We start from the raw sequence: 57,671 nt of genomic DNA, 5'->3' as shown, positions 1-57,671 counted from the left end.
GACGTATTGGTTGCCGAAATAAAGCGTGGTTTTACCCTTCTCGTGGGCCGTCAAATTGCAGATTTCTCCGCCAAACAGGACCCCGGGTTCGCGAAAAGGGAGTAGGCTTCTGGCATTTTCACAGTCAACACTGGCTATTTCCGGCTCGGATGAAATCACCCCCGGATAATACCCCCACCACCCGGGAAACCCATTGCCAATCGCTAAAAGTTCAACGGTGTCGCCCTTATTCAGGCGTAACACGGAGGCGTCGTTATTCTCTTCGATCAAGCTGGTATAGCTGTTTCTTGTACCCGCGCACCCCTGAAGAAGGCAGAAAACTAATAACAGGCAAGCGATTTTGTTCATGTATTGACCTGATTTTGGGGGCTTGCCAAGCATTGCTAGGCACAGCCTTCCACATAGTGAATTGAATGCTCGTAGCCAGAGTATATTTCGACAATATGGCCTTTAAACACTTCAAACCGCATGGCTATCGATCGGTCTTTTGAAAACAGTTTTATGGTCCGGGCTTCCGGACCTTCGTAATGGTGGGGCTGGTCATCCAGTCGGTTACCGAACGTTTTGTTCAGCTTTGAAAGGCTGTCACCTACTCTGATACCCGAGGGCGTAACCGCCTCATTTGAGCTGGTCTCGATACGGACAATTCTGTTGTTATCCAGCATGAAGGATAGCCCTGCCATGGGATAATAGTAATCGCAGCCCTCACTGACATCCGGCTCTTGGACCTGCCCCAGCGAGCGTAAACTTGTATACGCCTCATCGACTGTCATACCAATTTTGACAGGCCCATAGCTATTCATCGTGAGCCAAACATCAGAAGCCAGCACAAACCCAGGTGCCAGTAGCATAACCATGGCCAGTAGACGGCCTGAGTGTTTCATCATTATTCTCCTGGCCCGAGGGGCTTCACGCCGTGAAACTGAGAAAAGTGTTACATACCGCTCTATTGTACTATCTGCTATCAAATCTGCTCATGCAGCTTAACGCCGGGTCCGGCAAACAACCCTTTAAATACGCCATAAAGAACAAGGCACGCGGGTTGAAGGCACTTATTCCGGTCAGCGCGGTTCCTGACGTCACTCGGAAACCAGAAAATTGCGACCGCTACCGCCATGCTCGATCACCGCTTCCTCGGCACGATCCTTGAGGTTGACCCCCGAAAGCTGAAGCCGCTGCGCCTCACGCAGCAGATAGAGCGCCCGTTTGGCCCCCTCCACAAGTGGCAGGCCCGCCGGCCGCACGTTAGAAATGCAGTTTCGCGCGGCATCGGTCAGCCCCGGACGCGGCGCCCAAGTCAGGTACAGACCAAGGCTATCCGGTGAACTCAAACCGGGGCGCTCACCAATCAGTAACAACACAGCGCGCGCATTCAGCAGCGCACCAACGTCATCACCAACCGCGACACGGCCCTGCTCGACGATGGTCAGCGGTGCCAGAGAGCACGCTGGCAACTCGCTGGCGAGCAGACCCTGAAGACACTGCAGAAAAGGCACCGCGTTCTGCGCAATCGCCCGCGAGGACAGGCCATCAACGATGACAATCGCCAGATCACTGGGCTGCTCGCAGCCCAATTCAGCCAATTGCTCACGCGAGGCATCATCCAGCATCCTCCCCTGATCCGGGCGCTGCAGGTAGGTCATGCGATCAACCGCCTGACTGTGCAGGCGAATTGGCTCACCGAACGCGGCGAGCTTCGGGTCAGCCGCCAGCTCGGCGCACAGGGCACCAATATCCAGTGGCAGATGCACGGCATCACGGGCCTGAGCATGGGACAACTGGAACGCCAGTAACTCGCTGGTCGGTAGACTGATACCTGCGCGGCCAAGGCCGATGCGCGCATCGGTAAATTCACGCAGGCGGCGCCAGGGGTTCTCGACCACTGCGCCCGGCTTCTGGGTAGTTTTATCGTTTGACGCACTCATGTACGACCTCCCGGCAGCGACTTGAGCGAACGGGCAAAGGGTTCCGGCAGAGCGTCGTGCAGAATGTGGCGATCGGCATCGCGCATGATCTGCATGCGGGTCAGCCATTGCTCGAACTCCGGCGATGGCCGAAGCCCCAACGCACGGCGCGCATACAAGGCATCGTGGAACGAGGTAGTCTGATAATTGAGCATGATGTCGTCCGAGCCGGGAATGCCCATGACGAAAGAGCAACCCGCCACCCCGAGCAGGGTCAGCAGGTTATCCATATCGTTCTGGTCGGCCTCGGCGTGGTTGGTGTAGCAAACGTCGCACCCCATCGGCACGCCCAGCAGCTTGGCGCAGAAGTGATCTTCCAGCCCGGCGCGGATGATTTCCTTGCCGTCAAACAGATACTCCGGGCCAATAAAACCGACCACGGTGTTGACCAGAAGAGGATTGAACTTGCGCGCCACCGCGTAGGCGCGGGTCTCGCAGGTCTGCTGATCCAGACCATGGTGCGCGTTGGCCGACAGGGCACTGCCCTGCCCGGTTTCGAAGTACATCACGTTGTTTCCAACGCTACCGCGGCCCAGACTGAGCGCGGCCTGCTGCGCTTCAGCCAGCGTTGCAAGGTTGAAACCGAAGCTGCTGTTGGTCGCCTCGGTGCCACCAATCGACTGAAACACCAGATCCACCGACGCTCCAGCTTCGATGCACTCAATGGTGTTGGTCACATGAGTCAGCACGCAGGATTGAGTCGGGATCTCGTATTTCTCGATCACCTCGGCCATCAAGTTCATTAACTTGATGGCCTGCGCCACGTTATCGGTAGCAGGGTTGATACCAATCACCGCATCACCGTTACCGTAGAGCAACCCATCAAGGATGCTGGCGGCGATGCCATTGACGTCATCGGTCGGGTGGTTGGGCTGCAAACGGGTCGATAAACGACCGTGCAAGCCGATGGTGTTGCGAAAGGCTGTGGTGACATGGCACTTCTTGGCAACCAGAATCAGATCCTGATTACGCATGATTTTGCTCACCGCCGCCGCCATCTCCGGCGTCACACCTGCACAGATCGAGTGCAGCACCTCCGGGGTCGCATGATCGCTCAGCAGCCAGTTGCGAAAATCCCCGACGGTTAAATGCGATATGGGCGCAAACGCCGCCAGGTCGTGCTCGTCGATGATCAGACGGGTGACTTCGTCGGCTTCGTAAGGCACCATTACTTCGTTCAGAAAGGTTTTCAGCGGCACCTCGGCCAGAGCCATCTGCGCAACCGCGCGCTCCTCGGCCGACAGCGCAATCACGCCCGCCAGCCGATCACCGGAGCGCTGCGGCGTAGCCTTGGCCATCAGGTCGGCCAGATCGCGGAAGCCGAAGGTCCGGCTGCCCAGCGTGTAACGGTAGGAGTAGGAACACGTCATCTTGTTACCTCATGCGTGCAATTTGCTGCGACAGCGATGCAAGGTCTGGACAGACGCATTCTGGCTCAGTATCCCGGTACGCGCCTCGGACTGCCGCATTAAAGGCATCGTCATCAAAGACTACATGCTACTACGCGGCGCTCTCAGGCGCGACGAAAGGAGCGGCACCCCCTTCTTGAGAACCTATCAGTCTTCGCGGGCAAGACTCCTCACGCAGAGCGCCAGAAGCAAGGTCGCGAGGACACCCGATCCCCCAGCGACAGCGGAGGATAGAAACACGTCACGCCCAAACACGACCATCATCCCATTAGCGAACATCGCTACAACGCCCACCAGCGCCGTTAAGCCTCCCAATGCCTTGGCCCCCCCGGACATTTTCGCCATTCCGAAAACGAGTGCCGCAAGGCCTAGCAAGAGCTTTGCTGCGTAATAGATCATAAAGGACAAGGCGACGACGGCCCCTGCCAATGGGCCAAGTGCATCGAGTTGACTGGCGGCTTCACGTAATGGCCCGAACATAGTGACACCAACGCTCACTTGCACTACGTTGAGTACCGCACTGAATGCAATGGCAGACCAACCCAACTGATAATGTTTGGCCTGCACCATCGCGGCTCCGGCAAACGCCGTGAGAATGGTGAAGAGAAACCCCTCCATCCCCCACAATAGTTGCCGTGGAACGCTAATCTCGGCTGTGGCGAGAATGGTATAAAGTGCCTGCGTAGCTGCCAGCGCCAACAGCAAATACGATGTGATTCGAACCGTTCGTATATTCGTAAATTCCATGGTTGCTTCCTTTGTACTTCTATTTAGGACACTTGCTCAAAGCACGACAGGGACGTGCGTTGGACGGCCTCGAGGCCGGGAACGAACTCGATTGACTGGTCAAGTGGTACAAAGTTCATGGAAAACCCTGAAAAAGCAAACGCGCAAGGCCAAGGTCGAGCTTAATTGACTGGTTAAAACCGGCCGTCAGTAACCACTGATCGCCACTATGCTCTGTGCGATCTCCGGTCCTTTGTATTCTTCGATAAAGTGCCCCATATCCGGATAAACGTGCAGGTGCTCGGCTATTCTTGGCAGCGCTTCAATCCACTGTTCCCTGACTGATTTCTTACCGCATGGGTCGTATTCTCCAATGTGGGCTGCCACGGGAATATTACGCCCCTCCGGCCCCCAGAATTTCGGAAGCTGTTCCTGCATTTTGCGATAGAACTCGTGATTGTCCTGCGTCCCATGCGTCTTATCGTCGTATTGGTATCCATGCCCCCAATAAGGCGTTTGAAGCAAATTACGCTTTGAACTTCGAGCGTTGGCGCTACTTCTCAACGCCTCAGAAAAGACATAAGCCGGAGTGCCCTTCGAAAATCTTCGGAGTGCAAAACGGCCCTGAAACACAAGGGACTTCCCATAAAGCGCTGCCAACGAACCTGGATTAGCTTCCTGCAATACAAATGCCGCCACTCCGCCCCATAACCTATCCGGAATAAGCCAACCGAAATTGTTCCATGGCATTAACTTTAATGGCCAATTTTCATACGTAATCCCATCCGAAGGCATTGGGAAGATGGTGGTGTTCAGTACCACGAGGGCGTCAACCCGATCCATTTGATCCAGGAAGGCCCCAACGCCTATTGGGCCGCCCCAATCGTGGACCACCAGAACGACGTTGCGTAAATCCAAGTGCTCAATCAGCAATGTAAGGTTTGCCGCATGGTGCATATCCACCATCTCGAAATCAGCCTGATCCGAAATTCCCATACCAATATGATCGGGACAAATGATTCTCAGATCTGGGCTTTGACCCAGCAACGCATCCCGGGCATGCCGAAAAGTGTAAGAGCATTCTGGGTTCCCATGTACGAACAAGACTGTTTTTTCGGCTTTTCCATTCGCTGGACCATAGTCGGAATAGAACAGATTTTTACCCTTATCGAAGCCTTCGGGAATTTCGAACCAGCGATCCGCTCCGTCGCCACAGTAATCTTCCGGCAACGATCGAAGCGGTGAATTGGACTTGATTTGAATCGGCATATCAGATTCTCCGTATCTGCCTTTGTTGGCTAACGCCAAGCAAAACGGCAAATAATAACTGGTTAAAATATATGGGTCTTACGATAAAACTAGTTATGTAAAATACAATAAAAAAACAGCCTTGTAGGAAATATTTTTAGGACCTTAACCACAACACTATCCTCCTATCTTTACTATGAAATACATTAACAGCCAGAAAGATAAGAAATGTTTCGGAAACCTAGCAGCTTATAAATGAAATGTATATTTTATTTGAGGCAATTCTGTCAGCTTCAGTGAACGGAAATGATAAAAAACCGCACAAGTCGTAGATATAATTTTTGAACTGGGCAGGAACACTCAAAGGCTGACAGCGATGCGAGACGGTCTTCGACATGCAGCCGCTTGCGCTGCGAAGCATGAAGATCCCCCGTGCTCCGGGCACTGTCTCGTGTATTTTGATCGTTGTGCGGCTTCAGATTTCTTGAAAGTTAGTGGAATTCTCTTCCTCAACCTTCCAACGATATACCACTCGAATAATGATTAGATCCTGCACACAAAACGTCGCAGTAAATTGCGGAAGCCAAGTAACGGAATAAACGTCGATTTTACGAATTTTTTACGCTATCTATGAATACGCATTTAAATAGAAGATAAAAGGCAGAACTGCCAAATCCAACGTGACCGCCATACCCAAAACACCAGGCTTAATTAAATAGCTTTTCTCCGGTTTTTTGGGGTTATAAAAAACGTTTACGGTACCGTCTTTATCTTTCCGAATATTCTTTAACTGGTTCTTAAGCAAAAACCTGGAATTGTGAGATGCGATTATTATCCAAGGTGAAACTCGGTGCCCGTGATAGATATCATCAGCCACCTTATATTTATATAGTGAAGATACTTTATAATCTTGATCTGACAGAACTAATTCCGTCACCCCCCATTTATCAACGGAGGCACTTTTCAAAATGCCTTTTGTCATTGGCCATTGGCTGATCAAAAATTGCCGAAAGAAAGAATACAGACACATGACAAATACATAAACCACAATAAAAAATAGTACTCCTTGCTTATTCCCCTCAGAAGCAAGCAGCCACATATCTTTTACATACTCAATCATATGCTTTACTACCTTTTATCTAACGTAGCCAGCATGCGCTCGTTTTTTAGTGGAAGCGAAGCCGCAACAAAAAGGTATCACCGTGCCGGGCCTTGCCAGGCATCAAACCCACCGGCGAACCGCTGCTTCGTAATGACGGTATTCCTCCCCAAACTTTTCACGCATGTACCGCTCCTCCGGGGCAATTTGAAACCGGTTCATATACATCACGAAGACCGGAAGCAGCAGAAAACTCGCGATATTGCCGAGAAAAACACCCCAACCGATCAACAAGAGCATAAACCCAACGTACATTGGGTTTCGGCTTATTCGATAGACTCCGCTAGTGACGAGGTTAGCTGACTGATCTGGAGCTCTCGGATCAACGGTGGTACCCGCAGAGCGAAATTCCCAAACACCCAGTAAAGCGAAAGCTACACCTGTTGATGCCAAAAATAGGGCCACAAGCGCCGAAGCGGATAGTGTGATGCCCAGAGGCGGTAACAGAACTGCCAATATCCACATGAAGCCTGCGATGATCACCACTTGAGCAACGGGTGGAATTTTTAGCTCTAATCTATCCACAACGACTCCTTTGGTGCCTAACGCCCGGCTTTTCGGCGTGCCGGAACGCAGCGTAGGCGCGTTCGGCAACAACCTCTGGTTGTATGCACGTGCATGCGTAAAGCCAGGCGCATGACCTAAAAAGCCGCTAATTTATTACTTTTTTTCCAATCTGGCTTTTACCGCCATATATTCGGGCGTGCGCCCAACGTCTTCGTATATGGGCTCACCCTCTTCAACTCGAATCACTTTATCGCCAGCCACATAGGGCATTTGTTTTTCTACCTCCAACAAAGCGGTGTGGATGAGATTGGCTACCAAATCACTGACAGGCAATTCATAAGTCTCGGCAAGCGCCTCTATCTTGATCAGGTCCACCTTGTTGAGAACAACCTCGGTACTTACCTGTTCTTTGACATGGTTTGAACGTAGCTCCCAATCATCGAGCATTTTCTTGATCAAGTTGCTGGTCATGTTGGACTCCAATAAATTGTCTAAGGAGGCTTTGATTGAGCCAGAGATGTCCGAAGAATCAAGGTATACCGTGTTTACTCGGGTGTTAACACAGCTCCCTCCTACATAGCTTAGCACTTACCAGGTGATCGGTTTCTTCCAACGGTCTTGTAGCAATCTGCCCTCGCAGCCTCCAAGGCTAAAGGGATATAGTGAGCTAACCGTTTGGATTCAATGTCTTTGACGGTGTATAGCTTTAGATGTCTTCGGCCTTTTCCAGCACCTTCAAGATATCCGAACGCATCGTCAATTTGGGCCCCTTTTCTGAAACCGGCGAAACGATCGTCTTTACCAACTTACGAACATACTCGACCACCCAATGTTGTTCGTGCCCCAGGTAGGCAATGTCATCTACCAGTGTTTGAACATTCTTAGTAGCCATCACTCAAATTCCCCGGCTCATGTAGCGCAGCGAAATAGGCGTCCGCTGCAGGGCCGGAGGCCCGGAACGAACTACAACAGTGGTTATGTGGTGCGCGGCGCAAACATGATGATTGCCATACCTAACAGCGCAACGGCTGAGCCAACCAAATCCCAAGCGCTTGGCCGAATACCATCGACCGCCCAAAGCCACACAATAGCCATAAAAATATACACACCACCATACGCAGCATAGACCCTGCCAGCAGCTGTAGGATGCAGCGACAGCAACCACGCAAATGCTGCAAGACTCAACGCACCTGGCACTAGAAGCCAGATGGTTTTGCCCTCCCGAAGCCAAAGGTAGGGCAAGTAACAACCAACAATCTCTGCCAACGCGGTGACGAGAAAAAGACCGACTGTTTTCAGTTCAGGCAAAGAAATTGACCTCTTGATAGTGACACATAACGCCCACAGCACGCGTGGCTTTGCAGTAAAGGCACACCCGCAACGAAAAAGACCTCGCCGTGCCTGCAATTGTTAAATTCGCTCTTCGGCTCTGAGCGTCAGCACCTCGTAACCATCAGAGGTCACGGCGATTGTATGTTCCCACTGAGCAGATAATTTCTTATCGCTGGTGACAACGGTCCATCCATCTTTCTTCAACTTAACCTTGGCCTTACCCTGATTAATCATGGGCTCTATGGTAAACACCATTCCTTCTTGCAGAGCCAGACCTTTACCTGCCTGACCATAATGCAGAACCTGAGGTTCCTCATGCATTTCTCGCCCAATTCCATGCCCACAATATTCCCGAACAACAGAATAGCCGTGTTTCTGGGCGTGGCTCTGAATGGCGTGACCAATATCACCAAGGGTCGCCCCAGGCTTTACACGCCGTATCCCTTCCCACATCGCCTCATAGGTTTTATCAACCAAACGCTTGGCGATCGGAGTCACGCTGCCGATCAGGTACATTTTGCTGGAGTCAGCGATATACCCACCCTTCTCTAGCGTGATATCAACGTTGATAATATCCCCGGATTTCAGCTTCTGAGTGGCTGAAGGAACCCCGTGGCAAACAACGCGGTTTACAGAGCTATTCAAAACATATTCGTATCCATACTGACCTTTACTTGCAGGACGAGCATGCAGCTGATCGGTGATATAGCTCTCCACCAAATCATTGATCTCCATCGTTGAGACCCCAATCTCGATAAAGCCGTCAAGGTACTCAAAAACAGTCGCCAGAAGCCGACCAGACTCCCGCATTACACTCAATTCTTCAGCGTTTTTCAGTTTTACGCTAGCCACCGACAGCCTTCCTTACATCAACATCGGCCATTTTCATTTGGTCGCGCATGATGTCAGAAAAAGACATGCTGGGGTTCGCCTCGGCGAGCATACCAACCTTTATCCAATACTCAGCCTGAGCATTGATGGAGCGAACCATAACTGAGCTCGCCTTGCGAATCTCCCCGTGTAGTTCGTCGTCAATCTTAACAATTCCCATATTTAAGCCTCGATATACGATGTATATACAAATCGTATATCGTTGATGGCCTACTGGCAATGTGATCAATGAAGAATTTAACGCTGAATCAAGCGGCGACCCTCGGCCGCGTACTGATGCGGTTTGTTATGCAGGTTCATCTGAGGGCCCAACCCAAAACAGCGGATTGTGTGCTATTTCCCAGAGATAACCGTCTGGATCAGAAAAGTACCCTGCATATCCACCCCAATCCGTTTTCTGGGCTGGTTTGGTCACAACGGCACCTGCTGATTCAGCCTGGGCCATAACTTGATCAACCTCGTGCTCAGAACCTACATTGTGAGCTAGGCTGAACCCCGCGAATCCGCTTGATCCCCCAGAGACTAACGCATCTTCAGCCAGCGCTTCGCGACCGTATAATCCTAGCCAAGTACCATTCAACGTAAAGAACGCCACTTTGGGTGGAGAATCCATTCGCGGAAGCCCGAGACCCTGCTCATAAAACAATACAGAACGTGACAGGTCACTTACGCCTAAAGTGATCATGCTAATTCGTGGTTTCATGGTTGCTCCCCGCAGAACGCTTTTTTTCAGCGGCGACCTTTTGGCAGCGAAGCGGAGAAAAGGGCGTCCAGTGGAGCGCCCTCAGGTCCGTCTGCATACGCTTATTAGCAAGCAAATTCATCAAGCGCTTCTAAAGCCCTCGCTGCAAACTCGCTCTGAATAAAAATGTGATCGTGGTAATAACCTGCAATTACGTTTGCACTAATCCCATGCTCGGCAAGTTTATTTGAGAATGCGGCTGTTAGCCCCACAGCATCAAGGCTTGAGTGAACACTCAATGTAATGCCTTTAAACACAGAGTCGTAATCAACGTTTTTCTCATCAGCCTTAGATTTCGGAATAACTAATGTAAGCCCCTCAGATTCTATGAAGGATGCGATTGGCTCCAAATCTGAATAGTCTCCGTATCGGGCATTCTGGAATGTGCAAAATACATATTCCCCATTCATTAGTTCTGGAGACATGGATTTAAGTAGCTTGTCTAAGTTTTTCTCGCCAGTCATGGTTTGTCTCGCTCGCTAACAGCAACTAGACCGCGTTCCGCGATATTGCCAAAGAGTGTGTTCTTGATGATGCTATTTTCTCATATCCACACCACGCCCTCAGACTTACTGAGCACCCAGCGTATTGGCGCACTTCCCCGTTTGTTCCAGCTCGGTGATATTGCCCAGTGTCGTCAGAGCGATGTTTTCCATGGCGTTTCGGGTAAAGAACGCTTGGTGGCCGGTAATCACTACGTTGGGGAAGGTCAGCAATCGGGCGAACACGTCGTCCTGTATTACCTGGTTAGACAGGTCTTCGAAAAACAGATCGTCCTCCTCCTCGTACACATCCAGCCCAAGATAACCAATATGGCCCGACTTCAGGCTTTGGATGATGGCACTGGTGTCCAGAAGGGCGCCCCGGCTGGTGTTGATCAGCATGACACCCGCTTTCATTTTGGCCACCGCGTCGGCGTCAATCAGATGATGGGTTTCGGGCGTTAACGGGCAATGCAGGGTGACAATATCAGCGGTGCGGATCAGTGTATCCAGATCGACATACTCGGCCCCTAGCTGCCGAGCCGTTGGGTTAGGTGACGAGTCGTTGCACAGCACCCGGCAATCAAAGCCGCGCATGATCCTCACCACTTCCAGGCCGATCCGGCCGGTGCCGATAACGCCAACGGTTCGGCCACGCAAATCGAAGCCGAGCAATCCATCCAGCGAGAAATTGCCGTCCCGAATACGGTGGTAGGCACGGTGAATCTGGCGGTTGAGCGTTAGAATCAGGGCCGCGGTGTGTTCAGCAACGGCGTAGGGCGAGTAGGCGGGTACGCGCACCACGTCGATCCCCAACGTTTGTGCGGCTTGCAGGTCCACGTTGTTGAAGCCCGCACAGCGCAACGCCACCACACGGGTGCCACCGGCCGCCAATTGGCTCAGTACACCGGCACTCACATCGTCGTTCACAAACGCGCACACGACGTCAAAACCGTTGGCGAGGGCGGCGGTGGCTTCGCTTAGGCGGGGTTCGAAAAACACCAGTTCGTGTGGGCACGCACCCGTGTTGGCCAGTGTAAGAAACTTTTCGTCGTACGGTTTGGTACTGAACACCGCCACCTTCATGACTGTTTACCTCTTTCTGCCAAAGCCGGCAGGCAGAGCGACCGGCCTCAGGAGCGAAGCTGATCCGGGCGCCTGCCCTTCCTTTACAGTGTAGTTCAGCCCTGCACCGGCACGACCGAAGGTCAGTCGGTACTTACCACTCCAGCTGTGCCCCGGTCTGGTACTCAATCACCCGTGTCTCAAAGAAGTTCTTTTCTTTGCGCATGGTGGCTTGTTCGTCCAGCCAGGGTGAGACGTTTTTCGCCCCCGGGAACGGTTCTTCCAGCCCTACTGTGCGGGCGCGGCGGTTGGCGACAAAGCGGAACTGTTCGGTGTGGTATTCCGCGGAGTAGCCCAGGATGGGGTCGCGCAGGATGTAGTTGGCATAGTCGCGTTCGGCGGCTTCGGATTCGTCCCACATCTCACGTACGGCTTTGGGGTCGAAGCTGATGTTTTCTTCTTCCAGTATCTGGTTTACCACTTTCAGGCCGAAGGCGAAGTGCATAGCTTCGTCGCGCAGTATGTACTGGAACTGCTCGCCGGTGCCACGCATCAGGCCCCGGCGCTGCAAGGCGAAGATGGGGCTGAAGCCGTTGTAGAACCAGCAACCTTCAAACACGGCCGCAAAGAACAGGTACGACATGATGAATTCTTGCAGGTCGTCTTTGTTGCGCAGGTTGATGTCAGGGCGCATGGCGGCGTCCAGCCGGCGGTTGGCCATCTGGATTTTGGCGTTAATCTGCGGCACCACGCGGTAGCGGTTGTAGATTTCGCTCTGGTCCAGGTTCAGGGTTTCAATGCAGTGCTGGTAGGTCCAGGTGTGCAGAGCTTCTTCATATACCTGGCGCGCCTGATATATCTGCAATTCCGGCGCGGTCATTTTCTCCATCACCGCTAGGCCAATGTTGCGCATGGCCAGTATGTCGGAGGTGGTCAGGTAAGCCACCACGTTTTCGAACACGTGCTTTTCCGCCGGGTTCAGGCGGTGGTGGTAGTCGTGAACGTCCTGCGCCATGTTCACGTCCAGCGGGGTCCAGTGGTTTTTGTTGGCGTTCATAAAGAACTCCCAAGCCCACGGGTATTTGAAGGGGGCCAGCTGGTTTACGTCGGTTTCGCCGTTGATCACGCGTTTGTCGTCAACGTTTACCGGCGCCACGCTGCTGTCTGCAGCGGTCGTGCTTTTTGGTTTGGTTTCGTCGTCCCAATTCAGCATGGTTGTGCCTCTCAATTAAAGTAAGTGGTTACTGACATGCTTCGCAGTCGGGTTCATCAATGCTGCATACCTGCGGCTGTGGCGCGGCAACTGGCGCGGCTTGTTCGTTCACGCCGGTGGCACCCAAGGAACGCAGGTAGTAAGTGGTTTTCAGACCACGTTCCCACGCCAGCTGGTACAGCTCGTCCAGTTTTTTCCCGCTGGGTTCGGCCATATACAGGTTCAGGCTCTGCGCCTGATCCAGCCATTTCTGGCGGCGAGAGGCCGCTTCTACCAACCATCGGGCGTCGATCTCGAACGCGGTGGCGTAGCGGGATTTCAGTTCCGTGGGTATGCGCTCAATTTGCTGCACGCTGCCATCGAAGTATTTGAGGTCGTTCACCATCACGTTGTCCCACAGGCCTTCGGCCTTGAGGTCGCGCACCAGTGAAGGATTGACCACGGTGAACTCACCGGAGAGGTTCGATTTCACAAACAGGTTTTGGTACGCCGGCTCGATGGATTGCGACACACCCACGATGTTGGAGATGGTGGCGGTAGGGGCGATGGCCATCACGTTGCTGTTGCGCATGCCGTGCTTGGCGATGAGTTCGCGCACCGGGCCCCAGTCCAGGCGGCTGTCGGTGTTCACGCTGATATCGCCTTCCCGGCGCGCGCTTTTCAACAGTTCGATGGAGTCGATGGGCAGTATGCCCTGGCTCCACAAGGAACCTTCGTAGCTTTCATAGGCGCCCCGCTCTGCTGCCAGCTCAGCGGATGCACGGATCGCGAAGTAGCTCAGCTGTTCCATGGCCACATCGGCGAATTCCACCGCCTGCGGGCTGGTGTACGGCAGGCCCAGAGCATATAACGCGTCCTGGAAGCCCATCAGGCCGAGGCCCACCGGGCGATGCTTCAGGTTGGAATTGCGCGCTTGGGGCACAGCGTAGAAATTGATGTCGATTACGTTATCGAGCATGCGCACGGCGGTGTTTACAGTGCGCTCCAGGCGCTGCACATCCAGTTCACCGTTGGCGATGTGGGCCGCCAGATTCACCGAGCCCAGATTACAGACCGCGATTTCGTCGGCGCTGGTGTTCAGGGTGATTTCCGTACACAGGTTGGAGCTGTGAACCACGCCTTTGTGCTGCTGCGGCGAGCGCAGGTTGCAGGGGTCTTTGAAGGTGATCCATGGGTGGCCGGTCTCAAACAACACAGTCAGCATTTTGCGCCACAGCTGTTTGGCCGGAATGGTCTTGAACAGTTCGATCTTGCCTTTGGCAGCCAACGCTTCGTAGTACTCGTAACGCTCGCGGAATTCGTTGCCGTACAGGTCATGCAGATCGGGTGCGTCGCTGGGGCTGAAAAGCGTCCAGTCACGGTCCTGGCGCATACGCTCAATCAGCAGATCCGGCACCCAGTTGGCGGTGTTCATGTCGTGGGTGCGGCGGCGTTCGTCACCGGTGTTTTTACGCAGCTCCAGAAACTCTTCGATATCCAGGTGCCAGCTTTCCAGATAGGCACACACGGCGCCTTTGCGCTTGCCGCCTTGGTTTACGGCTACAGCGGTGTCGTTGACCACTTTCAGGAACGGCACTACGCCCTGGCTTTGGCCATTGGTGCCTTTGATACGGGAGCCCAGTGCACGCACCGGAGTCCAGTCGTTGCCCAAACCGCCAGCCCACTTGGAGAGCATGGCGTTGTCACGGATGGCGCCGTAGATATCTTCCAGATCGTCGCCCACGGTGGTGAGGTAGCAAGACGACAGCTGGGAATGGCGGGTGCCGCTGTTGAACAGCGTCGGTGTGGACGCCATGTAGTCGAACGAGGACAACAGGTTGTAGAACTCGATGGCTCGGCTGTTGGGGTCGTCTTCACGCAGAGCCAGGCCCATGGCCACACGCATGAAGAAGACCTGTGGCAACTCCAGACGGTCGCCTTTCCAGTGCAGGAAGTAACGGTCGTACAAAGTTTGCAGACCAAGGAAACCAAACTGCTGGTCACGCTCGGGCGTGATTGCCGCACCCAGCCGTTCAAGATCAAACGCGGCCATAGCTTCATCCAGCAACTCGTAACGAATACCGGCGTGAATGAAAGCGCTCAGAGCCTGTGGATAAACGTCGGCAAGGCTCAGGCTAATATCAAGATTCAGTGCGGTGACGCTTTCAAGGCGCAGCTGTTCCAGCAACAAACGCGCGGTGACCGCGCTGTAGTCTGGCTCGCGCTCGATGCGGCCACGGGCGGTCATGATCAGGGCGCTCAGGACTTCGGCTTCGTCGATGCCGTTGTAGAGGTTGCGAATAGCCTCTTCCACCAACGAATCGCCTTCAATGCCTTCCAGCCCTTCGGAGGCCTGTTCGACCTGGCGTTTCATCAAGCCCAGATCCAGCGGCACGGTGCGGCCACTGGCTTGTTTAACGGTGAGATGGGGGTGCGCTTCCACCGGTTCGTGCTGGGCGCGCTCACGGGCGTGTTCTTCACGGTATAGGACGTAGGCGCGTGCCACTTTCTGTTCTTCGGCGCGCATCAGGGCCAGCTCAACCTGATCCTGAATGTCTTCGATATGAACCCGGCCACCGGCTTTCAGGCGGCGACTGATCGCCTGCACAACCTGTTCGGTCACACGGTGGACGGCGTCGTTGATCCGGGCAGATCCTGCAGCCTGATCGCCTTCAACGGCCAGAAAGGCTTTGGTAACGGCTACGCTGATTTTAGATGGGGTGAAACTGACCAGATTGCCGTTGCGCTTGATAACCTGCAGGGCTTCTGTGTCGGATGGTAAGGCGGGCCGAGGTTCGGCCAGGGCTGTAGCAGACATACCGTTATCTCCTGAATACGCGTGAGTTCCAAAACCTTCGCGTACGCAGGACGAACAGAGCATCAACCCACTAGGACTGTGCTTTGCCTTGTTCGTTACCGCTCACCTTATGGAGCCAAATGCAGGCGCCTGAGTCGCGAAGGTGAAGTCGAGCTGTTTTCTTTGTGGCGATAGAAAACAACACGTCTCTGGCAGGTCTTCGGACTCAGGGGCATGAACCTGTCGGTTCTGCCTTGTGTGGCGACTTCCCGGCGGTTGCCAGTGTCGTTATGCCACGCTCGTTCCCCAATACCGCTGCGCGTCAGTTCCGGATTCTCACCGGATTCCCGGCTACCTTTTGAACGATGTGTTTGAATTCTGCTCAAAACACAACATCTGGTAGCTAGCCAGAGACAACACAACTATATACACGAACTCTAAGAGAAACAAGATGGCGGGCGTTTTACCCTTTAAGGAGCAGGAAAGCCCCGTAACCGAAGCGATTGTTCGCTGGTGACGGCCGCTGGTACCTCACCGCGCTCAGCCAAACGGTGATAGGCGGCATCAAAATCTGCCCGAAGCGTTTCTGCTCTGGATGTAGCCACCGAGAACAACCACGCGCCTTTTCGGGTACGAATTTCGGATTCCTGAACCAGAAAATCCGAGGAATTCGAGAACACTTCACGGACCGGATCACGGTAATCCAGCAGGTAATCCCCTCGGCCACGTTTGAGCATATCAATGGCCGAGCGGTGACCGGGTGCATCGGTAATGCGGATGTCGTCCTGCCGCTCAAACCATGAGCGAAGGCCGCCATAAGTGAAGCCATTAATCATAATCACGACCTTGCCCCGAAAGTCGTCCATGTGGGTAATCGGGGCGTGATCTTCGAGATGCCAAGCACTCAGGACAACCGAGACCAGACTGATCTCACTGTCAATCACAGCACCTTGCAGGGCTGGAACGCCCGTCAAAGCCAGTGCAAAATCAATGCTGCCATTTTTCAGGTAGAGATTCGCTCGACTGACCGGAAGGTACAGGAACTCCAACTTGTAGCCGGCCTCTTTAGCCACTTTGCGCGTTACATCCACCATGTCGCCTTCAGGCTCCCCCAGTGCGTTCTGATAGGTCACCGGCGGGAACTCCATATAAGCCACACGCAGGGTATCGGAGTCCCGATCGGTGTGCTGAACGTGATCTGCCTGCACGGGGCCGATAACCACACTGAGACCAAGCCCACTCAAAAACACACAAATGAAGCGGAATAATGCTCTGGGCATGCGAAGACTAAGGTGCATAACACCCCTCTGGAATCTCTTTAACGATAGCGAAGAGTAACAGATCGAAAGATTGTCTGTGCAACGCAATACTCACTCTGGATCAGAAAGCATGGGTGACCATGTACAACCCTACGCCGCCCATCACGAGCGTATACGGGAAGGCCATAATCACCATCTTGCCGTAGGATAAACGCACCAGAGGTGCGATGGCCGACGTCAGCAGGAATAGGAACGCCGCCTGACCATTGGGGGTGGCAACACTCGGCAGATTGGTCCCGGTGTTGATCGCCACCGCCAGCGTCTGGAAGTGTTCGTAACTGATGCTGCCGCTATCCAACGCCTGCTTCACCTCACTGATGTACACCGTGGCGACAAAGACGTTGTCGCTGATCATCGACAGGATGCCGTTCGCCAGGAAGAACATGCCCGGTTGCTGGCTTTCCGGCAGACTGAGCACGTAATCGATAATGGGCTTGAACAGATGCTGCTCATGGATCACCGCGACAACGGCAAAGAACACCACCAACAACGAGGTAAACGGCAGGGATTCCTGGAAGGCTTTGCCGATTTTGTGCTCATCGATCACGCCGGTAAATGAGGTGATAAGAATGATCACCAGCAGGCCGATCAGACCCACCTCTGCAATGTGGAGTGCAAGCCCCAACACCAGAATGACGGCCGCAGCGGCCTGAACCCACAGCGCGGCTTTGTCGGAAGCCGTGCGGCTGGTGCGCTCATTTTCGGCAAACTCTTCCAGCACGCGACGGACGGGTTTCGGCAAACGCCCGCCGTAACCAAACCAGCGCAGTTTCTCCAAGGCCCAGCAGGTGCACAGCCCTGCGACCAGAACCGGCAAGCTGACCGGGGCCATGTGTAAGAAGAAGCCGACAAAGTCCCAACCCACCACTTTGGCAATCAGCAGGTTTTGGGGCTCGCCCACCATTGTCGATACACCACCGAGCGCAGTACCGATAGCCCCGTGCATCAACAGGCTGCGCAGAAAGGCCCGGAAGTTTTCGAGGTCTTCCCGGTGCAACTCGACCACTTCGGCATCGCTGTTGGCGTTGTGTTCTTTATGCTGGTAGCCCTTGCCGGAGGCAACTTTGTGATAAACGGAGTAGAAGCCGACAGCAACGCTGATGATCACTGCGGTGACGGTGAGCGCATCCAGAAACGCCGACAGTATCGCCGCGGCAATACAGAACAGCAGCGAGAGTGCCGATTTGGAACGCACCCCCACCAGTATCTGGGTAAAGGTGACCAGCAACAGCTCTTTCATGAAGTAAATGCCCGCGACCATAAACATCAGCAGCAGAATGACCGGGAAGTTGGTCAGTACTTCGTTATACACCGCATCCGAGCTAGTCAGGCCGATCAGCAACGCTTCCACAGCCAACAGACCACCCGGCAGCAGCGGGTAACACTTGAGCGCCATTGCCAGCGTGAAGATAAACTCACCAATCAATAACCAGCCCGCAACGCCAGGCCCAAATACGGACATGACGATTGGATTGGCTACCAAAAACAGCAAGATGACTTGCTTGTACCAGGTTGGGGCGTTGCCGAGGAAGTTACTTTTAAAGCCGGACACGATGGAGTTGGGCATTGCTTTATTCTTCTTAAAGTGGGCGTTTATAGGTTACGAAATGGCGCCCATACTTGCTTTTATTTTAGTCGGCTTGGTGCGGGCTAAACCTCCGCATGGGCGCCATGCAGAGGTGTTGGAGTCGTCAGATAGCCACAGCCAACGTCACTCCAGTATATTCCGAGACGGTACCTTAAAGTCATTAGACTAAGAAATAAAGCAGGCAGCGCGAAGCTGACGGTCCAGCTCATCGGGTTCCAGCGTGCGGCTGATAATTTCGAGCCGGGATTCATCGGCGGGTTCCGTATCCAGCAGGGTCAGTGCGCCCTCCACGGCATTGAGCATCCACCAGCCATTCGTTGTCTGGACCACCCCTTTAAAACGCTCAAAATCGGCATTACTGGCCAGGCTTTGCAACGCGATCGGATCAAAGACCGTGTCTTTGTGAACTCGCCAGCCCATGCTGGTATAACCATCGCCTTTGTTAAAATACGACTGCCAGGGCTCATCAGCCAGTGACGGTTTTTCGGCCAGAGCTTTGCCGTGGTGATGGTGGTGACTTTCGGGAAACTGTGGGGGCAGTCGATCAGAATCCCCCGCCAGCCATGCCATGGGAAGCTCCCCTCCACTGATCTTTCCGGTAAGTCGCTTTGCCGGTTGCCAGCCACTCGCCCAAGTGTCGAACCGGGCTAACTGTTCGGGTGTGCACAGGTCTGCTTTGCTCGCCACCAACAGTTCCGCCACGGCGACCTGATCGTGGAACTGCCGACTGGCAAGTACACGCTCGTCTTCCAGTCGGCGCGGATCAACCAGGCAAACGGATGTCGAAAGGTGCAAAACATCGGTGTAAAACTCGCCGGTCAGTGTTTCGATCACCTGTGCCGGATGGCCCAATCCCGTTGGCTCGATAAACAAACGGTCCGGACGTGAAAAGCTGATCAGGCTGTTGAGCCCGATCTGCATCGGCAGCCCCGAGACGCAGCACATGCAGCCGCCAGGCACTTCTTTCACTGCCACGCCCTGATTGGACAGAATGGCGCCATCGATACCCACTTCTCCAAACTCGTTGACCAAAACCGCCCAGCGCTCTCCTTCCGGCTTCTGTTTCATGAGGTTGAGAATTGCTGTGGTTTTGCCGGCCCCAAGAAAGCCAAGCACCAAGTGAGTGGGAATACGTGTCCGGATGTCTGCCATGGGTTCGTCGTTCTCTTCTTCCAATCCATTAATGTGTGCGAGTCTAGAGGCTCATTGATCGTCCGCGGGCTCGGTTACTCCCAGACCGGGAACGGATCATTCAGGGTTTGCCAGAAGGCTTTCCCCGCCAACAACTGTTGTTCATCCAAAAGGCACTCGTCCAGCTCGCGAGTCACAGCCGCCTGATCGATATTCTGGCCAATAAAGACCAGCTCCTGGCGCATATCACCGAAGGGCTCAACCCAGGTTTCCATAATTGAGTTACGGTACTCGGAATCCTCCGGCCAATTTTCCTTCGGCACGGCTTTCCAGAACATACCGGCGAATCCGTGCCTCGCCATACCGCCTGCCTGGCTCCAGTGGCCCGCATACTCTGGCCGAGTGGCGAGCCAAAAATAGCCCTTGGAACGTATCAGTTTGCCATTAGAAACGGGTTGATGCAGAAATTCATAAAATTTCGCCGGATGGAACGGACGCCGAGCGCGGTAGACAAAGCTGGAAATGCCATATTCCTCGGTTTCTGGGATGTGTTCGCCCCGCATTTCCTTTAGCCAACCCGGCGCCTGCTGCGCGCGCTCAAAACTGAACCGACCGGTATCCAGCACTTTATCCAGTGGCACCGCGCCCTGCGCAATGGCAACGATCTCTGCCTCTGTATTCAGACTTCCCAGCACGCCCTTAAGTCGCTCCAGTTCTTCTGGAGCAACCAGATCGGTTTTGCTGATCAACAGGATGTCACTGAATTCAACCTGATCCACCAGAAGGTCTGCGACGCTGCGCTCGTCTTCTTCGCCCAGACTTTCCCCCGCTTCCTGCAACGATTGTGCTTCATCAAAGTCCTTGAGGAAATTCATCGCATCCACAACGGTGACCATGGTATCGAGACGGGCGATGTCAGACAGACTGATTCCATCCTCATCCGCGAAAGTAAACGTTTCCGCTACCGGCAGAGGCTCCGAAATCCCCGTGGATTCAATTACCAGGCAATCGAAGCGGCCTTCAGCCGCCAGCTTACGCACCTCTACCAGCAAATCCTCACGCAGTGTGCAGCAAATGCAGCCATTGCTCATTTCGACCAGCTTTTCCTCTGATCGATTCAGGGTGACTTCCTGCTGGACCTGGGCGGCATCAATATTGACCTCGCTCATGTCGTTGACGATCACGGCCACCCGCCGTCCTTCGCGGTTGTTCAGGATGTGGTTCAGAACGGTGGTTTTGCCGGCGCCAAGAAATCCTGACAATACCGTTACCGGAAGGCGCGTATCTTGAAGGTTCATTTTCTGTCTCCGTGTTGCGTTAGCTGTTCCACACTGAACGTTGCTTTACATTAATAATGTTATAACATAACATTTGCAGCTCTTCGGCGATACGCCCTTCAAAGAATCAACAAACCTTCGGCATCCCACACCTGGTGTTTGGTCTTGATGGGTTCTCCTGATGCCTTTATTGCAACGTTATAACATGCCCTGGAGATAATATGACTTTCCCACCTGAACGACTCTCGTCTTCTCGGCGCCCCTTGGCCGCTTCGTTGGCATTGGCTTCAGCCGCACTGCTGTCCGCTTGCGGTGGAAGTGGTAGCAGTTCAGACGACGCCCATACCGAGATAAGCATTGAGACCGACGGGCGCCTCGCCCTGTTTGACTCCGGCGCATCAGCGCTGAAGTTTTTGGACTTGGACGATGCCCAGGTACTGACTTCAGTGAATATCGACGGCAGTTCCCCAAGCCTCTATGCATCACCGGATAATCGGTATGCCATTGCGATTCAACGTGAAGACGATCGAGTGTCGTTTTTTGATAGCGGGCTGTATACCGAAGATCATGGCGACCATCTACACGACTACGCTGAAACACCCAGCGCGCTGTCCCTGACGCTGAATGATCACAAACCGACTCACTACACCGCGGGCGAATCCTACGGTGTGATTTTCTTTGACGGCGGTACCGCTGCCAGCTCAAAAGTGACCGTTTTCTCTGACGCCACTCTGGGAAATAACTCAACCCTCGCCAGCCTTGATCTTGAGAACAACATGCACGGCGTTGCCAAGCTGATCGACGGTCATCTATTCGTGACTTACCGGGACAGCGCTATTACAGACACCACGCTCCCTGCCGCCGTCGAGCGTTACCACCTAGATGGTTCCAGTTTCGAATTCGAAGAGCGTTATGACGAAGCCTGCCCGGATCTTCACGGTGCCGGTTTGAGCGCGCACAGTCTCGGATTTGGTTGCAGTGACGGCGTACTGGTCATCGACCTCCACGAGGCCGGCTACCCTGCAACCAAGCTGGCGAACCCTGAAAGTCTTGACGCCGGAGCGCGCATTGGAGACTTCGCCGCCAATCACGATGTTGAAGAGCTGGTCGGCATTGCCGGCGACCAACTGTTCATTATCGATGGGGAATCAGATACCACGGCTTATCGTGAGCTGACCATCGGCGACGGCGTGGGCCTGATTACACAAGGCTTTACCACACACGGCGAGGTGTTCTATGTGCTCGGTGATGACGGCGACCTGCGACTGTTTGATCCTGCTGATAACTGGGCCCTGCTTAACACGGTTCCGTTAATCGACGCGCCCAGCGACGGCGATACCTTGGCCACAGCCGTCTCAGCAGCCCAGGAGCGCCTGTTCGTGTTACACAACCAAGCCGTTATCGAAGTCGATACGTCCGCCGGCCAAATCGTTCGGACCATCACGCTCGATTTTGAGGCGTCTTCCATTGCGTGGCTGGGGCTAACCGAGGAAGCCCACCATGACGATGATGAACACGATCACTGACGTTCCCACCCACCCTTTATGAACCTCCCAGGGCAGCTCGGTGCAAGCCGGCCTGCCCTGTTGCGTTAACGTTGGAGTATTTATGATTCGCCGTACGATTTCTTTGGCCGCCCTTGCCCTGACACTGCCCGCAACCGGAGCCGTTGCAAACGAATTAAACCCCGATGTCAGCCTGACCCTGGATGGCTATTACAAGCAGAATGACACTGCGCTGTCACACCGGGACCAAGGTTTTGGCCTCGGACATACCGAACTGTCCTTGTCTTCCCCCATCGATGATCTGTTCTCTGGGCGATTGACCGCCGTTTTCGAGGAGCATGATGGCGAGAGTGAGGTGTTGGTTGAAGAAGCTTACCTGCAAACCAACGGTTTGCCCGCAGGGCTCAGTGTTCGCGCAGGTCGTTTCCTTTCTCAGGTGGGCTATCTCAACGGCCGGCACCTGCACGAAGATGATTTTGTCGAGCGCCCCGCCGTCTACCGCGCGCTATTGGGCAGTCATTACTATGATACCGGCCTGCGCCTGAACGCCCTCCTACCTGTGCCGTTTTTCTGGCAAGTCGGCGCAGAAGCATTCGCTGGCAACGAGCTTTCAGAAGGCGACGAAGATATCGGTGTCTATACTTTGAACACTCGGGTCGGCGGTGACCTTTCTATCTCCCAAAGCTGGCAGGCTGGGCTGTCCTATCTGCGCAACCGTCAGACCCATGTCGAGGCCAGCGAAACAGACGATCACCACGACGAAGATCATGACGATGATCACGATCACAGTCACGGTGCCTCCTACACCGGTGAAAATCTCTACATAGCCGATGTCGTTTGGAAATGGTCACCGAACGGCAACAACCGTGAGCAGCAGGTGACGCTCAGCGCAGAATACCTCTATGCCGATGACCTGAACGAATTCGCGACTTCCAATGACTATCACGAAGGCTGGTACGTGTCTGGTGTTCACCAATTTTCACCACAGTGGTCTGCGGGGGTCCGGTATGGCGAGGTGGAGCTGAGTGAAGCCCACGGTGACCACTTCCACAAGCAAGACCTGCAAGAAACAGACGTCATGCTGAGCTGGTCACGTTCCCACTTTTCAACCATCAGGCTTCAATACACGCATCAGTCCGCAACCGGGTTTAGCGATGCGGATAACACCTTGGCGGTACAATATGTGATGTCGCTCGGTGCGCACGGTGCTCATGGTTATTGATATGCGCCACTCACGATGCGTCATTCTCTGTGTGCTGATCGGGCTGGTTTCTTTGCCAGCCCGGGCAGATTTCCATGTATTTGCCTGTGAGCCCGAGTGGGCAGCCCTGACCCGAGCATTGATGCCAGACGCTCACTTCACAACGGCGACAAGCTATCTGCAGGATCCCCATTACATTGAAGCGAGACCAAGCCTGATCGCCGCCATGGGCCGAGCGGATATTGCCATCTGCACGGGGGCATCTCTGGAAGCTGGCTGGTTGCCGACACTGCTTCAGCGGGCAGGCAACGCACAGGTTCAGCCGGGCCGGACCGGTCTGTTTTTTGCCGCAGATCATGCCCAATTGCATGCGCCTCATGATCACGTAGACCGCAGCATGGGGGACGTACACCCGGAGGGAAATCCCCACGTGCATCTATCGCCGGATCAGCTACCCAAGATTGCCGAAGCGCTGGCCAAGCGCCTCGGCGAACTCAGGCCCGAACACTCGGCCGATATTTTTGCTCGTTACATAACGTGGCGCGTGAACTGGAACAGCCACCGGGAACGATGGCGCGAAAGTGCGAAAGCCTTGGAAGGGCACTCCTTTGTCATCCAGCACACCGGCTTCAGCTACCTGTTGAGCTGGCTTGGTGTGGGCTCCACCGTGGATTTGGAACCGAAACCGGGATTGCCACCCAGCGCCAGTCATCTGAGTCAGTTGCTGACCGATCCGGGGCTGGACAAGGCATCGGCGATCCTGATTGCCAGCCACCAGGACCGAAAGCCCGCTGAATGGCTGGTGAAACAGACGAATAAGCCGATTCTTGTGTTACCGGGAACGGTGACCGACGATTCACCAAACGACAATCTGGCCGGGCTGATTTCTACCATTGTGGGCCGCCTCGAATCGAGCATCACAGAGGTGTCTGATGGGAGCCTTTGAGTGGCTGCTTCTGCCGGTATTGGGTAGCGCTCTGCTTTGCCTACTGTTAGTGCCGCTGGGGTATCAGGTGATTGCCCGGGGCGTGATCTTTGCCGATCTCGCGATTGCCCAATGGGCGGCACTGGGCACCCTCGCGGGGCTGTATTTCCTGCCGAACTACACGCTTGCCGGGGCGCCAGTGAGCAGTTTGCTGTTCGCCCTGCTCGCAGCCATGACGGTTCACCTGATCTTCAGGCTGCTCGGCGAAGCAAAAGAGGCCTGGATTGGCCTTCTGTATGTGGTCGGTGCCAGTCTGGCAATACTGCTGGTAAGTGACGACCCCCATGGCGCTCAGGCTCTGCAACGTGCGGCCGCTGGCGATCTGCTATGGGCGAATTGGGAGCTGGTCGTGGCAACAGCGATACTGGCCGCACTTGTCTGGCTACTCAGCTGGAAGTTGTCTGGGTGGCTTTCCAGCGCAGCGTTCATGCCGGTGTTTGCGATCGCAGTGACCTACTCGGTGTCGTTGGCTGGCATCTATGTTGTGTTCGCAACACTGATTATCACCCCGCTGATCGTCGGATCCATCCAAGGTAAATCGCCAATAGCCGCCGCTCTATGTGCGATCGCCGGACACCTGGTCGCCATCGTTGGTTCCGTGATGTTCGATGTACCGGTAGGGCCCGCCATCGTTATAGCGACACTGTTTACCGCGCTGCTTTGGCTTGGCACTAGATCATTGTTTTCAGAAAATGGTCATCACTTGTGATTCAGCAGTGACAAACTCCGATCGACTGACTGCATGCGCCATAACAGACATCTGTTCTCTGAGCTTTTCTTCGAAGCGTGCGGCAGCCGTCTCGGGTATGGCCGCGGCAGTCGGAATATCGGCGGTCAAAGGATCAACCGGGCGACCATTGATGTGCAATTCAAAATGTAGGTGAGGACCTGTGCTTCGCCCGGTATTGCCAGAGAGCGCGACCTTCTGGCCACGCTCCACATGAGCGCCTTTGCGAACCAGTATTTTGTGAAGGTGAAGGTAGCGCGTGGTGTGGGAGCCGCCATGATCAATATCGACATATTTGCCCGCATAGCGATGGTTACCCACCCGCCTGACAATACCCTCTCCTGTGCTGAAAATAGGCGTTCCTATTGGGGTGGCAAGATCCACGCCGTTATGTGGTGACCGCCGCCCTGTTATCGGGTGCAATCGGTTCCGATTAAAAACAGAACTCACTCGGTAGGGCTTGTCGGTGGGCCACCGAAGGAAGGCTGGCGTCACGCTTTCACCGCTTTCATCGTAGTAATTGCCGTCATCGAAACGGAAAGCATTGTAGGTTTTTTTGCCACGAGTGAAGGATACGGCGCCAAGTCGCGTATTTCCCGTTGTTTGCTCGCCCAACATCTCGTGATCAACAATCACAGCATAGGTATCCCCGGCTCGGAGATCTCTGCGAAAGTTCAGCTGATTTCCCAGTAATTGATCGATTAATAGAACCTGGGAACGGGTCAGTCCGGAGCGAAGGGCTGAGTTATAAAAGCTGCCCTCAACCGATCCTCGGAGCACTTCAGAGACCCAGTGGGTATCCGCCTCGAAGGTCTGGTGGACGAATGTTCCATCCGGTTGTTTGCTGTAAACCACCTTCCGGGCAGCATCCAGATGGAGTGTCAGTGCCGAAAAACGGCCCTCATGATCGAAGGTCAGCGCTAGCTTGGTTCCCGGCGTCAAGGTCTCGAGCGACAAGTATTCGGCGTCTGCCTCCATAATTCTGTACAAGTCTTTCACAGACGCGCCGCTGGCATGGAAAATACTGCTCAGGGTGTCACCGGACTGCACCCGACGTTCAAACGTTTCGTGGGTGGCGTGATCTGCTGATGGTTTGACCGGTTCGGCTAACAGTTCGGTGTTATCCAATTTCTCCGAAAGATCATGTTCTTCAATGTCGTGAAAGAACACACTCCCCTGCGTCAACGCACGGGAAGTTTCCATCGGTAGCAAACTGGCAGTAAGAAGAATCACACCTGAAATCGCAAGGGAATATTTACGGATTGGTGTGAACATTGGGGATTTGTTCATTGTCGCAACGACTCCCGGTTATTCGTGAACACGTCTGTCATTATTGAGCCTCGGACCCATCCGCCGAATGACCATGTGGACGGCATTAAAGGCGATAAACAGAAAAGCTACAACACACACAATCGTAGGACCGGTTGGTGAGTCAAAGTGATAGGAAAACCGGAGACCGGCCACACTGGCGCACGCGCCGATAACCGCAGCCATCAGTGCCATAGCTTCAGGGGTTCGGCTGAATCGTCTCGCAGTTGCCGCCGGAATAATCAGCATAGCGACGATCAAAAGAACACCCACCACCTTGATCGCAACCGCCACCACAATGGCAAGTGCAATCGTCAGCACCAGCTGTTCCCGGCGCGGAGAAATACCACTGGCAAGAGCGAGATCTGGGTTCAGGGTCGACAACAACAGCGCTGACCAGCGATAACCTACCATAATGAGCACCACCAAAGCGCCTCCCCAGATGATCGCGAGGTCAGTTTTTCCTACAGCCAGAATATCGCCGAACAGGTAGGCCATCAGATCAATACGAACGCCGGATAGAAACGAAACCGACACCAGCCCAACGGCCAATGCAGAGTGGGCCATGACCCCGAGCAGGGTATCCATGGCGTAGCCTCGCCCACTCAGGGTGGAGACGATCACAGCCATCAGTAAAGAAACGAGCAGTACCCCGGCAAAAATCGGTGTTGAAAGCGTCAGCGACAACGCGACACCCAGCATCGCTGCGTGAGCGGTGGCATCCCCGAAGTAGGCCATGCGCCGCCAGACAACAAAACAACCCAGTGGGGCAGCCGCCAATGTAACGCCAATACCCGCCAATGCCGCCCTGACCATGAAATCGTCCAACATTACACGGCTTCCCGAATCGGCCCGGGAGTGTGGCTATGGCTTTTGTGACTGTAGAACGCCAGGGTATCTTCCTCCCCCTCAAAGCCGAATAGCCTTTGGAATTCAGCCGATGCGCTTACTGTTTCCGGCTCGCCTTCACAACAAATCGTGCCACTAAGACAAATCACTCGCTCGGCTTGGCGCATGACAACCTGAAGGTCATGACTGACCAATATGACAGCACACGCAAGTTCCTGCCGGATTCCATCGATTTGTCGATAGAACGCCGCAGTACCCCGACGATCCAAGCCTTGCGTGGGTTCATCAAGGAGCAGCAGATTAGGCTTTCCGAGCAAAGCTCTTGCGAGCAGCACCCGTTGTAACTGACCACCCGACAACGACATAAGCTGCTGGTTCAACAGATCGGGCACGTCAGCGTTCAACATCTGCTGACGAATCTCAGCCAACGACGAGCTCCGCGCTAACTGAAGGAATCGTTTCACTGTCATGGGAAGCGTTTCGTCGATATGCAGACGCTGAGGCACATACCCGATCGACAGTCCCGGCGACCGGATAATCTGTCCGCCGGACGGCGTAACAGCACCTATAAGCGATCGAAGGAATGTCGACTTGCCAGCCCCATTGGGACCAATAATGGTGATGATCTCGCCCGGATCAACCCGTACATTCACGTTTTCGAGTATGGCTTTGTTGCCTATCCGAACGGATAGGGCTCGAGTTTGAAGCAGCATTAAGTGTCCTCTACGCACGGCTTCGAAATGAACAAATTTCCGACTCTTCACCGGCGTGATTAAACGTCAGGTTCCCAAATGGATGGTTATGTTATAACATAACATTCATTGATTCATCTATAACGCCACTTAATCGGGGGGTACCCCGTTCAAACTTTGCTCAGGAGCTTCCGAATGTTTCGCGCCGTGTTGTTAACAGGTTTTACCAGTTGCCTCTTACCTACCCTGGTGTTCGCGAATCCTCCGAAAGTAGCTGTCGATATTGCCCCGGTCCATTCCATCGTAAGCCAGGTCATGGAGGGCGTGGGACACCCGGATTTGCTGATTCAGCCGGAAGCATCGCCACACAGTTATTCATTGAGACCGTCAGAGGCAGAAGCGCTGTCGGAAGCCGATGTCGTTTTCTGGGTGAGTGAGGAATTAACGCCGTGGCTGAAGAATTCGATGGCTAATCTGGCCGGATCAGCAACGAAAGTCGAGATGCTTGAAATGACCGCTACGATCAAACACGAGTATCGCGACGGGGGGACGTTCGAGGCTCATGATCATGCTGATGAGAGTGATCACCATGAGGAGCAGGAGGGCCATCACGATGATGATCACCACGCGGAGGCTGATGAGCACCATCATCATGGCGCAGATGATCCTCATGCCTGGCTCGACCCGGTCAATGCAAAACTCTGGGCCAAAGAAATCGCCCAGATACTCTCGGAACACGATGTGGAAAACGCCGATGCTTACCGCAAAAACGCCCGATCGTTCGGGCAGTCCATGGATGAGCTAAGGGCCTCTCTCGACGAGCGGGCTCACAACCTTGAGGGTATTCGGTTCATTGTTTTCCATGATGCCTATCAGTATTTCGAACAGCGTTTCGGACTGACCGCAGCTGGAGCCATTGCGTTATCTGACGCGTCCGATCCAAGCCCGGCCAGGATTCGGGAAATTCAGGCCACCGTGTCTGAACTTGGTGTGACTTGCTCTTTCACCGAGCCCCAATACAACCCGGGTTTACTCGATACCGTGTTCGAAAATACCGAAGTTAAAACGATTGGCGTAATGGACCCTCTGGGCGCTGATATTGAGGTTGGCAGTGATCACTATATCAAACTGTTGAACCAGCTGATGACGAGTCTTGAGACATGCAAATCTCAAGCTTGAATGCTGTTTTCAGGCCAATAATCCATGATTCGTCTCACATCGAATCAACGCAAGGTTTTCGAGGCGCTTGAGCAGGCTGGCAAGCCTATTGGCGCATACGCGATTCTGGAACAGACCGGCTTTCGAGGCGCCATCCAGGTATACCGGGCGCTGGAGAAGCTTATAGACCTTGGATTAGCGAAGAAGCTCGAAAGCCTGCATGCGTATATCTGCGTGTCGCAGAAAGCCGAGATCGCTCCGACTGCCTTTGCCATCTGTGACCATTGCGGCCACATCCATCAGTTAAAGGAAGTCAGAGAGGTCAGACAATTACACGAATGCCTGGCGCAGATGGATTTTGAAGTCTGTCGGTCCGTTATCGAAATACACGGTGCCTGCTCAACTTGTGCCAGTCGAAAACGAAACAAGTAACAACGGCGACGCGACACTGCACTTGCCGCTGAACCGCTGATTCATCAACCGGACGTTGATTCACCATGGATAAAGATTTGCCCGATGTTGCTTCCAATGAGACCCCTCAGGTTCAGGCCCCGTTAGAGTGGGTCGGAATGAGCAGAATCGATGTCCCCTTGAACGTCTCTGAGCGGGGTTGTCATGGCCCTCTCCATGCGGTTGTCGATGCCCAGGTCAATCTGCCCGTCGCGACCGTCAAGGGCATTCACATGTCACGCATCTATCGGATGCTGGATGAAGCATCCCGGCACGAAATTATTTTGCCGAACCACCTGCAAAGCCTGCTTGAGCAAATGGTGGAAAGTCATCGGGACTGTTATACCGATAGCGCAAAGGTGCGCTTGGATTTCAAACTCCTCGCGCGGCGACCGGCACTTAAGTCGCCCGGTCTGGCAGGTTGGAAAGCGTATCCTGTCCGAATCGAGGCGACCTTGGTCCGTGGTATTTTCGCACTCCAAGGCTCGATCACGGTCGAGTACTCCTCAACTTGCCCCTGCTCGGCGGCCTTGGCTCGGCAATTGGTGGCCCAGGGCTTCAGGGCGGATTTCCCCCACGGCGAACCCCTTGAGTATGAACAAGTTGCCGCTTGGCTGGAGGATAAGGCAACACTGGCGACGCCCCACAGTCAGCGCAGTGAGGCAAAAGTCAGCGTCGACATCCCCGTTTCGGCGCAGTCCTTTAGCCTGATGCCCCTGATCGAACAGGTGGAAAATGCTCTGACAACGCCTGTACAGACGGCGGTCAAACGCGCGGACGAGCAGGCTTTTGCCTTACTCAACGGCCAGAACCTTATGTACGTCGAGGATGCCGCACGCCGAATACAAAATGCGCTTTCCGGCCACTTTAATAACGTTCGCACTCATGTCCGACACCTTGAGAGCCTGCATCCACACGATGCAGTTGCCTCTGCGGTATAACCGGAATTTTCAGATTTTTCGCCTGCTTGACGCAGTATCAGTTAAAGATCGGATAGATGTTCATGGAGTCGCAAAGTGAGCACTGACACCATTCAGTTATACAACAGCCTCACCGGCCGCAAAGAGCCTCTGAAAACCGAACTTCCCGGTCGAGTGACTTTGTATGTCTGTGGGCCAACCGTTTACAACTTTGCTCATATCGGCAATGCGCGGCCAGCGGTGATTTTCGATGTGCTGGCCCGACTGCTGCGGCAAGATTATCGCTGCGTGCTCTATGCCCGAAACTTCACGGATGTGGACGATAAAATCAACGCCGCAGCGGCAGCCGAAGGGGTGCCGATTCATACCATCACCAATCGCTACATCAAGGCCTACCATCAAGACATGCACGCGCTGGGAATCGAGGCGCCGGATCTGGAGCCTCGTGTCACCGAACACATGCCGGCCATTATCGAGCTGATCCAGACGCTGATTGATCGAGGCTACGCCTATATCGCGGAAGGGCATGTGCTCTTTGACGTCTCTTCCTACCCTGCCTATGGGGCGTTGTCCAAGCGTAAACCGGATGACATGCTGGCTGGCGCGCGTGTTGAAGTTGCGCCTTACAAGCAAAGCCCGCTGGATTTCGTTCTCTGGAAACCGTCAAATGCCGATCAGCCCGGGTGGGAGAGTCCCTGGGGCTGGGGCCGGCCCGGTTGGCACGTGGAATGCTCTGCCATGATCGGCAAGCACCTTGGTAAAACAATCGACATCCATGGCGGCGGTCAGGACCTCATCTTCCCTCACCACGAGAATGAGATTGCTCAAAGCACGTGCGCCAATGGTGTTCTCTACTGCCACACTTGGGTGCACAACTCCTTCGTTACCGTCGACGGACAGAAGATGTCGAAATCTCAGGGCAACGTCCGATTGGTACGGGATCTTCTCACTGAGGCCTCAGGCGAAGCCATTCGGTTGACGCTTCTGTCCACTCACTACCGCAACCCGCTTGACTGGAATGATCAACGCCTGAACCAGTCCCGGCGAACCCTGGCCCGCTGGTATAAGGCCTTGGCCAGAGCGGAGATTCATCAGCGAGCAGCCTGGAACGACACCAAGCCGGACACGCAGGTTCTCGCGGCATTAAGGGATGACCTGAACGTCTCGCGCGCCCTGAAACGGATGCACGAACTCTGTCGTCTGCTGGAGCAGACTGAAGCCAACGAGCCAAAGGAAAAGGCTGCATTGACCTTTCGCGCTTCGGCATCACTCCTAGGCCTGCTGCAACAACCGGCACCGGCGGCGTTGCATAATTTGCAGGGCAACACCGTTGAAAATGCGGAAACGAAACTTTCGCCCGAGCGTATTGAAGCCTTGGTTCGTCTTCGACAGGAAGCGCGCCAGCAACGCAACTTTGTTCGCGCCGATGCGCTACGCGATGAGTTGGCGGCGGCGGGCGTGGTCATTGAGGACACCCCCGCGAGCCGCGCACTATCGCCGCAGACTCATAAGGAGAATTCTGGATGATTCGAAAAAACCCTCGGGGCGATTTGCCGCAGGTTCACCCCAGTGCGTTCGTTGATCCAACGGCCATTCTTTGCGGACTGGTCATTGTTAAGGAAAACGTCTTTATAGGCCCTTACGCGGTCATAAGGGCGGATGAAATGGATGCCGACGGCCATATCGAACCGATCATCATTGGTGCTCACTCCAACATTCAAGATGGTGTCGTGATCCACTCCAAGTCGGGTGCAAAAGTAACCATCGGCCAACGAACCTCTATTGCACACCGGGCCATCGTGCACGGCCCATGCATTATTGGGAACAGTGTGTTCATCGGGTTCAACAGTGTGCTGTTCAATTGCACGGTCGAAGATGGCTGTGTCGTGCGCTACAACGCTGTCGTCGATGGCTGTCATTTGCCGCCAGGGTTTTATGTACGGTCTACCGAGCGCCTTGGCGCAGAAACCGATCTCGCTTCTTTGCCACAAGTATCCGCGGATGCTAGTGAATTTTCTGAAGACGTGGCGCGGACCAACAACGATCTGGTGCGTGGTTACAAGCAGATCCAGAACGAGTTCTGAAGGGTCATTCGGGAGTGAAGCGTTTATGCCTCAGGAAAACACCTCATCTTCACGCCATGCCGATCTATTGATTAGCAGCGGCTCAGTGGTGACGCCGAACGGAATTGAGCACCTCGATATTGCTTGCGTTGATGGCCGCATCGTCGCAATGGGATCGTTGCAAAACCGGTGGACAGCAGATACCCAACTGAATGCTCATGGTCTGCATGTGCTACCGGGTGTCATCGATAGCCAGGTGCATTTTCGCGAGCCGGGACTTACTCATAAAGAAGATCTCGAAGCCGGCACCCGGGGTGCCGTGTTGGGCGGGGTGACCGGGGTTTTTGAAATGCCCAATACCCATCCGCTGACGCTATGGCGTGAAGATCTCGAGGCTAAACTGGACGCCGCCAAAGATCGTGCCTGGTGCGATTACGCCTTCTATATCGGTGGCGCTGGGGTAAACGCCGAACAGTTACAGACACTGGAAAATCTGCCCGGCTGTGCCGGTGTGAAAGTCTTTATGGGTAGCTCTTTTGGCGAGCTTTTGGCTGACAATGACGCGGTATTGCGCAGCATTCTGCGCCACGGGCGCCGGCGTATGGCCGTGCACGCCGAAGATGAAACCCGCCTGCGTGAACGCAAAGCCATTGTGGAGGCCAGCGGGGATGTTTGCCATCACCCCGATTGGCGCGATGTAGAAAGCGCACTCAACGCGACACGCCGAATTGTGGCCATGGCTGGGGAGGCAAAGCGGCGCTTGCATGTGCTTCACGTTTCAACCGCTGAGGAAATGCAATACCTCGCCCGGCATAAACGCCGGGTCACGGTGGAGACGACACCCCATCACCTGACCATGACTGCTCCGCAGTGCTACCAACGTCTGGGAAGCCTGGCGCAAATGAACCCGCCGGTTCGGGAGCAGCGTCATCAGGATGCTATGTGGCGCGCCATCCGAGAGGGCGTAGTGGATGTCATCGGCAGTGACCACGCGCCGCATACCCTGGAAGAGAAAGCGCAACCCTATCCCCTTTCGCCCAGTGGTATGACAGGCGTGCAAACGTTATTACCGGTGATGCTTGATCACGTGCATGCCGGACGTCTCAGCCTGCAACGATTGGTGGACCTGACCAGCGCGGGGCCGGCCCGCATTTTCGGGATCGAAGGCAAAGGCCGTATTGCCGTGGGCTATGACGCCGACCTGACTCTAGTTGATCTTGCCGCCCAGCGGACCATTGGCAATGAATGGGTTGCCAGCCGCAGTGGCTGGACGCCGTATGACGGCAAATCCATCACCGGCTGGCCCATTCACACCGTTATTCGCGGCCAGATGGTGGTCCGTGATGAAGCATTAGTGGGCACACCCAAAGGTCAGCCCATTCGTTTTCTTGAAACGTCTGAATCGACATCTGCGTTGGTTTGAGCGAAAACATTTATTGAGAGAAACAGACCATGATGAATGAATCTTCCAATCCACAACAAACCGGCCCAGTGAAGCTTGCTCCCCGGACCTCCATCGAGCAAGTGGAGGAAGGCTACGAACTTGCGCCAAAGTTTGATTCGGATGGCCTGGTCGCCTGCGTAACCACCGCAGCTGACAGCGGTGAAGTACTGATGCTGGGCTACATGAACCCGGAAGCTTTGGAAAAAACGATCTTCACGGGTGAAGCGCATTACTGGAGCCGCAGCCGTGGGGTTATCTGGCACAAGGGCGCCACCAGTGGCTTGGTCCAACGTGTTGTCGAAATGCGTGTTGATGATGACCAAGATGCGGTTTGGCTCCGAGTAGCAGTGGCGGGGTCAGGCGCGAGTTGCCACGTTGGCTACCGCTCCTGCTTTTACCGGCGAATTCCGGTTGCAGAAGATAGGAAGGCCGGCGAACGCTTGGTGTTTACCGAGAATGACAAACAATTCGACCCCATCAAAGTTTACGGCGACGCACCTAATCCGACAAAGCTTTGAGGGCGCTGGCAAACCGCTGTTTCAATGTTATTCCTGATTTCCTGGCGGAGATTCTCGAGTAACGGATTGATGAATGAATAGAGCAATGCTCGACAGGAGAGTGCTTGTTATGTCCGGAGAGATAAACGGAGCCGTCATACCGGTGGCTGTCCACGGCGAGAAGCCGGAGAGCCTGACAGCGATATTTCAGGAAAACGTGAATTTAGCCATCTGGCAACGAACATTGCCTACACAGGTAACCGAATTCGCCACCCGGTTTGCACTGGAGGCACGCCGGTTTGAGCGTTTCTTGGGCCTGGATGCGGAAGATGATCTCAACCAGATTTTGCCCGGATGGGCTCTTGAGCTGCCGGGAGCAAGCGCTTGGCTAAACGACGTACAAGAACTTATCGAAATGTACCGCTGCCTGTTTGAACCCGCGGCCGTTGGCGTTCGTTTGCATGTGTTACCGACCACCATGTGTCCGCGTTTTCATACCGACCGGGTACCGACCCGCTTATTGGTTACGTATAGCGGCCGGGGCACCGAATGGTTGCCGGAAAGGATCATCAACAGGAGAAACGAACCGGGACCATTACCGGATCAAGAGGTTAATGACCGAGACATTCAAGTGATGCCCACCGGTGCAGTGTGTCTGCTCAAAGGGGAAGCTTGGGTGGGTAACGAAGGTCGTGGTGTGGTTCACCGTTCTCCGGCGCCTAGTGCCCAGCCCCGGTTGGTCTTGGGGCTGGACTGGTGTCGCGTGACATTAAAGCTTGATAAAAACAGGCGCTATTTGCACGCACTTTTGGACTAGACAGATCCTAGAGTTTGATAATTTTAAACCCATCATGGAGAAGCACGATCAAATCCAAGACATTAGAGTTTGATGCTTTTTGTCGCCGAAGGAAAACCGTGCCTCACTCAAACGCGGGCACAAGGGTTTCCGAAAGTCCAATCCCAATTCTCGCCTGTGGATCGATGCTATTTAGACAATCGAAGAGTGCCTTTTCGTAGATTACGCTGACAAACACAGACATATTCCGGCTGGAATCAGTTGTATCGTGGATTATGTCGCAGATGACAGAGCCGTCCCGCAGAGCTATCCGAGCTACCCCAATGTGGAGGCTCATAGGGAGAGCATTTTCATGAATCTCTAGCCGAGTGCGACCAAGAATGGCCGGTTGCACTACTTGGGCCAAACCTTCTCCCATATAATCTCTTAAAAGCATAAACCTTGCGTTAAATATAAGAGGGATAGGCTGCTGCCCATTAGCCTCCATGATCATACTAAGGACGGAAAAGATTACTTGAGCGCATTGCTCACCCTTTAGATAGAGATCATCGGCGTTAATTCTAATATCTTTATTTGAAGCGACGACCAAGGTAACGGGCTTAAAGCAAGTACTTTTATCAGGATACTTTAAACCTACATACTCGGGCGGATCAGCCCTTAAATAAGCTATCCCATCGTTTTCCTGCAAGAAAAACCTAATGTTCGGACCATAATTATCATCATGCACATAGAAATGAAATGAGTTATCATCTTCAGCACATATGCTTTCTTCGTTATTCTCATCAACTTGGTTTTCTCGGGCCCCCACTATACATATTGCATGACCACCAACCCCATTATGACCTAAAAGCAAAACGGGATATCCAGATCTAACAAAAGATAAACAGTTTACCGAAAATCGCTTTTTTGAAAATCCTAGAACAACACCGTTATCATCTTTAATGTCACCGGAAACCGCTACGGGATTGAAATCCTGGCGATGGATCGCCTCCAAAATCTGATTAGACGTCATGCCCTTTGACGGAAACGCCCTCGCTCCAAATTCTTCAGCGGACGTTGTAATCTCAGCTGTTGTAGGGATAGCATGGTGGTCGTCTAGCGCAGAGGAATGAAACATCGTCCATAAACCTATAGTGGCACAAGCAGCTACTCCAGTATCTTGCTGCTGCCATGCCAAGCCTTTTACCGATAATCTCAAACCAGCTATGTGGACATGGTAGGTTCGGGCAGGTTTAGTTATCCGAGGGGTTTCTGGTGTTTTGTCTGGATATAGCGCAAGAACAGTTCGCCCGAATGGTGCTGAGCGGATTGGTCGTAAAACTATAAATCCGAGGTAGTTATTTTGAATAACGCTCTCTTCATCATTCGTATTTAAGCTTTCTAAAAAACCATCTATATTAGTTTTATTTGGACCAAAAATATGCAGACGCTTACATACATTTTTATAACCTCTAGCGACGCGTGAATAAAAACTAGAGAATTCATCCAAGTAATCCCGGTCGAAATAATTTTCTTCCACTAATATAGTTTTAGCACCAGCACCGGAAAGATAGCTAATGATGTATTTTTTTTGATGAGTATCCTCCAAAATTCGAATTGGATTAGACTCATCTTCAAAGTCCCACCACGATATACCTTTCGCTTGGTTCATTGACACTCCATATCAACAAAAAACCCAGCATAACAGCTGGGCTTTAACTTATTAAAAATTTTTATCTAGCAATAGATTTGCGCCAAACAAGACTCGTCGAATCGAGTATTGTAAGGAGAGTCCTTCTGCTCTTCTTTCTTGCGATCCAGAGTTTCAACTAAAATATGCATATTTGCCTTTGGTATCTGAAGATCTGCAGGCAAAGACGACCTAACCCTTTGACCTTCGCTCCAGAGCATCCTGCTTTGCTTTTTAGTCATACCCTCTCCCAGTGCACCGAAAATTAGAACACGTGATCAATCTAAAACCTACGTTTGAAGAAAACAGCCATGGCATCCGCGCAATACTCTAGGCTCGCCTCCTCCAAGACTACTCTATACCCCGTATATAGACTAAAAAACCATTTGGGCCAAGAGCAGCGCAGAATTTTACTAGAAGAGCAGACGTGATTCTATCGAAGATTAACCTACACACTCTGCCCAGCGTAATAAACTGAGAATAACTCATCCACCAGATTTAACCTAATCACTCTAGCCTCCCCTAAACTTACGAATCTTAGCAATGCTCAGCAACCAGACGGGCGCCGGTCACAGAGGCGCTCTGCGCCCATCCGTCCACTAGGGGGCAAAATTATTGAAAGAAAATGAGGGCATCCTGCAAGTACGAGATATAATCAATCGAGTAAAAGACTGTATCTTTACCTAGCTTGAAGCGCGCTCTACCTCTCTCACCAACGCTTTGATATTGCGCTCCAGTATATTCACCCATCGAGTTTGGAATTGTTCTGGAGTCACCGCTACTGACTTCCCGCCTTTTTTCGTCACCCGCCGAGGATGAACACAGGTTTTTGGGGCCGCATTCAAGCCTCTGATAAATTCAAGATCCCAATATAATCCCATGGTGGAACAACGCTGCAGCAGTGATTTAACTCCCTCAGACGCATCCTTAGAAAAAACCACCGCCAAATTACTTAATGTATGCGTACTGAGCAAGCTCTCAGTATCAACTTCAATGACAATGACCGGAACAGACTGATATTTCAGTAATACAACGTAACTTTGTACAGGCCTTCCAGTTGTTGTCCTGGTGGCCGCTAAGTTGGTGCCGCCTGGCCAAGGCATCTGATAGCACACCTGCTTTTCCAAACTAAAACCAGGCCGTTCTCCTAGTTGCTCCATGACTTTTTCAAAGATCTGGAATCTATCAGTCGGCTCAACTTCGGCGAGATCCTCCGAGATCAGCTCCGCATGCTCTCCACTCCGGTTAATACCATAATCAAGCTCTCGCCCCGTACCACATTCCGTAGCATGGCCGGGACTACTAGTTTCTGGTACCGGTATTGAGTCAACGTCCACGTCAGGCTTTACCTTGTACCGTTTACCATTTACCTGCACTCGGAGTTTCAGGCTATCGTCGAACGAAAATCTAAATACGTCCTCATCAACCTTATCCAATTTTTTACCTAACAGAGGCTCAAGACTGAGCTCCATTAGTGGATCATCATCGGAACGCTGTATCCTCGGCCTATTACCATTAGCCGTATCTTTAGCGAAGAGTTCATTGAACGTCGGATGATCAAAAATTATAGGTTTTTGATGGTTAAACAGAGAGTTATGAAATCCATTGATTTCACTGATTGTGAATATCCCACTGGCATCCCCCCGCCCATAGTAGCCAGATCCCGATATCTGCCACCCTTTCATTCGTGGCGGTTTAAAACGAAAGAGCCAGGGTTCGCTATTTGACTCCATCCAGAAACCTAAGATCGAGCCAAAACTTCTTCGAGCGCTTTTGTCCAAAAGCACCCATGAAAGGTGAGCAAGAGCAGCCTTAGACTTTAAGTTTGATTGCGGGTAATCCGCGATCGCAGAGAACTTGATAGTCGTTGCTTCATCGCTCTCCGAGATCTGGGCCAAACCATTTAATCCATTAGACCGAAAAGCCGTTCTCACGAGATGGAAGTTATGAAGAAACAGACATCTAGCCAACTCTAGTTGTCTCACACGAACGATCGTTCCTTGTCCCGTTTTGAACCGAAACCAATGCTCGTTTGATAATGTCCTCGTTGAATTTGGCTCCTCAAGTACCCTAAATTCAACTCGTTCAGATTTTCGCGAGGGGAGCCGTTCTTTGTTTTCATAACTGCTCCCAACCACCAACATTGAAATCAAATCGACAGGAACAGCCTGTTTACCTACGCCCTTGAACTTCACATTGATGTAAGGGCGTGCTTTCGCAAAGAAAAACTTTCTTTGATGAACTTCATCAACCCATTGAAGAGTAGTGTTGGACGGTAGCCGCCTAAGAACAGTGCCAGGATGGGGCGGTTTGAGTAAGTATTTGTCGGCCAGCTTCACGGCATTTTTTTTCATCAAGGCCGGCCATTCTCTCAATTTCATAAATTGGTTTTCGCCATTCGTTATTAACCAACAAGCGGGAAAAAACGCAAGCCAACCGCCTTGCTTGGTATTCTTCAACTGTCTCGGCGTACCGGACAAAAAATGCCCGACATATAGGCAGCTTGTCTAGCCTCTTCTCTAAGATTTTTCCGCTAGAAACCTGTTTGCAATACCAACTCCGTGACCGCCTTGGCCCAGCCAGATCTTGCCAGACAGCCCGCTCAATTGCGATAAGCTCCCGCACAAGCGTTCGGTCGCGCCTGAGCCAATCCACCTTTGACCGCCGTCGGGATTGAACCTTCTCCGGTTTGTGTGTCGCGAGCCAGGCCGAATCAAACCGATACAACCACGAATAAACTCGTGCGCCCTCCCGATGTTTTCGAACCTCACGCAGGGATCCGTATCGACCCAGTAGACGGCTCCATAACAAACGATACTTGTGGCATGCCTTCTCCGCACAGGATGAAAAATACGCAGCCTTCCTCATAGGCTGTTTCGAGAACTCACAAGCTTCGGCTAACACTTCGCTCAGTTTGAGCTCTTCGTCGCACAAAGCAAACCAACACACAACATGCTGCAAGTAAGAGAATGGCCTACGATGCTTTCGGAACATCGAGACGAGCCAGTTTTGATCAACGCCAAGCGAGAGACCTTGGCGCTTCAGCCAGTCATCGCCCCAACAGGCTCGAACCCGAGCAGCAATCTCTTGGTGCTGAACCCTCTTCCCTCTAGAGAAATCTTGTTGGTCCGCTATAGCTCTATAGAATCTCGTCCACTGAAAGATATTAGGGACGACCGTCGTTTTGGCTCGAAGTAATTCGGCAACGACTGCAGATAACAGAACGTATTTTCTTTCAGCCAGCGGTGATATTGCTGGGATAGGCAGCTTAACGTCAGACGGGCCAACAAACCGGTGACGCCTGTGCGACTGAAAAGGGACTCCCGTATCAAACAAGAGGCAGCCATGTTGCGGACATGCTTCCACACCCGGACACTGGAAGAGGCGCTGCCAGTATTGGTATCCAAACCGTCCTAACTGATAATGCCAACACAAAGGACAAACCCGGAAGGTAGAAGGCCAAACTATATTTGATGCATTAACGCCAGTTCGCAACATGCTGTGGTTCTTACTCTCACCACACAGATCCATCACAAATCGATCATATACCTGAGGATCTACGAAGGGGTAAAACAACGGGAGAAGAGTATGCCTCTCAAGCGCGTCTCTGGCCGAAACTTTCCAGAGGTGTCCAATGTTGGCGAGTAATTGTTCAGCATGTCCCTGAAGAACCGATGAAGGCACTATTTTTTGAGTGCCAAAAAGCTGACTCAAGGCGACCTTATCGTCAACTAGGCCCTGCCTTAGAACGAACCTTGCTATGGCACTGCCAAGCAGCTCATCGTCATGAACTACGGGGAATTGCATCAGCATATCTGACCAGCCCTCCAACTGATCAAATAATAGTCGATCACTAGCGGATTGGCCTATCTACAAATCGCTGATAAAGTTAGTAAAGTAATCACTCATAGTGATTCATTCCGTTTTATTAGCTGCTAGCAGGCCACAGCGTTAAGAACGTTCGGGCAATTTTGAGTAAAGGGAGTTAGTTGTGCAGGAAAGCATAAACCCATCGGCAAACTTTGCCTTTTTGGCCGAACACGAACCTCTTTTCGTCGAGCTTGCGAGCGCAGCCGAACGAGCCTTTTCAAGCGACCCCAATACAACGCTCATTAAGCTACGTCAGCTTGGCGAAGCGCTCGCGCAGCACCTCGCGGCTCGCTCTGGTGTGGACTTCGACGAACAAACGAGTCAGTCCGATCTTCTATATCGTTTGAACAAAGAGTTGCGACTCGAACCCCAAGTAAAAGAGTTGTTCCATACGCTACGAATTGAAGGGAACAAAGCAACACACGAATTCCGCACCCGCCATAAACAAGCGATGGACGGCCTAAAGCTGGCCAGAGAGCTTGCGATCTGGTTTCACCGTTCCTTTGGAAAATCGGGCACCAACTTCAAGCCAGGCCCATTCGTACCGCCGGCCGACCCCAGCGCTCAGTTACGCCAACTGCATGCCGATATAGAGAAACTCCGTCACGAACTCCAACAGACCAACATGGAGTTGGACAGCAGCCAGCAACTCAGCCAGCTAATCGAAAAAGAAAAAGCAGAGTATGAAGCCTTGGCCTTGGCTATGGACGAAGAGTCCAAGGCCTTAGCTGAGCAAGCCCGCCAGCATGAACAAGCACTGGCAGAGCAGCAGCATGCCTACGAAGAGAAAATAAAAGCTCTCCAACAGCAGCTCTCCAGCCAAGGCGAGAGTATCGTCAACGCCGAGCGTAAACAGGTAGCCAAGCAAACGAAGGCTGCCAGCGACACCTTGGTGTTGAGTGAGGAACTCACCCGCATTCTGATCGATCAACAGCTGGTTGAAGCCGGCTGGGAAGCTGACAGCCAAGAGCTCACCTATCAGAAAGGCGCCCGCCCTGAAAAAGGTACCAACCGCGCTATAGCCGAATGGCCAACCAACCAAAACGGTGAAAAAGGTCGGGCCGATTACGTGCTGTTTGCGGGCCTCACCCCGATTGCCGTCGTCGAAGCAAAAAAAGAAAACACCAACGTAGCCGGCAAAATTCGCCAAGCCGAGCGTTACAGCAAGGGTTTTCAAGTCAATGTGCCATTAACGGGTGCTTGGGAGTTGGTCGGGCGCACCAGTGCGTGGCCCGCGGATGAAGCCGGGCACTTTCAAGTACCTTTCGTCTATTCCTGTAATGGCCGCCCCTATGTGGCCCAATTAGCCGAGCAATCCGGCACTTGGTTTAGGGACGTCAGGGAACCTAGTAATCTGCGCAGAGCGCTACCGCACTTCCACACGCCCAGCGGCCTTCTAGATCTACTGGAACGTGACAAAGAAAATGCCGAAAAGCTATTAAAAACAGAACCTTTCGGCTACCTCAAGCTTAGGGATTACCAGCAAAAAGCGATCGTTGCGACCGAAAGCGCCCTAGCGCAAGGGGTTCGTTCTGCTCTACTAGCGATGGCCACGGGCACCGGTAAAACCCGCACGATCATCGGCTTGATGTACCGGTTCCTGAAAAGTGAGCGCTTCCATCGCATTCTGTTTCTGGTGGATCGCACAGCCTTGGGCCAGCAAGCCATCGACGCATTCAATGAAGCCCCGTTGGAGCAGAACCATACGCTCAGCAAAATCTACAACGTAGCCGAACTGGGCGATATGGCTGCCGAAGCCGAAACTCGCGTTCAGGTCGCCACCGTACAGGCGATGGTCAAACGCATTTTCATGAGTGACGAACCGCCACCCATCGACCAGTTCGACTGCATCATTATCGATGAGGCTCACCGAGGCTATACCCTAGATCAGGAAATGACGGAAGGTGAACTAGCTATCCGAGACACCGGGCAATACATCTCCAGCTACCGCCGCGTGCTGGATTACTTCGATGCCGTCAAAATCGGCCTGACTGCGACCCCGGCCAAGCACACCAGTGAGATATTCGGGAAACCCGTTTACACCTACTCTTACCGGGAAGCCGTGGCGGACGACTGGCTGATCGACCACGAGCCTCCGATCCGCTATGAGACCTTGCTGACCCAGAAAGGCATCACTTTTGAAAAAGGTAAGCCGGTAGAAGTTATTAACACCAAGACCGGTGAGATCGACACTACCGAACTCGAAGACGATCTCAACTTCGAAGTTGACGCTTTCAACCGCCGAGTCATCAACGAGAACTTCAACCGGGTTATCTGTGAACAACTGGTTCAAGAGCTAGACCCGTTCGGCGATGAAAAGACCATGATCTTCTGCGCTACGGACCTCCATGCGGACATGGTAAAGCGTCAACTCGATACAGCGTTCAAAGATCTCTACAACGGTCAGTATAACGAAGCGGCGGTGGCCAAGATCACTGGCCAAAGCGACAAGGTTGATCAGCTTATTCGGCGCTACAAGAACGAGCGTTACCCCAACATCGCCATTACCGTGGACCTGCTTACCACCGGTATCGACGTACCCAAAATCTGTAACCTAGTGTTCCTGCGTCGGATACGCTCACGCATTCTGTATGAGCAGATGATTGGCAGGGCTACCCGCCGTTGCGACGAAATTGGCAAAACCGTCTTCAGAATCTACGATCCAGTGGACATCTACGCCGCGCTTCAAGACGTCAACACCATGAAGCCATTGGTGAAAGACCCGAACATTACTTTGGAGCAACTGGTTGATGAACTCACCGACGATGAGCGGCTAGAGAAAGCGCTTAACAGCCCAGGTGAAGAGCAAGGTGAAAGCCAAGCAGACGTTGTACTGAGTCAGCTCAGCCAGAAGCTCATGCGCGTGTTACGCAAAGCAGATAACACAGCCGAAAACCGCCCAGCCCTTAAGCAAAAGCTGGACGAGTTACATCAAAGCTGGGGCGTCGAACCCAAGACTCTGCATCAACACTTAAACCAACTGGGTCCCCGCCAAGCCTCAGAATTCATTAAACAACACAGCGGTTTGCTCAATCAGCTGTCTGAGGTAAAGTCGCTCGTCGGTACCGAGCACATGCCCGTGATCTCCGAGCACGAAGACGAACTCATCGACCGGAATCAGACCTACGGCGAGCACGAGCGGCCCGAAGATTACTTAGACGAGTTCAACCAGTTCATCAAAGATCAGCTAAACGAATCCGCAGCCCTCGCCGTGGTTGTCAACAAACCTCGGGACCTAACAAGGGAACAACTGCGGGAAGTGAAATTGCTGTTAGACAACAACGGCTACTCTGAAGCGCGCCTGCAAAGCGCCGTGCGCAACCAAACCAACAAAGACATAGCGGCCAGTATCATTGGCTATATCCGCCGAGCCGCGCTCGGCGAAGCGTTGGTTCCTTTTGAAGACCGCGTGGCAAACGCCATGGACAGAATCCTTACCCAGCACAACTGGACCGCCAACCAACGTAAATGGCTGGAACGCCTGTCCAAACAGTTGGTGCACGAAGTCATCATCGACCGTGAGTTTGTGAACAATCGCTTTGCCGATGACGGCGGCGCCAGACAGATGGACAAAATTCTGGGCGATCAGCTGGATACCGTGCTGGAAGAATTGAATGAAGCCATGTGGGCTCAGCAAAGCGCGTAATCAAAAAACCTAATGTTAACTATCAGCTCACTCTTGAGTAATGGATCCTATGACTAACAACGACATCGTTCAAAAACTCTGGAACCTCTGCGACGTGCTGCGGGACGACGGCATCAACTACTCAGATTACGTGACCGAACTGGTGCTGCTGCTGTTTATCAAAATGGTGCACGAGAACACCGAAGCCGGCACCTTGAAAAAGCACCCATTACCCGAAGGCTGCCGCTGGACCGACCTGAACGGCAAATCCGGCATCAACCTACTGAACGATTACAAACGTATCCTGCTCAGCCTATCCACCGGCAAGGATGGCGACGGTACTCTGGTACACGATGATCCACTGATTAGTGCCATCTATGCCGATGCCCAAACCCGCCTGCGGGAGCCCCGGCACCTGGAGCAGATGATTAAAACACTGGACCAGATCGATTGGTTCAGCGCCCAGAAAGACGGCCTTGGGGATCTTTACGAAGGGCTGCTGGAAAAGAACGCCAACGAAACCAAATCCGGTGCTGGTCAGTACTTCACCCCCCGTGCTCTGATCAATACCATGGTGCGCTGCCTGAAACCCCAGCCCGGCGAGACCGTTCAGGATCCGGCAGCGGGCACCGCAGGTTTTTTGATTGCAGCCCACGAATACATCAAAGACCAGACGGACGATCTGTACGACCTCACAGCCGAACAGAAAAGCTTTCAAACCACCAAAGCCTGCGTGGGCATTGAGTTGGTGCCCGGCACTCGCCGGCTGGCCCTGATGAACTGCCTGCTGCACGGCATGGAAGGCGATGCCGAGGGCGTGGTGCACCTGGGCAATGCCCTGGGCCAGACCGGCGCCGGGCTTGAAAAGGCCGACGTGATTCTCGCCAACCCTCCCTTCGGCACCAGCAAAGGCGGCGATGCCAGCATCACCCGGGACGACCTCACCTACAAAACCAGCAACAAACAGCTGGCCTTTTTGCAGCACATCTACCGCAATCTGAAGCCCGGTGGCCGCGCCGCCGTGGTACTGCCGGACAACGTGCTGTTCGAAGCCGGAGTGGGCACCGATGTGCGCCGGGATTTAATGAACAAGTGCAACCTGCACACCATCCTGCGCCTGCCTACCGGCATTTTTTACGCTCAAGGCGTGAAAACCAACGTACTGTTTTTCACGAAAGGTAGTGAAACCGACAAGCATCAGGAAGAAAACTGCACTGAAAACGTATGGGTCTACGACCTGCGCACCAACATGCCCAGCTTCGGTAAACGCACGCCCTTCGGCGACCAACACCTGAAGCCATTTGAAGCCATTTTCGGCGAAAGTCCCAACGGTGATAGCGAGCGTAAAGAGGGTGAATACAGCTTCCATTCCGAAGACATCGAACTGCCGGAACACAACGATGAAAACGAAGGCGTTGATCCCCGACTAGCCCACAGCCGCTGGCGCAGCTTCAGCCGACAGTGGATTGCCGAACACAAAGGCGACTCTCTGGATATTTCGTGGCTTAAAGACAGTGACAGTGTGGATGCGGCTAATTTGCCGGAGCCGAGTGTGTTGGCGGGTGAGGCTATGGCAGAACTGGTACAGGCTATGGGAGAACTCGATTCGTTGATGCGGGAATTGGGTGCCGATGAGGAAGTGGATGGGGAAGTTGGAAAATGAGCCTGCTTCAAATTCCTGAACTATGGCAATCTGAGGCCCTAGAAAACCTTCTAGCTCACGTTATTGGCGGGGACTGGGGGAAAGTTCCTGACCACCAAGAGGAGGGTTATCAATGTGTCGCTTGTATCCGAGGTTCTGAATTTAGGAACTGGGCCCGAGACAGCGGCAGAACCGCTGTTGTACGTAAAGTTAAGGAGAATAGCCTTGAGAAACGGTCGTTACTCCCAGGGGATATTCTCCTTGAAATCTCCGGCGGTGGACCCGACCAACCGGTGGGACGAACTGTGCTCATCAACCAATCTGTTCTTGATCAGTTCGATACTCCGGTAATTGGAACAAATTTTCTCCGCCTCCTACGACCATCGGCGAGCATTAATCAGCGCTATCTGAATAGATATCTCGAATTCTTCTATAGCTCCGGGGAAGTTGTTCGATACCAAGGAGGGAGTAACAATCTTAGAAATCTGAAGTTCAAAGAATACTCGCAGATTTCTGTGCCTATACCATCCCCCGCCGAACAAAAAGTCATCGCCGACAAACTCGACACCCTGCTGGCCCAGGTGGAAAACACCAAAGCCCGCCTCGAACGTATCCCGCAAATCCTCAAACACTTCCGCCAGTCCGTGCTGGCTGCGGCGGTGAGTGGGCGGTTGACGGAGGAGTGGCGAGGAAGCCATGACTACAGATGTCTGGCTCTAGGGCTGGAAAAATCAGACGAGGTCACCTCCTGCCCCAGAGAGTGGCAGACGATGACTCTCGCTGATGCCTGCAATGTTGTCTCGGGAAACGCTTTCAAAAGCAACGAGTTTACGGATACAGGAACCACACCAGCAATCAAAATATCAAACGTTCAATATGGTGCCTTCGAGAAGAAGAACCAGCAGTATTTACCTGGTTCGCACCTTCAAACCTATCGGAAATTTGAGGTACTTCCTGGCGACCTATTAATGGCTTTAACGCGGCCGATCACGAATGACACATTGAAAGTCTGCAGATACCCGATTACGGAGCCGGCGGGTCTTTTGAATCAGCGAGTTGCAAAGTTCTTATTTAATAATGAACAGCAAAAGGAATTCTTCGAATTACTGTTCCAGTCGAATTACTTCAAACTACAAGTCTATGACAAGCTCTCTGAAACTTTACAGCCGAACTTATCACCAGTTGATCTCAAAAAATTCTTGGTATCTCTACCTTCTAGCGAAGAACAAACCGAAATCGTCCGCCGAGTAGACCAACTCTTCGCCCACGCCAACCACATCGAACAACAGGTCAACAACGCCCTGGCCCGCGTCAACAACCTCACTCAGTCCATCCTAGCCAAAGCCTTCCGGGGCGAACTTACCGAGCAATGGCGCAATGATAATCCAGAGCTGACTAGCGGAGAGAACAGTGCAGGGGCTTTGTTGGAGCGGATCAAAACAGAACGAGCCAAAACAAAGCCTGAAAAACAGCGCCGGAGGACAACCCGTGCCTGAAAAAGACGATCAACAGCTCCCACTTTTTGAACTGGCTCTTGCTGTCGAAGATGAAGCCCTGCCCACAGCTGCCAGTCCAACTGGAAACTCGGATAGTCTTTACAGTAAATACATAGTGTACGTCGATGAAAGCGGTGATCACGGCATGCAGAAAATCGATGGTCAATATCCACTATTTGTCCTCGCCTTCTGTGTATTTCATAAACGCCACTACAGTGAGAAAGTGGTTTCAGCGCTTGAAAAATTCAAGTTCAACCACTTTGGGCACGATCAGGTGGTTCTTCACGAGAACGAGATCCGCAAGGAAAAAGGCGCATTTAACATCTTCCGAAGTCGGCCGGAAAAGACTGAATTTCTGGATGAGCTCACGGGCATTATAGAGCACAGCAATTTCATCCTAATTAGCTGTGTCATCGACAAAAGGCGCTTGAACAAGCAGTCTGAGGCCGGCTCCAATCCATACCACCTCGCTCTGGGTTTCTGTCTGGAAACTCTTTATGAATTTCTTGAAGAAAAACAACAGCACGAAACGAAGACACATGTCGTTGTTGAATGTCGAGGAAAAAAGGAAGATAACGAGCTAGAACTTGAATTTCGGCGGTTTTGCGACGGGGCAAACCGGCTATCAAAGCCCCTCCCATTCGACATTTTGTTTTCTGACAAGAAAACCATGTCCTCAGGGCTGCAGTTGGCAGATCTTGTAGCCCGCCCAATAGGATTGAGCGTTCTAAAGCCGGAGCAGGCTAACAAAGCGTTCCAAGTATTGAAGAAAAAGTTCTACTGTGATGGAGGTAGAGAATGTGTAGGGAAAGGGTTTGAAGATATGGGGCTGAAAGTTTTCCCACTTCCAGAAAGCGAAAAGCCCCGATGAAACTCACCGAGGCCTAAACGCCGACCGGGCACCCCCAGTCCACTTGATGCGAATTATAGACACTCTATCGCAGAAAAAGCAACTTCAGTTTGTCTAAATTATGAAGCTAATGCGGTCTAGATGCTGATGAAGAACTTACCTGCATCATTCCGCTTGCGGCGCACAAAAAACCCCGGAAAATACTCACATGAGATGTGCCCCTGTCTCTCTGCGTTAACTAATTGCATAAAAAGGAGATTTTATTGATGGACTCTTATCCAACCCTAACAATTCTTTTGACGTCTCTTCTAGTCATAATTGGATTTATAACTATGATTAGAAAGGGAAAAGAAGAGGTTAACGATCATCAAAATAGAATTCAGACCGAATGCTCCTCTCTTTTAGACTTGATCGAACAATATTTGACCGATATTAGTAGAGTAGAAACTTTCAAGTTTGATAAAAAATTGATATCACTCAAAGATCAATCAATAGAATTATTGAATGACGTGAAGCATCTATCAATGGAAATACAATTGCGTTCTCATCAATTGAAATCGGTTGAAACAAAAAAAAGTCTCCTAAAAAAATTACAAACGTTAAAGAATCTTGCAACATCAACCTACCACGAGTTTTTGAGAGTTTTGGAATCATTTTCTAGAACCAAAAAAATCGAAGGCTATCTTGAAAATTGGGAACGGCTTGAAGCCGAAGAAATTAGCAGTGAGCAAGAGCTCGAACATACGCAGTCTGAACTAGAGAACATCACACAGGAGCTAAATAGGGCTAAATCCCAGCTTGAGGCTGAAAAGAACGAACAAATAAAACAAATGGTCTAACAACCTTGCATAATATCTGACCTGATGCGCTCAATACTCTTCGCACTGATCCTGACGTAGTAAGAACGGATGAATTAAGACTAAGTAAGAAAAGATTCGTACATTTCTTGCAGGAATAGCCACGCAACGGTCGGTTACATTGACCGCACTCTTCCCAGTTCCACAACACCGAGTCGAATCGGTGGTAGATTTCGATTGTGACAACCTCAGAGATAAGCCGACAGTTCGATGATAACCCCCTGATTTCTGAGAGTTTGATAGGTAAAATCTGAGTCCTCTCCAGATGCTAAGCGTAAATCATTTTCAACATATATAGGCCGACTCTTCTGAGCTTTTAGCGAAGATTTCTTAGGAACAGGCTCTTCCGAGGCCCTATCCTCTAAGTCTTTAATATGCGCTACCAGTTCAAATAGATTAGCCTCAGGACGCTCTTCTAATGCCTGCTCTGCAACGGTCGGAGCGATGTCCTCGCCAATACCCATTTGAATCAGCAACGAAACAAGCTGATCCAGTTTTGAAGCTTCAAGTTTCTTATCGGATACCTGCTCTTTCTGTGCATAAGATATCTCATGCAAAGAGGCCTGAACGCGCAATGATTCCCTGGGCACATCTAGATCAGCATATTGAAGAATTGTTTCTTCGCGGCCACTTCTCAGAGCAGAGATCATAGGGTGCACCATCGCCAGCTCTTCCTGATAGACCTTAGTGACCAGGGAGCGATCAATTACTTCTCTCCCTGCAACCACAGCTCTAGCCTGGCTGAGATAGAAGAGTGCAACAGCGATGTGAGCTATTCCCTGAGTATACTCCCAGAATAGATCTATCATTTCCTGGTTTATAGGAGTTGCATGCTCAAACCACTGTAGCTTCCAAAGTCGTTTGAAAAAGCGTTCCCACTCTCCGTCACTGCCATCATTCTCGGCTCGGGCAAATCGCCCCCAATCCAGACTACCGAATTGGGCCGCTCGCCTCGCTGACCGCATGGTTGGCTGAAACAACTCCAAAGCTTTCGGCGTTCCAATGAAAAGAACTGGCACCTTGATAACATTCGTCAGTGTCACAAAGAAGTTAAGCATCTTTGCCACCCCGCCAGAGCGAGACTTCTCTAAGTGCTGAATCTCATCGATGACAAGAACACCAATCGAATGTAATGCTGACACTCGGGCAATATCCCCAAGCATCGATTCCGCAGAAGACCGACTTTTCACGTAGAGCGCTTGGTAATCAGTCCCCAACGCATCGTCTACAGCTCTAAAAAAATTGGTGCACAAGTTTTTTACCGAACCATCATGAGGGCACTCAACTTTTAGCCATACCAATTGGGCATGCTGATACTCAGGATGATAAATCGCTTGCGGGTATGTTTTTAGGATTGCCTCTACCGCCGTGGATTTTCCGGTGCCGGAACATCCGATGATGGAACTTACTAGGGCTTCATTTCCGGCGTTCCGAGCGATCGCATTAAAATTGGTATGAGCAACGTCGTCTAGGCTACGTTGATAGTCCGGAGCCGCGATATTTCGGCTCAGGTAACCGCGACGGATCATACCTGAAATCATCTGCTCCAACTGAAGATGGGATTTCGTTGGGTATAGAAATTGATCCAGAATCCTCATCATGGCATGGCGACGAATATGGGCCGGCAACACTTTCTCGGCTTCGTCCACTTTTGGAAAACGAGCCAACATTCTGGCGGTATCCTGCGGCGAGTTAATGGGTGGCAGGGCATTAATTAAAGGCTGGCCTTCGTATTCCCGGATTTCCGCTTCCCGATACTGTGCCAGCGGCAACTTAATCATCATCGTCCTCCAAAAAGGCATCCATATTCGGGTAATCGATACTGTCACTTGATTCAGTTTTGTGAGAACGGAACGGCACCACGTCGGCTGGGCGGACCTGTTCCGGTTGTTTATGGGATTTAATTCCGCTGCGATTTCGTTCCAATTCTTTTTCTTTTACGCGGTTCTGCCGTATCCCTCGAAGTCGCTCAGTGTCCGTAACAGGTGGTTTGTTGGCTTCTTGACGCTTCTTCGCAGAGGCAACAATTTTCTCGACGGTGGCTAAGGCGTCCGGTTTCTTAAAATCCTCCTTTTGCCTAGCCGTTGCTTTGGTACGATTCATCTCTTTCAGTATTCCTGAGGCTTCAACGAAACTCATTCCTTTGTATCGCCGACTTCTGTCAGAAAGTTCACAAACCCAGTAGTTTTCGAACTTAGAGTCAGGCCTTATGTAAACGGTGTCAGTCCGTCGTGGGTCAAAAGCTATTTCCACTTTTGATGGGCGGTTTTGACGGATGCGATCAAACCAGCCTAGGGACAATGCCTGCTGACAGGTATACACAAGCCCTTTGAAGGTGATGCCCACCTGCGAGACTGTGCCACTTTCGTAGGGCAGGAGGTTGATACGGGCCAGGTCTTCATCACAAGAACGAAGATTGCCGGTCCGGTTTTGGATTCCCCAGTTCCAGAGCTCGCGGGGCACTGCAGGCAAGTCTGTTGGCATATCAGGTGCAAAATCGTAACCTTCAACGACGTGCTGTGTGTTGTACCCAATAACGAGATTAATCAACAGTTCTGTGAATTCAGGAAGATTCAGTTGTGCATCCAACTCATAACGTTTGCCAGCACGCTTTTTGCCATTTACCGGCTCTACAACACCACCGACATAGGGCCGAAACTGGCTCTGGATCGTGTTGAAAAATCGCTCACATATTGCTTTGTCATCCCCGCGATAGGCGCGTGAGTTGCTCAACTGGATATTAAATCTGTTAACCAAAACATCTGCTTGCTTAAAAAGTAGCTCACCGCGGTCAGCCATAATCGACGCAGGCAGACCACAACTCGGCCAATCTTCTTGGCTAATAGCTATTCCATGACCCTGACAATAGGTCGTCTTTTCGCTGAAGGCATTGCTGAGTGCCACCATCGCAGCAACCCATGAGGGATTTTCGAGGCCCACATACATACCCACAACCATCCGGCTGAATACATCTTTGACAAAATACAAAACGGGACGGCCGATGATGAGGGCCGGATCGTCTTCTGCAACCAAGTACAGATCCGCTATGGTTGCGTCAATTTCGTACCGAGCCCCAGGACCGAAGTTCAGGTTCGCTGACGTACTCGTCAATGCCCGTTTGTCTTTCTCATAGATTCGGCTTGGAGTCCGCTTCCTAACCACTTCAGTCTTCCGGTAATTCGTTTCATAGAAGTAGCGGAATTGCCTCATCGTGGGCATACTTCGCTCTGTTGCAGTGGGATAACGGGCTTTAAAAAGCCCAACGGCCTTGTCTTTTGCAGCCGCCAAAGACACTTTTTCGTTGCGCAAATAAAAACCATCAAGTGCCAATCGAAATAGTTCCGCAACTTCCTCTGTTACCGGCACACCTACTCCCGGGGTAACCGTTCGTTTTGGACCAACTTTTTGTTCCACCTCACGTCTGGGCCGCCCTTTAGCTCCACATTTGTGATAGTCCGGCGCCAAGGCATTCGGAGCCATTCCCCTCTGCCAATACCTACGAAGCTGTCGGGTAATATACAACCGCGGCTTATCGGTTGATTGAAGAAGTTCTTTTATCAGTCGATTGCGTTCGTTTTTAACGAAAAGTGATTGATACTGACCCAACAATGGGCTAATTGTTGCCCATGCTTCATCGCGTTTTTTCGCGACAATGCTGCCATCCGCCACGCTCGGTAATGGATAGGGATCCGAAATGGATTCATACCCAATCGAATAAAACTCCGCTTCTGGCATGTGGAAAGGCCAACCTTTGTCACTGTCGACATCGATTAACATTAAATCTGAGAGACTCTCCAGGACCACACGGTATCGTTTACCTGTCAAAGGATCTTGGAATACCCGATTAAGAAGCATTGTTCACCTCGCGAACAAACTCTGGCGCTCTTAGTCTGAGGTCGCTGAATATCCAGCTATGAAATGCTTTATTCAGGGGGGCCTTTATAAAACTGTGGGCCACAGCATATCGAAGGATACTTAAGTGAAATCCGGGCTCTACTTCATATTGGTCATCTAACTTCGCACAAAGTCGCGTAACCTTCGTCCGAGGATGCGACTGAAGGCGATTAAAGAGATCCTTTACATCTGAATACCCCACATCTTGGTGTAACACCATATCTGGGCTTAGATAGGGCTGAATCCACAGAAGGTTCTCCCGCATCCCGTCTGTGACCTCCCGCTCGGTGAAAATCTTCCATTCCACACCACGAGCTTCCCAGTAGGTTTTTTCAATCTGGAGTTTTTCCACCACTCTCAGCTTGGATAGCTCCGATGAAGGTTTGACAGCAATCCCCAACTGGTGGCCCGATGAGAAGTTAACTAATAGGTCCGTTGAAACTACAGTCAAAGCGCCACGAACCTGAGGATGACGGATTCCCAGTTGTGCACAGATTTCGAGGGTATCGTCTATTGGCAGGGGATATTGTTCCCTTATATCAATTGTTTGCTCGAACTGATCGAATACAAGAAACGCCATTAGTTCTATGCCGGACAGCAAGTGATGAATCCGTCCCACGGAAGCACTACGGATTCTAACGCTTTCGCCTTGGCTGCTTATTTCATGAACCTTGATAAAGGGTTCATAGTCCTTTCCTGACCCGCGGCCACGAGTTTTAAGCAATTTCTCGTGTTTTGGGTCAATCGGTTTGTTGGTATCTGTCATGAAAAAGGCCCCCTGCTATATTGAGAATAGCAGGGGGCCTATATTGATCAAACTTTAATGTAAATCATCAAACATTAATGTTATTTATCAAACTTTAATGTCCTCGGACAACTGGTTGTCATAGGCCGGGGTCGGTTATTCCACCGTCACACTCTTGGCCAGGTTTCGTGGCTGATCCACATCCGTGCCCTTCAGGACTGCCACATGGTAGGACAGCAACTGCAGCGGCACGGTGTAAACGATTGGTGCGGTGATTTCGTGTACCGAAGGTAGCTGCATCACGTGAATACCCGGCTCGGCTGTCACACCAGCGGCTTTGTCGGCAAACACGAACAGCTCTCCGCCCCGGGCACGTACTTCTTCCAAGTTGGATTTTAGCTTCTCAACCAATTCGTTGTTGGGAGCGACGGTCACTACCGGCATCTCGCTATCCACCAGTGCCAGCGGCCCGTGTTTCAGCTCACCGGCAGGATACGCTTCAGCGTGGATGTAGGAGATTTCCTTCAGTTTAAGCGCACCTTCCATCGCCACCGGATACTGGGAGCCACGACCCAGGAACAGGCTGTGGTTCTTGTCCATGAAGGCTTTGGACATGCTCTCGATTTCGCCATCCAGCGCCAGCACATCGCTGACTTGACCGGGCACCAAGTGCAAGGCCTGAACGATCTCGGCTTCTTTCTCTTCACTCAGGCCGTTATGGCGGGCCAGGGCAACGGAGAACAGCAGCAGTGCAATCAGTTGGGTGGTGAAAGCTTTGGTAGACGCCACGCCAATTTCCGGCCCGGCCTGAGTCATGATCACCAAGTCGGATTCACGCACCAGGGAGCTGCCCGGTACGTTACAAATGGCCAGTGCCGCACGGAAGCCGGCTTTCTTGGCCTGACGTAATGCCGCAAGCGTATCTGCCGTTTCACCGGACTGAGATATACACAGGAACAAGGTGTCCTGCTGAATCACGTGCTTACGGTAGCGGAACTCGGACGCGACCTCGACGGAGCAAGGGACACCGGCCAGTTCTTCAATCCAGTAACGGGCGACCATACCGGCATGGTAGGAGGTTCCGCAGGCGATAATCTGAACGTGACGAACGTTTTCCAGCAGTTTGGCGGCGTCGGTGCCCAACGCCTGTTCCAGAACCCGGCTGTCGGTCATACGGCCGGTCATGGTGGCTTTGGCCACCTTCGGCTGTTCATAAATTTCTTTCAGCATGTAATGGCGATATTCACCTTTATCAGCCGAGTCTGATGCGTGCTCGAAGCGGGTGATGTTGCGTTCAACTGTGTTGCCGTCACGGTCTTCAATGACAATCTTGTCCTTGCGGATATCGGCGATATCGCCTTCTTCCAGGAACATGAAACGGTCGGTGACCGGAAGCAGTGCCAACTGGTCAGAGGCAATGAAGTTCTCGCCAATGCCAACACCAATCACCAGCGGGCTGCCTTCGCGGGACACCACCAAGTGGTCGGGCTCATCCGCGTGAACAACGGCCAGGGCGTAGGCGCCACGCAGGCGTGTCATCGCGGATTTCACCGCCTGATACAGGTTGTTGTCGGCCTGGTAGTGCTTATGGATCAGGTGAGCAACCACTTCAGTATCGGTCTGAGACGTAAACTCGTAGCCTTCGGCCTTCAGTTCGTCACGCAGTTCCTGATAATTTTCGATGATACCGTTGTGGACGATGGCCAGGCGGTCACCGGACATATGCGGGTGTGCGTTCAGCTGTGAAGGTTCACCGTGGGTGGCCCAACGGGTATGGGCGATGCCCATGTGGCCGGCAACGGGATTGGCCTCAATCGCATCGGCTAATGCCGCAACCTTGCCCACTTCCCGGGCGCGCTGTACCTGGGCTTCGGAACCCACCACGGCCATACCTGCGGAATCGTAACCCCGATACTCAAGCCGGCGCAGACCCTCCAGCAGAATCCCCTGGACATCCCGTTCAGATACCGCTCCTACAATCCCACACATGCTGCTATCACCTGTTCGTTAATCGGTCTTTACGCTTTTTTAGGCCGTTCCCAGCCTGAAATATTCCGCTGCTTACCACGAGCCACGGCCAAGTCGTTCTCGGCGACATCTCGAGTAATGGTAGAGCCCGCGCCAATGGTTGCCCCTTCGTCAACCTTCACGGGAGCCACCAAAGAAGTATTCGAGCCCACAAAGACACCGTCACCCAGTTCGGTGCGGAATTTGTTAACGCCATCATAGTTGCAGGTGATGGTGCCTGCACCCACATTCACATTACGGCCAAGAGAGGCATCGCCTACGTAACTGAGGTGATTGATCTTACTGCCCTCACCCACGATGGCTTTCTTAGTTTCTACGAAATTACCAACCTTGGTATTGGCCGACAACTCGGTACCGGGGCGCAACCGTGCAAAGGGTCCGATTTGAGCATTTGCGCCAACCACCGCACCTTCAATTACACTGTGAGCTTTGATCTCGGCACCATCGGCGATGCTGGCATCCTTAATCACACAACCCGGGCCAATGCTGACGTTGCTGCCCAAGCTGACCTTGCCTTCGAATACCACGTTGACATCGATCCACAGGTCGTTGCCGATGCTGAGCTCGCCGCGCACGTCAACGCGGGCGGGATCAGCCAGTGTGGCGCCTTCGGTCATCAGTCGGTCTGCCTGCTGACGCTGATACCAACGCTCCAGTTCGGCCAGTTGCAGGCGGTTATTCACACCCTGCACTTCAAAGGCCGTCTGCGGCTGGGAAACCGCCACGCTCAGGCCGTGCTCGACGGACATGGCAATGATGTCGGTCAGGTAGTATTCGCCTTGAGCATTACTGTTTGAGAGCGTTGGTAACCAACTCTTCAGATGCTTGGCAGATACCGCCAGAATGCCAGTGTTTACTTCTTGGATCGCCTGTTGTTCTGCCGTGGCGTCTTTCTGCTCAACGATGGCCTGCACCTGACCTTCCGCACTGCGCACAATCCGACCGTAACCCTGAGGGTTGTCCAGATCGACCGTGAGCAATGCCAGACGCTCGTCGTTGAGCTCTTCCACCATGCCTTGAAGAGTATCTTTTCGGGTTAGCGGTACATCCCCATACAACACCAGTACTCGCGCATTGTCTGGTAAATCCGGTAACGCCTGTGCGACGGCATGGCCTGTCCCGAGCTGTTCAGTTTGAAGCACCCAGTTGACGCTGTCATCCTCCAGCGACGCCTGCACTTGATCTGCACCATGACCGATCACCGTGTGTATTCTCTCCGCACCGAGCTGTTTGGCAGTCTCGACAACATGATGCAGCATGGCTTTGCCGGCTACCGGATGTAAGACCTTCGGCAGTGCGGATTTCATCCTTGAACCCTGACCAGCGGCCAGAATAACAACGTGTAACGGATTCATGGGGCGAACAACTCCAAATTCGTTGGTCATCTCATAGTAAAAAACCGCACCCCGGTGATGGGACTATGATCTCCCAATGGGAAACCAAAGCCCGCCACCTGCGGATGCGGTTCACTGTCAGGCCTGTCCGGGCACTGACGCAAGCACTGCTTATCGCAGGTTCTTGCGCAGTTTCTGGATAGTGCGCAGCTGAGCGGCGGCTTCTGCCAGCTCTGC

General features: G+C 52.6%; 49 protein-coding genes, 1 pseudogene and 1 riboswitch (1 of these 51 running past the window's edge). Of the genes and pseudogenes, 17 read left to right on the top strand and 33 right to left on the bottom strand.

Going from position 1 to position 57,671, the window contains the following annotated elements; genetic code table 11:
• From VOI14_RS02295 to zigA, 22 genes are all read right to left on the bottom strand, one after another.
• Window positions 1-348, bottom strand: partial view of a hypothetical protein gene (locus tag VOI14_RS02295; RefSeq protein ID WP_323750415.1) — the 5' portion only. 54 nt of this gene lie to the left of the window's left edge; 348 of the gene's 402 nt are visible here — the first part of the coding sequence; it begins with the start codon at window positions 346-348; the stop codon falls past the left edge of the window.
• 35 nt (window positions 349-383) lie between these two features.
• Window positions 384-887, bottom strand: coding sequence for a hypothetical protein (locus VOI14_RS02290; protein WP_323750414.1), 504 nt, complete (start codon window positions 885-887; stop codon window positions 384-386).
• A 192-nt stretch (window positions 888-1,079) separates the two neighbouring features.
• Window positions 1,080-1,925, bottom strand: coding sequence for an ethanolamine ammonia-lyase subunit EutC (eutC, locus tag VOI14_RS02285; protein ID WP_323750413.1), 846 nt, complete (start codon window positions 1,923-1,925; stop codon window positions 1,080-1,082).
• Window positions 1,922-3,334 carry an ethanolamine ammonia-lyase subunit EutB gene (locus tag VOI14_RS02280; protein WP_323750412.1) on the bottom strand — a complete coding sequence of 471 codons (1,413 nt, stop codon included), beginning with the start codon at window positions 3,332-3,334 and terminating at the stop codon, window positions 1,922-1,924. The genes eutC and VOI14_RS02280 overlap by 4 nt, the downstream gene beginning before the upstream one ends.
• A gap of 186 nt (window positions 3,335-3,520) precedes the next feature.
• Complete coding sequence (locus VOI14_RS02275; protein WP_323750411.1) at window positions 3,521-4,120, bottom strand: hypothetical protein; 600 nt, start codon at window positions 4,118-4,120, stop codon at window positions 3,521-3,523.
• A gap of 186 nt (window positions 4,121-4,306) precedes the next feature.
• Window positions 4,307-5,368: an alpha/beta fold hydrolase gene (locus VOI14_RS02270; protein WP_323750410.1), complete on the bottom strand. Its 1,062-nt coding sequence runs from the start codon at window positions 5,366-5,368 to the stop codon at window positions 4,307-4,309.
• A gap of 607 nt (window positions 5,369-5,975) precedes the next feature.
• Entirely contained in the window at window positions 5,976-6,467 is a 492-nt protein-coding gene (locus tag VOI14_RS02265; protein WP_323750409.1) for a DUF3592 domain-containing protein, read from the bottom strand.
• Between the two features lie 102 nt (window positions 6,468-6,569).
• On the bottom strand, window positions 6,570-7,031 hold the full coding sequence (locus VOI14_RS02260) for an isoprenylcysteine carboxylmethyltransferase family protein (protein ID WP_323750408.1): 462 nt from the start codon (window positions 7,029-7,031) through the stop codon (window positions 6,570-6,572).
• Window positions 7,032-7,166: 135 nt separating this feature from the next.
• Window positions 7,167-7,484 carry a hypothetical protein gene (locus VOI14_RS02255; RefSeq protein WP_323750407.1) on the bottom strand — a complete coding sequence of 106 codons (318 nt, stop codon included), beginning with the start codon at window positions 7,482-7,484 and terminating at the stop codon, window positions 7,167-7,169.
• A 235-nt stretch (window positions 7,485-7,719) separates the two neighbouring features.
• On the bottom strand, window positions 7,720-7,905 hold the full coding sequence (locus VOI14_RS02250; RefSeq protein WP_323750406.1) for a hypothetical protein: 186 nt from the start codon (window positions 7,903-7,905) through the stop codon (window positions 7,720-7,722).
• 83 nt (window positions 7,906-7,988) lie between these two features.
• A complete protein-coding gene (locus VOI14_RS02245; protein ID WP_323750405.1) occupies window positions 7,989-8,321 on the bottom strand; it encodes a YnfA family protein in 333 nt (110 codons plus the stop codon).
• Between the two features lie 102 nt (window positions 8,322-8,423).
• Window positions 8,424-9,197 carry a type I methionyl aminopeptidase gene (gene map, locus VOI14_RS02240; RefSeq protein WP_323750404.1) on the bottom strand — a complete coding sequence of 258 codons (774 nt, stop codon included), beginning with the start codon at window positions 9,195-9,197 and terminating at the stop codon, window positions 8,424-8,426.
• A complete protein-coding gene (locus VOI14_RS02235; protein ID WP_323750403.1) occupies window positions 9,190-9,396 on the bottom strand; it encodes a ParD-like family protein in 207 nt (68 codons plus the stop codon). Before VOI14_RS02235 ends, map begins: the two co-directional genes overlap by 8 nt.
• A 126-nt stretch (window positions 9,397-9,522) precedes the next feature.
• Window positions 9,523-9,939, bottom strand: a complete 417-nt coding sequence (locus tag VOI14_RS02230) for a VOC family protein (protein WP_323750402.1) — start codon at window positions 9,937-9,939, stop codon at window positions 9,523-9,525.
• A gap of 104 nt (window positions 9,940-10,043) precedes the next feature.
• Window positions 10,044-10,442, bottom strand: coding sequence for an ACT domain-containing protein (locus VOI14_RS02225; protein ID WP_323750401.1), 399 nt, complete (start codon window positions 10,440-10,442; stop codon window positions 10,044-10,046).
• A 105-nt stretch (window positions 10,443-10,547) separates the two neighbouring features.
• Window positions 10,548-11,546 carry a 2-hydroxyacid dehydrogenase gene (locus VOI14_RS02220; protein WP_323750400.1) on the bottom strand — a complete coding sequence of 333 codons (999 nt, stop codon included), beginning with the start codon at window positions 11,544-11,546 and terminating at the stop codon, window positions 10,548-10,550.
• A gap of 133 nt (window positions 11,547-11,679) precedes the next feature.
• Window positions 11,680-12,738, bottom strand: a complete 1,059-nt coding sequence (locus tag VOI14_RS02215; protein ID WP_323750399.1) for a ribonucleotide-diphosphate reductase subunit beta — start codon at window positions 12,736-12,738, stop codon at window positions 11,680-11,682.
• Between the two features lie 28 nt (window positions 12,739-12,766).
• The gene (locus tag VOI14_RS02210) at window positions 12,767-15,535 is read right to left on the bottom strand and encodes a ribonucleoside-diphosphate reductase subunit alpha (protein WP_323750398.1); all 2,769 of its coding nucleotides are present in this window, start codon (window positions 15,533-15,535) and stop codon (window positions 12,767-12,769) included.
• A 172-nt stretch (window positions 15,536-15,707) separates the two neighbouring features.
• Window positions 15,708-15,924, bottom strand: a riboswitch (cobalamin riboswitch).
• A gap of 60 nt (window positions 15,925-15,984) precedes the next feature.
• Window positions 15,985-16,812, bottom strand: a complete 828-nt coding sequence (locus VOI14_RS02205; RefSeq protein WP_323750397.1) for a substrate-binding periplasmic protein — start codon at window positions 16,810-16,812, stop codon at window positions 15,985-15,987.
• Window positions 16,813-16,894: 82 nt separating this feature from the next.
• Window positions 16,895-18,400, bottom strand: coding sequence for a sodium/proton antiporter NhaB (gene nhaB / locus VOI14_RS02200; protein WP_323750396.1), 1,506 nt, complete (start codon window positions 18,398-18,400; stop codon window positions 16,895-16,897).
• 186 nt (window positions 18,401-18,586) lie between these two features.
• On the bottom strand, window positions 18,587-19,573 hold the full coding sequence (locus tag VOI14_RS02195) for a GTP-binding protein (protein ID WP_323750395.1): 987 nt from the start codon (window positions 19,571-19,573) through the stop codon (window positions 18,587-18,589).
• Between the two features lie 74 nt (window positions 19,574-19,647).
• Window positions 19,648-20,850, bottom strand: a complete 1,203-nt coding sequence (zigA, locus tag VOI14_RS02190; protein WP_323750394.1) for a zinc metallochaperone GTPase ZigA — start codon at window positions 20,848-20,850, stop codon at window positions 19,648-19,650.
• Between the two features lie 200 nt (window positions 20,851-21,050).
• On the opposite strand from zigA, the gene VOI14_RS02185 reads away from it, so the two are divergent.
• The 4 genes from VOI14_RS02185 to VOI14_RS02170 all read left to right on the top strand — a co-directional run bounded on the left by VOI14_RS02185 (window position 21,051) and on the right by VOI14_RS02170 (window position 25,229).
• Window positions 21,051-22,355 carry a hypothetical protein gene (locus VOI14_RS02185; RefSeq protein WP_323750393.1) on the top strand — a complete coding sequence of 435 codons (1,305 nt, stop codon included), beginning with the start codon at window positions 21,051-21,053 and terminating at the stop codon, window positions 22,353-22,355.
• Window positions 22,356-22,437: 82 nt separating this feature from the next.
• Window positions 22,438-23,556, top strand: a complete 1,119-nt coding sequence (locus VOI14_RS02180) for a hypothetical protein (protein ID WP_323750392.1) — start codon at window positions 22,438-22,440, stop codon at window positions 23,554-23,556.
• A gap of 1 nt (window position 23,557) precedes the next feature.
• On the top strand, window positions 23,558-24,481 hold the full coding sequence (locus tag VOI14_RS02175; RefSeq protein ID WP_323750391.1) for a metal ABC transporter substrate-binding protein: 924 nt from the start codon (window positions 23,558-23,560) through the stop codon (window positions 24,479-24,481).
• On the top strand, window positions 24,468-25,229 hold the full coding sequence (locus VOI14_RS02170) for a metal ABC transporter permease (protein WP_323750390.1): 762 nt from the start codon (window positions 24,468-24,470) through the stop codon (window positions 25,227-25,229). Before VOI14_RS02175 ends, VOI14_RS02170 begins: the two co-directional genes overlap by 14 nt.
• On the opposite strand, the gene VOI14_RS02165 is transcribed toward VOI14_RS02170, so the two are convergent.
• The 3 genes from VOI14_RS02165 to VOI14_RS02155 are packed head-to-tail and all read right to left on the bottom strand — an operon-like array spanning window position 25,206 to window position 28,117.
• Entirely contained in the window at window positions 25,206-26,537 is a 1,332-nt protein-coding gene (locus VOI14_RS02165; protein WP_323750389.1) for a peptidoglycan DD-metalloendopeptidase family protein, read from the bottom strand. The genes VOI14_RS02170 and VOI14_RS02165 overlap by 24 nt on opposite strands.
• A gap of 18 nt (window positions 26,538-26,555) precedes the next feature.
• A complete protein-coding gene (locus VOI14_RS02160) occupies window positions 26,556-27,386 on the bottom strand; it encodes an iron chelate uptake ABC transporter family permease subunit (protein WP_323750388.1) in 831 nt (276 codons plus the stop codon).
• The gene (locus VOI14_RS02155; RefSeq protein WP_323750387.1) at window positions 27,386-28,117 is read right to left on the bottom strand and encodes an ATP-binding cassette domain-containing protein; all 732 of its coding nucleotides are present in this window, start codon (window positions 28,115-28,117) and stop codon (window positions 27,386-27,388) included. Before VOI14_RS02155 ends, VOI14_RS02160 begins: the two co-directional genes overlap by 1 nt.
• A gap of 174 nt (window positions 28,118-28,291) precedes the next feature.
• Between VOI14_RS02155 and VOI14_RS02150 the strand changes: the two genes are divergently transcribed.
• The 8 genes from VOI14_RS02150 (at window position 28,292) to VOI14_RS02115 (ending at window position 35,445) form a co-directional block, all read left to right on the top strand.
• Window positions 28,292-29,275 (top strand): zinc ABC transporter substrate-binding protein, encoded by a 984-nt coding sequence (locus tag VOI14_RS02150; RefSeq protein WP_323750386.1) that lies wholly within the window; start codon window positions 28,292-28,294, stop codon window positions 29,273-29,275.
• A 24-nt stretch (window positions 29,276-29,299) separates the two neighbouring features.
• Entirely contained in the window at window positions 29,300-29,686 is a 387-nt protein-coding gene (locus VOI14_RS02145) for a transcriptional repressor (protein ID WP_323750385.1), read from the top strand.
• 65 nt (window positions 29,687-29,751) lie between these two features.
• Entirely contained in the window at window positions 29,752-30,645 is an 894-nt protein-coding gene (gene folE2 / locus VOI14_RS02140; protein ID WP_323750384.1) for a GTP cyclohydrolase FolE2, read from the top strand.
• Window positions 30,646-30,720: 75 nt separating this feature from the next.
• The gene (gene cysS / locus VOI14_RS02135; protein WP_323750383.1) at window positions 30,721-32,151 is read left to right on the top strand and encodes a cysteine--tRNA ligase; all 1,431 of its coding nucleotides are present in this window, start codon (window positions 30,721-30,723) and stop codon (window positions 32,149-32,151) included.
• Window positions 32,148-32,708 carry a carbonate dehydratase gene (locus tag VOI14_RS02130; protein ID WP_323750382.1) on the top strand — a complete coding sequence of 187 codons (561 nt, stop codon included), beginning with the start codon at window positions 32,148-32,150 and terminating at the stop codon, window positions 32,706-32,708. Before cysS ends, VOI14_RS02130 begins: the two co-directional genes overlap by 4 nt.
• Window positions 32,709-32,733: 25 nt before the next feature.
• Complete coding sequence (locus tag VOI14_RS02125) at window positions 32,734-34,110, top strand: dihydroorotase (RefSeq protein WP_323750381.1); 1,377 nt, start codon at window positions 32,734-32,736, stop codon at window positions 34,108-34,110.
• Between the two features lie 29 nt (window positions 34,111-34,139).
• Complete coding sequence (gene hisI, locus VOI14_RS02120) at window positions 34,140-34,649, top strand: phosphoribosyl-AMP cyclohydrolase (RefSeq protein WP_323750380.1); 510 nt, start codon at window positions 34,140-34,142, stop codon at window positions 34,647-34,649.
• Between the two features lie 109 nt (window positions 34,650-34,758).
• Window positions 34,759-35,445, top strand: a complete 687-nt coding sequence (locus VOI14_RS02115; RefSeq protein ID WP_323750379.1) for a DUF1826 domain-containing protein — start codon at window positions 34,759-34,761, stop codon at window positions 35,443-35,445.
• A 103-nt stretch (window positions 35,446-35,548) separates the two neighbouring features.
• On the opposite strand, the gene VOI14_RS02110 is transcribed toward VOI14_RS02115, so the two are convergent.
• The 3 genes and pseudogenes from VOI14_RS02110 to VOI14_RS15615 all read right to left on the bottom strand — a co-directional run.
• A complete protein-coding gene (locus tag VOI14_RS02110; protein ID WP_323750378.1) occupies window positions 35,549-37,075 on the bottom strand; it encodes a hypothetical protein in 1,527 nt (508 codons plus the stop codon).
• A 701-nt stretch (window positions 37,076-37,776) separates the two neighbouring features.
• Complete coding sequence (locus VOI14_RS02105) at window positions 37,777-39,552, bottom strand: hypothetical protein (RefSeq protein WP_323750377.1); 1,776 nt, start codon at window positions 39,550-39,552, stop codon at window positions 37,777-37,779.
• Window positions 39,553-39,586: 34 nt separating this feature from the next.
• Window positions 39,587-40,900 (bottom strand): annotated as a pseudogene (locus VOI14_RS15615) (TnsD family Tn7-like transposition protein); the annotation flags it as partial.
• A 184-nt stretch (window positions 40,901-41,084) separates the two neighbouring features.
• Here VOI14_RS15615 and hsdR point away from each other — a divergent pair.
• From hsdR to VOI14_RS02080, 5 genes are all read left to right on the top strand, one after another.
• A complete protein-coding gene (hsdR, locus tag VOI14_RS02100) occupies window positions 41,085-44,609 on the top strand; it encodes a type I restriction-modification system endonuclease (protein WP_323750376.1) in 3,525 nt (1,174 codons plus the stop codon).
• 49 nt (window positions 44,610-44,658) lie between these two features.
• Complete coding sequence (locus VOI14_RS02095; protein ID WP_323750375.1) at window positions 44,659-46,251, top strand: N-6 DNA methylase; 1,593 nt, start codon at window positions 44,659-44,661, stop codon at window positions 46,249-46,251.
• The gene (locus tag VOI14_RS02090; protein ID WP_323750374.1) at window positions 46,248-47,726 is read left to right on the top strand and encodes a restriction endonuclease subunit S; all 1,479 of its coding nucleotides are present in this window, start codon (window positions 46,248-46,250) and stop codon (window positions 47,724-47,726) included. Before VOI14_RS02095 ends, VOI14_RS02090 begins: the two co-directional genes overlap by 4 nt.
• Entirely contained in the window at window positions 47,719-48,597 is an 879-nt protein-coding gene (locus tag VOI14_RS02085; RefSeq protein WP_416361378.1) for a DUF3800 domain-containing protein, read from the top strand. Before VOI14_RS02090 ends, VOI14_RS02085 begins: the two co-directional genes overlap by 8 nt.
• 311 nt (window positions 48,598-48,908) lie before the next feature.
• On the top strand, window positions 48,909-49,415 hold the full coding sequence (locus VOI14_RS02080; RefSeq protein ID WP_323750373.1) for a hypothetical protein: 507 nt from the start codon (window positions 48,909-48,911) through the stop codon (window positions 49,413-49,415).
• A gap of 206 nt (window positions 49,416-49,621) precedes the next feature.
• Here the strand turns inward: VOI14_RS02080 and VOI14_RS02075 are convergent, their stop codons facing one another.
• From VOI14_RS02075 to glmU, 5 genes are all read right to left on the bottom strand, one after another.
• Window positions 49,622-51,217: an ATP-binding protein gene (locus VOI14_RS02075; RefSeq protein WP_323750372.1), complete on the bottom strand. Its 1,596-nt coding sequence runs from the start codon at window positions 51,215-51,217 to the stop codon at window positions 49,622-49,624.
• Window positions 51,207-53,210 (bottom strand): Mu transposase C-terminal domain-containing protein, encoded by a 2,004-nt coding sequence (locus tag VOI14_RS02070; protein ID WP_323750371.1) that lies wholly within the window; start codon window positions 53,208-53,210, stop codon window positions 51,207-51,209. Before VOI14_RS02070 ends, VOI14_RS02075 begins: the two co-directional genes overlap by 11 nt.
• 67 nt (window positions 53,211-53,277) lie before the next feature.
• The gene (locus VOI14_RS02065) at window positions 53,278-54,093 is read right to left on the bottom strand and encodes a TnsA endonuclease N-terminal domain-containing protein (protein ID WP_323750370.1); all 816 of its coding nucleotides are present in this window, start codon (window positions 54,091-54,093) and stop codon (window positions 53,278-53,280) included.
• 135 nt (window positions 54,094-54,228) lie between these two features.
• Window positions 54,229-56,061: a glutamine--fructose-6-phosphate transaminase (isomerizing) gene (gene glmS / locus VOI14_RS02060; RefSeq protein ID WP_323750369.1), complete on the bottom strand. Its 1,833-nt coding sequence runs from the start codon at window positions 56,059-56,061 to the stop codon at window positions 54,229-54,231.
• A gap of 29 nt (window positions 56,062-56,090) precedes the next feature.
• Window positions 56,091-57,455 (bottom strand): bifunctional UDP-N-acetylglucosamine diphosphorylase/glucosamine-1-phosphate N-acetyltransferase GlmU, encoded by a 1,365-nt coding sequence (gene glmU, locus VOI14_RS02055; RefSeq protein WP_323750368.1) that lies wholly within the window; start codon window positions 57,453-57,455, stop codon window positions 56,091-56,093.
• Between the last annotated feature and the right edge of the window lie 216 nt (window positions 57,456-57,671).

Source organism: Marinobacter sp., assembly GCF_034669625.1.
Lineage (GTDB): Bacteria > Pseudomonadota > Gammaproteobacteria > Pseudomonadales > Oleiphilaceae > Marinobacter.
Note: the sequence above shows the minus strand (reverse complement) of the source record. Positions and strands in the feature narration are given on the sequence as shown.

Bases quoted from the DNA above. Each gene is read 5' to 3' on its own strand.
- VOI14_RS02290 (WP_323750414.1), bottom strand. From the start codon at position 887: ATGATGAAACACTCAGGCCGTCTACTGGCCATGGTTATGCTACTGGCA.
- eutC (WP_323750413.1), bottom strand. From the start codon at position 1,925: ATGAGTGCGTCAAACGATAAAACTACCCAGAAGCCGGGCGCAGTGGTC.
- VOI14_RS02280 (WP_323750412.1), bottom strand. From the start codon at position 3,334: ATGACGTGTTCCTACTCCTACCGTTACACGCTGGGCAGCCGGACCTTC.
- VOI14_RS02275 (WP_323750411.1), bottom strand. From the start codon at position 4,120: ATGGAATTTACGAATATACGAACGGTTCGAATCACATCGTATTTGCTG.
- VOI14_RS02270 (WP_323750410.1), bottom strand. From the start codon at position 5,368: ATGCCGATTCAAATCAAGTCCAATTCACCGCTTCGATCGTTGCCGGAA.
- VOI14_RS02265 (WP_323750409.1), bottom strand. From the start codon at position 6,467: ATGATTGAGTATGTAAAAGATATGTGGCTGCTTGCTTCTGAGGGGAAT.
- VOI14_RS02255 (WP_323750407.1), bottom strand. From the start codon at position 7,484: ATGACCAGCAACTTGATCAAGAAAATGCTCGATGATTGGGAGCTACGT.
- VOI14_RS02250 (WP_323750406.1), bottom strand. From the start codon at position 7,905: ATGGCTACTAAGAATGTTCAAACACTGGTAGATGACATTGCCTACCTG.
- VOI14_RS02235 (WP_323750403.1), bottom strand. From the start codon at position 9,396: ATGGGAATTGTTAAGATTGACGACGAACTACACGGGGAGATTCGCAAG.
- VOI14_RS02230 (WP_323750402.1), bottom strand. From the start codon at position 9,939: ATGAAACCACGAATTAGCATGATCACTTTAGGCGTAAGTGACCTGTCA.
- VOI14_RS02225 (WP_323750401.1), bottom strand. From the start codon at position 10,442: ATGACTGGCGAGAAAAACTTAGACAAGCTACTTAAATCCATGTCTCCA.
- VOI14_RS02220 (WP_323750400.1), bottom strand. From the start codon at position 11,546: ATGAAGGTGGCGGTGTTCAGTACCAAACCGTACGACGAAAAGTTTCTT.
- VOI14_RS02215 (WP_323750399.1), bottom strand. From the start codon at position 12,738: ATGCTGAATTGGGACGACGAAACCAAACCAAAAAGCACGACCGCTGCA.
- VOI14_RS02210 (WP_323750398.1), bottom strand. From the start codon at position 15,535: ATGTCTGCTACAGCCCTGGCCGAACCTCGGCCCGCCTTACCATCCGAC.
- VOI14_RS02205 (WP_323750397.1), bottom strand. From the start codon at position 16,812: ATGCACCTTAGTCTTCGCATGCCCAGAGCATTATTCCGCTTCATTTGT.
- nhaB (WP_323750396.1), bottom strand. From the start codon at position 18,400: ATGCCCAACTCCATCGTGTCCGGCTTTAAAAGTAACTTCCTCGGCAAC.
- VOI14_RS02195 (WP_323750395.1), bottom strand. From the start codon at position 19,573: ATGGCAGACATCCGGACACGTATTCCCACTCACTTGGTGCTTGGCTTT.
- zigA (WP_323750394.1), bottom strand. From the start codon at position 20,850: ATGAACCTTCAAGATACGCGCCTTCCGGTAACGGTATTGTCAGGATTT.
- VOI14_RS02185 (WP_323750393.1), top strand. From the start codon at position 21,051: ATGACTTTCCCACCTGAACGACTCTCGTCTTCTCGGCGCCCCTTGGCC.
- VOI14_RS02180 (WP_323750392.1), top strand. From the start codon at position 22,438: ATGATTCGCCGTACGATTTCTTTGGCCGCCCTTGCCCTGACACTGCCC.
- VOI14_RS02175 (WP_323750391.1), top strand. From the start codon at position 23,558: ATGCGCCACTCACGATGCGTCATTCTCTGTGTGCTGATCGGGCTGGTT.
- VOI14_RS02170 (WP_323750390.1), top strand. From the start codon at position 24,468: ATGGGAGCCTTTGAGTGGCTGCTTCTGCCGGTATTGGGTAGCGCTCTG.
- VOI14_RS02165 (WP_323750389.1), bottom strand. From the start codon at position 26,537: ATGAACAAATCCCCAATGTTCACACCAATCCGTAAATATTCCCTTGCG.
- VOI14_RS02160 (WP_323750388.1), bottom strand. From the start codon at position 27,386: ATGTTGGACGATTTCATGGTCAGGGCGGCATTGGCGGGTATTGGCGTT.
- VOI14_RS02155 (WP_323750387.1), bottom strand. From the start codon at position 28,117: ATGCTGCTTCAAACTCGAGCCCTATCCGTTCGGATAGGCAACAAAGCC.
- VOI14_RS02150 (WP_323750386.1), top strand. From the start codon at position 28,292: ATGTTTCGCGCCGTGTTGTTAACAGGTTTTACCAGTTGCCTCTTACCT.
- VOI14_RS02145 (WP_323750385.1), top strand. From the start codon at position 29,300: ATGATTCGTCTCACATCGAATCAACGCAAGGTTTTCGAGGCGCTTGAG.
- folE2 (WP_323750384.1), top strand. From the start codon at position 29,752: ATGGATAAAGATTTGCCCGATGTTGCTTCCAATGAGACCCCTCAGGTT.
- VOI14_RS02130 (WP_323750382.1), top strand. From the start codon at position 32,148: ATGATTCGAAAAAACCCTCGGGGCGATTTGCCGCAGGTTCACCCCAGT.
- VOI14_RS02125 (WP_323750381.1), top strand. From the start codon at position 32,734: ATGCCTCAGGAAAACACCTCATCTTCACGCCATGCCGATCTATTGATT.
- hisI (WP_323750380.1), top strand. From the start codon at position 34,140: ATGATGAATGAATCTTCCAATCCACAACAAACCGGCCCAGTGAAGCTT.
- VOI14_RS02115 (WP_323750379.1), top strand. From the start codon at position 34,759: ATGTCCGGAGAGATAAACGGAGCCGTCATACCGGTGGCTGTCCACGGC.
- VOI14_RS02110 (WP_323750378.1), bottom strand. From the start codon at position 37,075: ATGAACCAAGCGAAAGGTATATCGTGGTGGGACTTTGAAGATGAGTCT.
- VOI14_RS02095 (WP_323750375.1), top strand. From the start codon at position 44,659: ATGACTAACAACGACATCGTTCAAAAACTCTGGAACCTCTGCGACGTG.
- VOI14_RS02090 (WP_323750374.1), top strand. From the start codon at position 46,248: ATGAGCCTGCTTCAAATTCCTGAACTATGGCAATCTGAGGCCCTAGAA.
- VOI14_RS02080 (WP_323750373.1), top strand. From the start codon at position 48,909: ATGATTAGAAAGGGAAAAGAAGAGGTTAACGATCATCAAAATAGAATT.
- VOI14_RS02075 (WP_323750372.1), bottom strand. From the start codon at position 51,217: ATGATGATTAAGTTGCCGCTGGCACAGTATCGGGAAGCGGAAATCCGG.
- VOI14_RS02070 (WP_323750371.1), bottom strand. From the start codon at position 53,210: ATGTTAATCGATGTCGACAGTGACAAAGGTTGGCCTTTCCACATGCCA.
- VOI14_RS02065 (WP_323750370.1), bottom strand. From the start codon at position 54,093: ATGACAGATACCAACAAACCGATTGACCCAAAACACGAGAAATTGCTT.
- glmS (WP_323750369.1), bottom strand. From the start codon at position 56,061: ATGTGTGGGATTGTAGGAGCGGTATCTGAACGGGATGTCCAGGGGATT.
- glmU (WP_323750368.1), bottom strand. From the start codon at position 57,455: ATGAATCCGTTACACGTTGTTATTCTGGCCGCTGGTCAGGGTTCAAGG.